This is a genomic window from Massilia aurea, assembly GCF_040790145.1.
Classification (GTDB): domain Bacteria; phylum Pseudomonadota; class Gammaproteobacteria; order Burkholderiales; family Burkholderiaceae_D; genus Telluria; species Telluria aurea_C.
On the sequence record NZ_JBFMMP010000026.1, the window covers coordinates 1 to 42,015 of the forward strand.

General features: G+C 64.6%; 38 protein-coding genes, 1 tRNA gene and 1 pseudogene. 6 read left to right on the plus strand and 34 right to left on the minus strand.

Translation table 11 applies throughout. The features are described 5' to 3' along the window. The 24 genes from AB2N08_RS21840 to AB2N08_RS21955 all read right to left on the minus strand — a co-directional run bounded on the left by AB2N08_RS21840 (position 1) and on the right by AB2N08_RS21955 (position 20,554). A tRNA-Gly gene (locus tag AB2N08_RS21840) sits at positions 1–76 on the minus strand. Between the two features lie 87 nt (positions 77–163). Next, a complete protein-coding gene (gene pgsA, locus AB2N08_RS21845; RefSeq protein ID WP_367613011.1) occupies positions 164–742 on the minus strand; it encodes a CDP-diacylglycerol--glycerol-3-phosphate 3-phosphatidyltransferase in 579 nt (192 codons plus the stop codon). A gap of 304 nt (positions 743–1,046) precedes the next feature. Next, positions 1,047–3,047: an excinuclease ABC subunit UvrC gene (gene uvrC / locus AB2N08_RS21850; RefSeq protein ID WP_367613012.1), complete on the minus strand. Its 2,001-nt coding sequence runs from the start codon at positions 3,045–3,047 to the stop codon at positions 1,047–1,049. Positions 3,048–3,064: 17 nt separating this feature from the next. Then, the gene (gene acpS / locus AB2N08_RS21855; protein ID WP_367613013.1) at positions 3,065–3,472 is read right to left on the minus strand and encodes a holo-ACP synthase; all 408 of its coding nucleotides are present in this window, start codon (positions 3,470–3,472) and stop codon (positions 3,065–3,067) included. 1 nt (position 3,473) lies between these two features. After that, complete coding sequence (gene pdxJ / locus AB2N08_RS21860) at positions 3,474–4,235, minus strand: pyridoxine 5'-phosphate synthase (RefSeq protein WP_367613014.1); 762 nt, start codon at positions 4,233–4,235, stop codon at positions 3,474–3,476. A gap of 12 nt (positions 4,236–4,247) precedes the next feature. Beyond that, a complete protein-coding gene (gene recO, locus AB2N08_RS21865; RefSeq protein ID WP_367613015.1) occupies positions 4,248–5,057 on the minus strand; it encodes a DNA repair protein RecO in 810 nt (269 codons plus the stop codon). 34 nt (positions 5,058–5,091) lie between these two features. Then, on the minus strand, positions 5,092–5,988 hold the full coding sequence (era, locus tag AB2N08_RS21870) for a GTPase Era (RefSeq protein WP_367613016.1): 897 nt from the start codon (positions 5,986–5,988) through the stop codon (positions 5,092–5,094). Beyond that, positions 5,985–6,770, minus strand: a complete 786-nt coding sequence (gene rnc / locus AB2N08_RS21875; protein ID WP_367613017.1) for a ribonuclease III — start codon at positions 6,768–6,770, stop codon at positions 5,985–5,987. The genes era and rnc overlap by 4 nt, the downstream gene beginning before the upstream one ends. A 67-nt stretch (positions 6,771–6,837) precedes the next feature. Then, positions 6,838–7,230, minus strand: coding sequence for a DUF4845 domain-containing protein (locus AB2N08_RS21880; protein WP_367613018.1), 393 nt, complete (start codon positions 7,228–7,230; stop codon positions 6,838–6,840). A gap of 9 nt (positions 7,231–7,239) precedes the next feature. Continuing rightward, entirely contained in the window at positions 7,240–8,169 is a 930-nt protein-coding gene (gene lepB / locus AB2N08_RS21885; protein ID WP_367613019.1) for a signal peptidase I, read from the minus strand. Next, positions 8,169–9,962 (minus strand): translation elongation factor 4, encoded by a 1,794-nt coding sequence (gene lepA / locus AB2N08_RS21890; protein ID WP_367613020.1) that lies wholly within the window; start codon positions 9,960–9,962, stop codon positions 8,169–8,171. The genes lepB and lepA overlap by 1 nt, the downstream gene beginning before the upstream one ends. Before the next feature lie 181 nt (positions 9,963–10,143). Next, positions 10,144–10,431, minus strand: coding sequence for a glutaredoxin family protein (locus AB2N08_RS21895; RefSeq protein WP_367613046.1), 288 nt, complete (start codon positions 10,429–10,431; stop codon positions 10,144–10,146). 17 nt (positions 10,432–10,448) lie between these two features. Further along, positions 10,449–11,918 carry a Do family serine endopeptidase gene (locus AB2N08_RS21900; RefSeq protein ID WP_367613021.1) on the minus strand — a complete coding sequence of 490 codons (1,470 nt, stop codon included), beginning with the start codon at positions 11,916–11,918 and terminating at the stop codon, positions 10,449–10,451. Between the two features lie 132 nt (positions 11,919–12,050). After that, positions 12,051–12,389 carry an RseA family anti-sigma factor gene (locus AB2N08_RS21905; protein WP_367613022.1) on the minus strand — a complete coding sequence of 113 codons (339 nt, stop codon included), beginning with the start codon at positions 12,387–12,389 and terminating at the stop codon, positions 12,051–12,053. 71 nt (positions 12,390–12,460) lie between these two features. Further along, a complete protein-coding gene (gene rpoE, locus AB2N08_RS21910) occupies positions 12,461–13,063 on the minus strand; it encodes an RNA polymerase sigma factor RpoE (RefSeq protein ID WP_367613023.1) in 603 nt (200 codons plus the stop codon). A 27-nt stretch (positions 13,064–13,090) separates the two neighbouring features. Beyond that, entirely contained in the window at positions 13,091–13,735 is a 645-nt protein-coding gene (locus tag AB2N08_RS21915; RefSeq protein WP_367613024.1) for a protein YgfX, read from the minus strand. A gap of 104 nt (positions 13,736–13,839) precedes the next feature. Beyond that, positions 13,840–15,087 carry a beta-ketoacyl-ACP synthase II gene (gene fabF / locus AB2N08_RS21920; protein WP_367613025.1) on the minus strand — a complete coding sequence of 416 codons (1,248 nt, stop codon included), beginning with the start codon at positions 15,085–15,087 and terminating at the stop codon, positions 13,840–13,842. A gap of 43 nt (positions 15,088–15,130) precedes the next feature. Next, the gene (gene acpP, locus AB2N08_RS21925; RefSeq protein WP_020653257.1) at positions 15,131–15,370 is read right to left on the minus strand and encodes an acyl carrier protein; all 240 of its coding nucleotides are present in this window, start codon (positions 15,368–15,370) and stop codon (positions 15,131–15,133) included. Between the two features lie 212 nt (positions 15,371–15,582). After that, on the minus strand, positions 15,583–16,320 hold the full coding sequence (gene fabG, locus AB2N08_RS21930) for a 3-oxoacyl-ACP reductase FabG (RefSeq protein ID WP_367613026.1): 738 nt from the start codon (positions 16,318–16,320) through the stop codon (positions 15,583–15,585). Positions 16,321–16,353: 33 nt separating this feature from the next. After that, the gene (gene fabD, locus AB2N08_RS21935) at positions 16,354–17,289 is read right to left on the minus strand and encodes an ACP S-malonyltransferase (RefSeq protein WP_367613027.1); all 936 of its coding nucleotides are present in this window, start codon (positions 17,287–17,289) and stop codon (positions 16,354–16,356) included. 45 nt (positions 17,290–17,334) lie between these two features. Next, positions 17,335–18,321 carry a beta-ketoacyl-ACP synthase III gene (locus AB2N08_RS21940; RefSeq protein ID WP_367613028.1) on the minus strand — a complete coding sequence of 329 codons (987 nt, stop codon included), beginning with the start codon at positions 18,319–18,321 and terminating at the stop codon, positions 17,335–17,337. A 20-nt stretch (positions 18,322–18,341) separates the two neighbouring features. Further along, positions 18,342–19,412, minus strand: a complete 1,071-nt coding sequence (gene plsX, locus AB2N08_RS21945; RefSeq protein WP_367613029.1) for a phosphate acyltransferase PlsX — start codon at positions 19,410–19,412, stop codon at positions 18,342–18,344. A gap of 212 nt (positions 19,413–19,624) precedes the next feature. Then, positions 19,625–19,807 (minus strand): 50S ribosomal protein L32, encoded by a 183-nt coding sequence (gene rpmF, locus AB2N08_RS21950; protein ID WP_028104096.1) that lies wholly within the window; start codon positions 19,805–19,807, stop codon positions 19,625–19,627. A 249-nt stretch (positions 19,808–20,056) separates the two neighbouring features. After that, on the minus strand, positions 20,057–20,554 hold the full coding sequence (locus tag AB2N08_RS21955) for a YceD family protein (protein ID WP_367613030.1): 498 nt from the start codon (positions 20,552–20,554) through the stop codon (positions 20,057–20,059). Between the two features lie 96 nt (positions 20,555–20,650). On the opposite strand from AB2N08_RS21955, the gene AB2N08_RS21960 reads away from it, so the two are divergent. Together AB2N08_RS21960 and AB2N08_RS21965 are read left to right on the plus strand one after the other, a co-directional pair. Next, complete coding sequence (locus AB2N08_RS21960; RefSeq protein ID WP_367613031.1) at positions 20,651–21,265, plus strand: Maf-like protein; 615 nt, start codon at positions 20,651–20,653, stop codon at positions 21,263–21,265. Positions 21,266–21,285: 20 nt separating this feature from the next. Continuing rightward, the gene (locus tag AB2N08_RS21965) at positions 21,286–22,035 is read left to right on the plus strand and encodes an SAM-dependent methyltransferase (protein WP_367613032.1); all 750 of its coding nucleotides are present in this window, start codon (positions 21,286–21,288) and stop codon (positions 22,033–22,035) included. 15 nt (positions 22,036–22,050) lie between these two features. Here AB2N08_RS21965 and AB2N08_RS21970 read toward each other — a convergent pair whose 3' ends face one another. From AB2N08_RS21970 to AB2N08_RS22015, 10 genes and pseudogenes are all read right to left on the minus strand, one after another. Beyond that, positions 22,051–23,319 (minus strand): EAL and HDOD domain-containing protein, encoded by a 1,269-nt coding sequence (locus AB2N08_RS21970; RefSeq protein ID WP_367613033.1) that lies wholly within the window; start codon positions 23,317–23,319, stop codon positions 22,051–22,053. A gap of 126 nt (positions 23,320–23,445) precedes the next feature. Continuing rightward, positions 23,446–24,738, minus strand: coding sequence for a 23S rRNA (adenine(2030)-N(6))-methyltransferase RlmJ (locus AB2N08_RS21975; protein WP_367613034.1), 1,293 nt, complete (start codon positions 24,736–24,738; stop codon positions 23,446–23,448). 168 nt (positions 24,739–24,906) lie between these two features. Beyond that, positions 24,907–26,208, minus strand: a complete 1,302-nt coding sequence (gene aceA, locus AB2N08_RS21980; RefSeq protein WP_367613035.1) for an isocitrate lyase — start codon at positions 26,206–26,208, stop codon at positions 24,907–24,909. Positions 26,209–26,534: 326 nt separating this feature from the next. Then, positions 26,535–29,144, minus strand: a complete 2,610-nt coding sequence (gene clpB / locus AB2N08_RS21985; RefSeq protein ID WP_367613036.1) for an ATP-dependent chaperone ClpB — start codon at positions 29,142–29,144, stop codon at positions 26,535–26,537. Between the two features lie 96 nt (positions 29,145–29,240). Then, positions 29,241–29,666, minus strand: a complete 426-nt coding sequence (yiaA, locus tag AB2N08_RS21990; RefSeq protein WP_367613037.1) for an inner membrane protein YiaA — start codon at positions 29,664–29,666, stop codon at positions 29,241–29,243. A 96-nt stretch (positions 29,667–29,762) separates the two neighbouring features. Continuing rightward, entirely contained in the window at positions 29,763–30,137 is a 375-nt protein-coding gene (crcB, locus tag AB2N08_RS21995) for a fluoride efflux transporter CrcB (protein WP_367613038.1), read from the minus strand. Next, the gene (moaE, locus tag AB2N08_RS22000; protein WP_367613039.1) at positions 30,134–30,592 is read right to left on the minus strand and encodes a molybdopterin synthase catalytic subunit MoaE; all 459 of its coding nucleotides are present in this window, start codon (positions 30,590–30,592) and stop codon (positions 30,134–30,136) included. Before moaE ends, crcB begins: the two co-directional genes overlap by 4 nt. Continuing rightward, the gene (locus tag AB2N08_RS22005) at positions 30,589–33,252 is read right to left on the minus strand and encodes a DUF349 domain-containing protein (RefSeq protein ID WP_367613040.1); all 2,664 of its coding nucleotides are present in this window, start codon (positions 33,250–33,252) and stop codon (positions 30,589–30,591) included. The genes moaE and AB2N08_RS22005 overlap by 4 nt, the downstream gene beginning before the upstream one ends. A 77-nt stretch (positions 33,253–33,329) precedes the next feature. Further along, entirely contained in the window at positions 33,330–33,566 is a 237-nt protein-coding gene (locus AB2N08_RS22010; protein ID WP_367613041.1) for a hypothetical protein, read from the minus strand. Between the two features lie 571 nt (positions 33,567–34,137). Further along, positions 34,138–35,346: pseudogene (locus tag AB2N08_RS22015) on the minus strand (winged helix-turn-helix domain-containing protein); the annotation flags it as partial. A 119-nt stretch (positions 35,347–35,465) separates the two neighbouring features. Here AB2N08_RS22015 and AB2N08_RS22020 point away from each other — a divergent pair. From AB2N08_RS22020 to AB2N08_RS22035, 4 genes are read left to right on the plus strand one after another with little or no spacing between them, the layout of a single operon-like run. Then, positions 35,466–36,737, plus strand: coding sequence for an exonuclease SbcCD subunit D C-terminal domain-containing protein (locus tag AB2N08_RS22020; RefSeq protein WP_367613042.1), 1,272 nt, complete (start codon positions 35,466–35,468; stop codon positions 36,735–36,737). Next, positions 36,734–40,483 (plus strand): AAA family ATPase, encoded by a 3,750-nt coding sequence (locus AB2N08_RS22025; protein WP_367613043.1) that lies wholly within the window; start codon positions 36,734–36,736, stop codon positions 40,481–40,483. Before AB2N08_RS22020 ends, AB2N08_RS22025 begins: the two co-directional genes overlap by 4 nt. A 56-nt stretch (positions 40,484–40,539) precedes the next feature. Next, a complete protein-coding gene (locus tag AB2N08_RS22030; RefSeq protein WP_367613044.1) occupies positions 40,540–40,749 on the plus strand; it encodes a hypothetical protein in 210 nt (69 codons plus the stop codon). Positions 40,750–40,762: 13 nt separating this feature from the next. Beyond that, positions 40,763–41,911: a methyltransferase gene (locus tag AB2N08_RS22035; RefSeq protein ID WP_367613045.1), complete on the plus strand. Its 1,149-nt coding sequence runs from the start codon at positions 40,763–40,765 to the stop codon at positions 41,909–41,911. Positions 41,912–42,015 lie beyond the last annotated feature (104 nt).

The following is a 42,015-nucleotide window of genomic DNA, read 5'->3' on the forward strand; positions in this document are numbered from 1 at the left end:
TGGAGCGGGAGAAGAGGCTCGAACTCTCGACCTCAACCTTGGCAAGGTTGCGCTCTACCAACTGAGCTACTCCCGCTTCGTCTTTCAATCTGTCGCGTTGTTGTCGCAACAGGCAGGCATTATAGAGATTCTATGCCGTACGTCAAGGATGCCTCAAAACTAATTAAATTGGGCCCGCTTTTTCCTTGATCAGGGGCCAGGCGCGGCGCAGGTAATAGAACATCGACCACACGGTCAGAACACCTGCCACCCACAGCAGGTACTCGCCCCAGAAGTGGACGTCGATGCCGAACAGCGTGTCATGGAACAGCAGCATCGGGATCGCCGTCATCTGGGCAGCGGTCTTGATCTTGCCGAGCGAACTGACCGCGACCGAGCGCGTGGCGCCGATCTGGGCCATCCATTCGCGCAGTGCCGAGATCGTGATCTCGCGGCCAATGATGATGCCGGCGATGATCGCGTCCACGCGGTCGAGCTGCACCAGCACCAGCAGCGCGCCGGCCACCATCAGCTTGTCGGCGACGGGGTCGAGGAAGGCGCCGAAGGCGGACGTTTCGTTCCAGCGGCGGGCCAGGAAACCGTCGAACCAGTCGGTCACGGCGGCGACGATGAAGACGCAGGTGGCGGCCAGGTTGCGGTCGGGCAGGCTCATCCAGTCAGAGGGAAGATAGAACAATCCGACCACCAGGGGAATCAGGGCGACGCGTAACCAGGTCAGGAGAATCGGGATATTTAAAGGCATGGGGGAGCTGATTACCGTGGAAAAATGCTTGGCCGTAAGTCTACATGGCCAAGAGGGGTTTGGGCCAGTTGACTCGTCGGTATATCGAACGGATGTGTGCCCCCGGGGTCAACGGCTGGCGAGGGTTGCTGGTTGACATGGTGTACTAAGGAAGGGTTGGCGGCTCTCCCGCCGACGCGGGGATTGTTATCGGTACCGGCGTCGTACCGGATGATCTCGCCGGCAAACATCGCCGCGTCGGCGACGTAGCCGCCTCGCCGGCCGCGCCAACCCTACGTGACACCGACCGTGCCGCCGATCCGCATCAATGCAATTGCCGGTAAATTTCTTCGGCCAGCGTGCTCGAAATGCCCTCGACCGTCATCAGGTCTTCGACACTGGCGTCGATCACCCCGCGCAGGCCACCAAAGCGCGCCAGCAGCCTCTGCCGGCGTTTGGTGCCGATCCCCTCGATCTCTTCCAGGCGCGACGCCTGGCGGGCCTTGGCGCGCTTGGCGCGCATGCCGGTGATGGCGAAGCGGTGCGCCTCGTCGCGGATCAGGGCGACGAGCATCAGCGCCGCCGATTCCTTGCCCAGTTCCTGCGCCGGGCGGCCATCGGCGAAGATCAATGTTTCCAGACCCACGCGCCGCCCCTCCCCCTTGGCCACACCGACGATCATCGACAGGTCCAGCCCCAGCTCGGTAAACACCTGGCGCGCCATCTCGACCTGGCCCTTGCCGCCGTCGACCAGAACGATGTCGGGCATCACGCCGGCGCCGGCCAGCACCTCGGCCGCCACTTTCTCGTAGCGCCGCATCAGAACTTGCCGCATCGCCGCGTAATCGTCGCCCGGCGTGATGCCGTTGATGTTGAAGCGGCGATATTCCCCGTTCTGCATCGCGTGGTGATGGAACACCACGCACGACGCCTGCGTCGCCTCGCCCGCCGTGTGGCTGATGTCAAAGCATTCGATGCGCAGCGCGTCGAGGTCCTCGAGGTCCAGGCTGAGCGTATCGGCCAGCGCGCGCGTGCGCAGTTGCTGCGAGCCTTGCTCGGACAGCAGGCGCGCGAGCGCGATCTCGCCGCCCTTCTGCGCCATCTCGAGCCACTGGCGGCGCTGGCCGCCCGGCTGCAGCACGAGGTTGATGCGGTGACCGCATTGCTCCGCCAGCGCCAAGATGAGCTCGGGCTGGTCGAACTCCACATTCAGGATCAGCGTGCCCGGGATGAACTGGCCCGCGTAATGCTGCGCCAAAAACGCGCACAGCACCTCGACGTCCAGCGGACATTCGCCCAACGATTCGCCCACGTGGCTCGGGAAATAGGCGCGGTCGCCCAGGTGCCGGCCCCCGCGCACCATCGCGAGGTTCACGCACGCGCGCCCGCCCTGCAGCACGACCGCGATGACATCGACGTCGGCGTCGCCCACCGTTTCCATGCTCTGCGCGTGCAGCACTTTCGACAGCGCCTGGATCTGGTTGCGCACGCCGGCGGCCTGCTCGAACTTGAGGTCCATCGCGTACGCCTGCATCTTGTTCTGCAGGTCATCCATGACTTCGCTCTGGCGCCCCCGCAGGAAGCGCGCGGCGTTTTCCACGTCGAGCTTGTACTGCTCCGGCTCGATCAGTTTCACGCACGGCGCGCTGCAGCGGCCGATCTGGTGCAACAGGCACGGCCGCGTGCGGTTCGCGTACACGCTGTCTTCGCAGGTGCGCAGCATGAACACGCGCTGCAGCAGCTGGATCGATTCCTTCGCCGCCCACGCGCTCGGGAACGGGCCGAAGTACTGGTTGCGCTTGTCGAGCGCGCCCCGGTAATACGCCATGCGCGGCGCTTCGCCGCCCGTGATCTTGATGTACGGGTACGATTTATCGTCGCGAAACAGGATGTTGTAGCGCGGCTTGAGCGACTTGATCAGGTTGTTCTCGAGGATCAGCGCTTCGGCTTCGCTGCTCACGACCGTCGTTTCCAGCCGTGCGATCTGCGACACCATCATCGCGATACGCGGGCTCGACAGGTTCTTCTGGAAGTAGCTCGAGACGCGGTTCTTCAGGTTGCGCGCCTTGCCGACGTACAGCACGTTCTCGGCCGCGTCGAAATAACGGTACACGCCGGGCAGGCCCGGCAAACGATTCACGGTAGCGAGCACCTGGGCGCGCACGTCCGGATCGACCTTGGGGCTCAGGTCCTTGCCGGCCTCGGCGCGCGATTGCTCACGCGCCTCGGCCAGGCGTTCGCGCCCCAGGCGCGCCGTCAATTCGGGCGTGAGTTCGACACCGCTGTCGGTGAGCGTGGTGGGTACGACGGGTTTTGCTTCGGACATGAATCTCTTGGAGTGGGTCAGGCTATCGGCGCGGGCGCCTGGGTGACGATGACGAACGCGACGCCGTAATCGGCCTCGTCGCTGATCGACACCTGGGCGCTGAGCCGGTTCTGTTGCATGAATTCTTCGAGCGCGCCGCTGCAGACGATCATCGGCTTGCCGCTCGGGTGGTTCAGCATCTGCATCGACCGCCAGGTCATCGGCATGCGGATGCCGGTGCCGATGGCCTTCGAGAACGCTTCCTTGGCCGAAAACCGCGTGGCCAAAAAGCGCAGGCCGCGCACCGCGTTCTTGGCGCTGCGTGCATGGTATTTGGCCAATTCTTGTGGGCCCAGGACTTTTTCGGCGAAGCGCGGGCCGCTGCGCGCGAGCGCTGCTTCCACGCGCGAAATCTGGACGATGTCGGTGCCGATGCCGTAGATCATGTCAGCGCGCCGCTCCCAGACGCGACGCCACCATGATCGCCTTCATTTCGCGCACGGCATGTTCCCAGCCGACGAACAAGGCGTGGCCCACAATGGCGTGGCCGATATTCAGCTCGTGCAAGTCTTCGATGGCAGCGATCGGCTGGACGTTCGTGTAATGCAGACCATGGCCGGCGTTCACGCGCAAGCCGCGCTGGGCGCCTTCGCGCGCGCCGAGCTTGATGCGCTCCAGTTCGTGCGGAATCTCGCCCGGCGTCGCCTCTGCGTAACGCCCCGTGTGCAGCTCGATCACGGTGGCGCCCACGGCGGCTGCCGCTTCGATCTGGCGCGCATCGGCATCGATGAACAGCGACACGCGAATGCCCTCGGCCTTGAGCTGCTGCACGGCCGCCTCGACCTCGTTGTAGTAGCGCACCACGTCCAGGCCGCCTTCGGTCGTGACTTCTTCGCGCCGCTCCGGCACCAGGCACACGTCCTGCGGTTTGACGCGGCAGGCGAAATCGATCATCTCGCGCGTGACGGCCGCTTCCAGGTTCATGCGGGTGGCCAGCAGCGGGCGCAGCGCCATCACGTCGGCGTCGCGGATATGGCGGCGGTCTTCGCGCAGGTGCAGCGTGATCAGGTCGGCGCCGGCCTGCTCGGCCAGCAGCGCGGCGCGCAGCGGGTCTGGATAGGTCGTGCCGCGCGCGTTGCGCACGGTGGCGATGTGATCGATGTTCACGCCCAGGTCGATCACCTGGCCGGCGGGTTGCAGGAAGCTCATGTTGTTGTCGTTTTACAGTTGCATCAAGTCGATCAGAATCTGGCGCGTATTGAGCGGCTGGCCGCCCAGGTGATGCGCCAGCAGGAAGCGCATCAATTGCTTGCTCTGCGCCTGCGTGGCTGGGTCAGTATAGTCTTCGCGTTCCATGTCCAGCAGGGTCTTGCCGAGCACCACGGGCCAGACTTCACCGGCGCCCGCTTCACGCGCGCCGCGCTCGGGATCGACGACATACAGACGCTCAAGCTCAAGACGGCTGCGTGTCACGGTACTGCGGCTCAGGTCAGCGGCAACCCCTGTCTCCTTAAGTAAGGCCCGTTCGAATTTTCGCAAGACAATTTGCGCAGGTTCGCCGTGGGCCAGCTGGTTCAGGGTCGAGACGTAATGGTCGAACAGGGCCGGATGGCGGTCATCGCGCGCCAGCAGTTTCACTAGCAGTTCGTTCAGGTAAAAGCCGCACAAGAGTGCTGTACGTTCCAACGGCAGCATGCCGCCGACCCACTCGGCATCGATCAGCGTGCGCAGCTCGGACTTGCCGCTCCACGACACCGATAGCGGCTGGAAGGTTTGCAGCACGCCGCGCAGCTTCGAGAACGGGCGCTTGGCGCCCTTGGCCACCAGCCCCACGCGACCGTGGTCGCGCGTGAACATGTCGATGATCAGGCTGGTTTCTTTGTAGGGATAGCTGTGCAGCACGAAGCCGGGCTGGCCCAGCACGCGCCCGTCGCGCGCAGAGGTCTTGGCCGCCGGAGCACGGGCCCGCTTGGCGGCGGGCGGCGCCGCCTGCTCGGGCGCGTCGTCGATCAGGTCGTCGTGGCTCGGCATGCTGTGGCGGCGCGCTCCCGTTATTTACCCGCAGTTATTCGTAACCGTAGGCGCGCAGGCCCATTTCATTATCGGCCCAACCCGATTTGACCTTGACCCAGATCTCCAGGTACACGGGACCATCGAACAGTTTTTCCATGTCCAGGCGCGACTGCGTCGAGATCTCTTTCAGGCGCGCACCCTTGTTACCGATGATCATCGATTTATGGGTATCGCGCTCGACCAGGATCGCGGCGAACACGCGGCGCAGATTCCCTTCTTGCAAGAATTGCTCAATCAGCACGGTGCTGGTGTACGGCAACTCATCACCGAGCAGGCGGAATACTTTTTCACGCACAATCTCGGCCGCGAGAAACTTTTCGCTGCGGTCGGTGATGTCGTCCGGCCCGAACACCGGCGCGTTCTCGGGCAGGTGGCGCTTGATCTCGTTTTCCAGCGCGTCGGTCTGGAAGCGCAGCTTGGCCGACACCGGCACGATGGCGGCAAAGTCACGCATCGCAGCGATCTTTTGCGCGAACGGCATCAGCTTGGCCTTGTCCTTGATGTGGTCCGACTTGTTGATCACCAGGATCACCGGCACGTTTTTCGGCAGCATGTCGAGCACCTGCTCGTCGGCCGGGCCGAAGGTGCCGGCCTCGAGCAGGTACAGGACGACGTCGGCCGAGATCAGCGTGTTCGAGACGGTCTTGTTGAGCGTCTTGTTCAGCGCATTCGCGTGGCGGGTCTGGAAGCCGGGCGTGTCGACGTAGATGAACTGGGCGTCGTCGCGGGTCTGGATGCCGGTGATGCGGTGGCGCGTGGTCTGGGCCTTGCGCGACGTGATCGACACCTTGGCGCCGATCAGGACGTTCATCAGCGTCGACTTGCCGACGTTCGGGCGGCCAACGATGGCGATATAGCCGCAACGGAAATTGTCGGGGGTGGCATTCATGCTTTTTTGATTCCTGTTTGGTCTGGGGCGCCACCCTGGATGGTGGCGATGCCGGCCAGCTTGAGCTGGGCCGTGCGCGGCTTGGCCTTGCGGCTTGCGGGCGACTTGGCAAGTGCCTTCTGGGCTGTGCCCAGGGCCTGGCTGGCGGCGGCCTGCTCGGCGGCGCGGCGGCTGCCACCGCGCCCGAACACTTGCACGCTCAGTTTCGGCACCAGGCATTCGACTTCGAATTCCTGGCTATGCGCGGCGCCATGCGTGGCCACCACATTATACGTCGGCAGCGCAATGCGCTTGGCTTGCAAGAACTCTTGCAGCAGCGTCTTGGCGTCCTTGCCCAGCGTGGCCGGATCGACCGTGTCGAGCAGCGGAATATAAAAGGCGCGGATCACGTCGCGCGCGCTGTCGAAACCGGCGTCCAGGAAGATCGCGCCCAGCAGGGCTTCGAGCGTATCGGCCAGGATCGACGGGCGGCGGAAACCGCCAGATTTGAGCTCGCCCTCGCCCAGTCGCAAGAATTGCGACAGGTCGAGTTTCTGGGCGATCTCGAACAACGCCTGCTGCTTGACGAGGTTGGCGCGCAGGCGCGACAGATCGCCTTCGTCCAGGCCACGGTAGCGCTCGTACAGGATCGAAGCCACGACGCAGTTCAGGATCGAGTCGCCGAGGAATTCCAGGCGCTCGTTATGCAGCGCGCTGTGGCTACGGTGGGTCAGGGCTTGCACAAGCAGCCCGGGATCCCGGAACGTATAGCCCAAGCGCGTCTGCAATAACTGGTGATTCATTGTCGGTGTCGTGTGCGTGGCCGGCGCGGGGCGCCAGCCACGAAGTCAATGTAGCGTAAAAAAGCGGTTACGGTGCGGCGGTGTTGTCTTCGGCCACGATGCCGCTCGGGTCGGTGGTGCCGGAGAACTCGATGAGGATGCTGACGTTGCCGGCCAGCGGCAGGCGCTTTTCGTAGTCGAAGCTGATCTCGAGGTCGCCGTCACCGTCGCTGCGGGTGAAGATCAGGTCGCGGCCGCGCACGGCTTCGACGTCGTTGATGCTGGTATTGCGGTCGAACGCCGCCTGCATTGCCCGCACCGTCCCGCCCTCGGCCTTGGTCTTGACGATGGCGGTCTTGATCGCGTTGTACTCGATGTAAGCCGGGATCATGCGCAGCGCAAAGACCAGCACGAGGCCGATCACGGCCATGGCCACGATCAGGCCGGTAACAGTGACGCCTTGCTGTTTGCTCTGAACCATGCCCATCCTTTAATGAATGCCACCAATGCGCTTCAGACTGCCAAAGTTCATCCAGACGACGAACGCCTTGCCCACGATATTGCGATCTGGCACGAAGCCCCAGTAGCGGCTGTCGGCACTGTTGTCGCGGTTGTCGCCCATCATGAAATACTGGCCGGCAGGCACGACGCAGGTGAACTTGTCGGCCGAGTAATCGCAGGCTTCGCGCAGCGGGAACGGCTCGACGCTGCCGAAGTCGAAATTCGGGCGGTCGGCGGTGTTCAGGATGCGGTGCTGCGTGAACCCGCCCGGGCTCGGCAGCTTTTCTTCGAACTGCTTGTGGTAGACCGGATGCTGGTCGTCCAGGTAATCGTCCAGCGGCGTGTACTCGACCGCCTTGCCGTTGACCGTCAGGCGCTTGTCTTCGTAGCTGATGGTATCACCAGGCACGCCAACGACGCGCTTGATGTAATCCTGGTTCATGTCCTTCGGGTACTTGAACACCATCACGTCGCCCCGCTGGGGGTCATTGATCTGGATAATCTTCTTGTTGATGATCGGCAAACGGATGCCGTAGGTGTACTTGTTCACCAGGATAAAATCGCCCACCAGCAGCGTCGGCACCATCGACGACGATGGAATCTTGAACGGTTCCCACAGGAACGAGCGCAGGATGAAGACCATCGCGATGACCGGGAAGAAGCTGCCCGAATACTCGACCCAGGTCGGCTGGCGCACGTGCGCGGCCTCGATCGCGGCGCGGTTGCCGTTGTGGTCAACCTTGATGCCATCGGCCACCAATTTGGCATTGCGCGCATCGTACTCGCGCAGCGCGGCGTCGGCGGCGCGCCGGCGTTGCGGTGCCAGCACGAAGCGATCCAGGCACCAGATGATGCCCGTGATGACCATCAGCACGAACAGGATCAGGGCGAAATTGCTGAGCACGGGTTGCAGGTTCATTATTTGTCTTCCACCTGGAGGATCGCCAGGAACGCCTCTTGTGGAATCTCCACCGAACCGACCTGCTTCATGCGCTTCTTGCCTGCTTTTTGTTTCTCAAGCAGTTTCTTTTTACGGGAAATGTCGCCGCCGTAGCACTTGGCCAGCACGTTCTTGCGCAGCGCCTTCACGTTTTCACGCGAAATGATCGTCGCGCCAATCGCGGCCTGGATCGCCACGTCGAACATCTGGCGCGGGATCAGTTCGCGCATCTTCGCGGCGACCTGGCGGCCACGGTACGGGGCGTTGGCGCGGTGCACGATGATGGCCAGCGCATCGACTTTCTCGCTGTTGATCAGCATGTCGACTTTCACGACGTCGGCAGCGCGATTCTCTTTGAACTCGTAATCCATCGAGGCGTAGCCGCGCGAGGTCGACTTCAGGCGATCGAAGAAGTCCAGCACGATCTCGGCCATCGGGATTTCGTAGTGCAGTTTCACCTGGCGGCCGTGATACGCCATGTCCATCTGCACGCCGCGCTTGCCGTTACACAGCGTCATCACGGCGCCAACGTATTCTTGCGGCATGTACAGGTTGACGTCGACGATCGGCTCGCGCACTTCGTTGATTTTCGACGGCTCGGGCATCTTCGATGGATTGTCGACGCGGATGATGGTGCCGTCGCGCATTTCGACTTCGTACACCACGGTCGGGGCCGTCGTGATCAGGTCCATGTCGAATTCGCGCTCGAGGCGCTCTTGCACGATTTCCATGTGCAGCAGGCCCAGGAAGCCGCAGCGGAAGCCGAAGCCCAGCGCCTGCGAGACTTCCGGCTCGTACATCAGTGCGGCGTCATTCAACTTGAGCTTTTCAAGCGAGTCGCGCAGCGCGTCGTACTGGTTCGCCTCGACCGGGAACAGGCCGGCGAACACTTGCGGCTGCACTTCCTTGAAGCCCGGCAGCGGCTCGGTGGCCGGCTTGTTGGCGATGGTGACGGTGTCGCCCACTTTCGCGGCGGTCAGTTCCTTGATACCGGCAATGATGAAGCCCACCTGGCCGGCCGACAGCGTCGGCAGCGAGACCGAGCGCGGCGTGAATACGCCGATGCTTTCGACCAGGTTCACCGAACCGGTCGCCATCAGCAAAATCTTGTCTTTCGGACGCAGCGTGCCATTGACTACGCGCACCAGCATCACGACGCCGACGTACGGGTCGTACCACGAGTCGACGATCAGCGCCTGCAGCGGCGCATCGGCGTCGCCTTTCGGCGGCGGCACGCGGGTGATCAATGTTTCCAGCACATCTTCGATGCCCAGGCCGGTCTTGGCCGAACACACGGTGGCGTCGCTGGCGTCGATGCCGATGACGTCTTCGATCTCCTTGCGCGCATTGTCCGGATCGGCATGCGGCAAGTCGATCTTGTTCAGGATTGGCACCACTTCCACGCCCAGGTCGAGCGCGGTGTAGCAGTTGGCAACCGTCTGGGCCTCGACGCCTTGCGAGGCGTCGACGACCAGCAGCGCGCCTTCGCAGGCCGACAGCGAGCGGCTCACTTCGTACGAAAAGTCGACGTGGCCCGGCGTGTCGATCAGGTTCAGGTTATAGACCTGGCCATCGCGCGCCTTGTAGTGCAGGGCCGCGGTCTGGGCCTTGATGGTGATGCCGCGCTCGCGTTCCAGGTCCATCGAATCGAGCACCTGGGCATCCATTTCACGATCCGACAAGCCGCCGCACAGCTGAATGATGCGGTCAGCCAGGGTCGATTTACCGTGGTCGATGTGGGCGATGATGGAGAAGTTACGTATGTTGTTCATTAACAGAGCTCAAAACCAAATAGACCGCGGATGCGGCGGATACGACTGAATCAGGGTGCACGTGCCTTGCGCGGCCAACAGAAAAAGCGCCGCGCCGGGGCCGTGCCGGTCCCCAGGCGTGCGCCATGGCAAAGCAAACAATTCTGGGGAGGGCCGTCTTGAAACACGCCAACCCGGCATTTTACCGGATTTCGGGGCGCCCAGCCGGATTTCCGGCCCGGGCGGCAAGGTAGGCATGCACTGCGGCGTGGTCGAGGAAGTAATGGCACAGCTCGGGCTGGTCGGGTGCGCCATACAGCACCGGCACCAGTTCGTCGAAGCGCGCCACCAGCGCGGGATCGGCATCGACGTCGAGCACGGTGATGGCGAACGGCTGCGCCGGGGTTTCGAGCGACCGCAGCGCCGCCAGCATGTCGTCGCACAGGTGGCAATACCCGCGCGCATACAAGGTGAATGGCGCCGCCGGCATGACTGACAACGCGCGCCTCAAGGACGCGGCTTGACGGTCAGGAACTGCGTGGTGCCATCGCGCTGCACCAGCAGGGCCACCGACTTCGACTTGTCGTGCCTGGCCAGCAAGCCCGTGAACTGCTCGACGCCCGTGAGCGGCGTATTGTTCCATTGCAGGAGCAGGTCGCCCGGCTGGATGCCGGCGCTGGCGGCGGCGCCCGTGGCGGCCTCGACCAGTAAACCGCCCTCCACGCCCAGCTCGCGGCGGTCGGCCTGCGGAATGACCGACAAGGTGAGGCCCAGTGCATTGGCAGCAGCGCCCGGTGCCGGCTTCTTCGGTGTGGGCTTGCCAGGCGTCGATTTCTCGTCTTGCAACTCGACGATGGTGACAGGCACCTCGAGCTGCGTGCCGCGGCGCCAGACGGTGACGCTCGCGCGGCTGCCGACCTTGGCGGCGCCAACCAGGCGCGGCAGGTCGCGCGTGGTTTCAATGGGCTGCTTGTTAAATTGCAGGATGATGTCGCCGACCTTGATGCCGCCCTTCTCGGCCGGCCCGCCTGCCTCGACCATCGAGACTTCGGCGCCGCGCGCCTTGCCCAGGCCGAGCGACTCGGCCACGTCGCGCGTGACTTCACTGATCTGCACACCCATGCGGCCGCGCGTGACCTTGCCGGTGGTTTTGAGCTGCTCGGACACGCGCGTGACTTCGTCGATCGGCACCGCGAACGAGATGCCGTTGTACGCGCCGGACAAGGTCGCGATCTGCGAATTGATGCCGATGACTTCGCCGCGCATATTGATCAAGGGCCCGCCAGAGTTGCCGGGATTGACAGCCACGTCGCTCTGGATCAGCGGCAGGTATTCGCCCGTATCGCGCGACTTCGCCGAGATGATGCCGGCGGTGACGGTGTTTTCGAGGCCGAACGGCGAGCCGATCGCCAGCACCCACTCGCCAACGCGGATCTTGCTCGAATCACCGGTGCGCAGGTAGGGCAAGTTGGTGGCCGCGAGCTTGAGCAGGGCGACATCAGAACGGCGGTCGGCGCCCAGCACCTTGGCCTTGAATTCGCGCCGGTCGCTCAGCGTGACCGTGACTTCGTCGGCGCCCTCGACCACGTGGGCATTGGTCAGCACGAAGCCGTCGCCCGAGATGATGAAACCGGAGCCGACGCCGCGCTGGACTTCGCGCTCTTCTTCGGCTTGCGGCGGGCCGCGCCGGCCGCCGCGCGGCGGCATCTGGCCGCCAAAGAAGCGGCGCAGAAATTCCTGCATCTCTTCTTCGCCGGGCGCCCCGCCGCGCGTGCTGACGCGCTCGGTGGTGCGGATATTCACGACCGCCGGGCCGACCTTGTCGATGACGTCGGTGAAGTCGGGCAAGCCGGTAACGGTGGGCGTGGGTGTGGCTACGGGGGCCGCGCCGGCGGCGTGCGCCGGCGACAGATACAGTGCGGACGTGCCGGACACGAGCAGTGCCGACAAGAGCAGGCTTGCAGTTTTACTGGTCATGGATTCGCTGTTGAATGGCTAAGATTGACCAAATGGTAAGCCAAAAACGGCGCTTTGTCGCGTCGTGGAGCGTCGCGTGCAGGCGGGACATGCCGGACTGTCTGACAGCCCGGCACGTTGGTGAAAAGAGATTTACGAGGAACTGGGGTTGGCGAGAATCGCCGCCAGGCCGACCGGCTCGGCGGCGCCGTTGCTGCCGCTGGCACTACTGTTACTGCTGCTGTCGCTGCTGTCAGGCGGCTGCGGCGCCGGCTCTAGTGCCAGTCGCGCGGCCAGTCGCTTGGCAAAGCCAGGCGACAAGCCTGGCGCCGGCGTGTCGCGCAGCGTGTCCTTGGTCAGGTGATACAGATCCCACGCCTGTTTGCCATCCCTCTCTTGAAGTGCGGCAAGCGCAAGCTCGGCATCGGCCTCTGGCAATTCGCCATCGACCAGTGCGGAAATATGCTCGCGTAGTGTCTTGTTGGTGTCCATCGGAGTATCCGTCGGCGTCGGTGTGTTCACGGTGTGTTCAATATTAAGCTGTCTTCGTACGATCCCGCTACCTACCGTCGTTTGTCAACCGGAAAATCGAGCAAAGGCCGCAATTTTTCGGCAATGACTTCGCGCGCCCGGAAAATCCGGCTGCGCACCGTCCCTATGGGACAGGCCATCACTTCGGATATTTCTTCGTAGCTGAGTCCTTCTATTTCGCGCAAGACGATGGCCGTGCGTAGTTCCAGGGGCAGCGCTTCCATGGCCGCATTCACCGTGTGGGCGATCTGCTTACTGGCAAGCACCGATTCCGGTGTATCAATGTCACGCAAACTGTCTGCGTCGTTAAAACCTTCGGCGCCTTCGGCATCCGTTTCGGTGGACGTTGGCGCGCGCCTGCCTTGTGTCACTAAATAATTCTTGGCCGTGTTAATTCCTATCCGATAAAGCCATGTATAAAAAGCGGAGTCACCGCGAAAATGGCGCAATGCCCGATACGCCTTGATGAACGTTTCTTGCACCACGTCTTCGGCTTCTGCCGGATTGTGAACAAGCCGCGACACCAGGCGCATCAAACGGCGCTGGTACTTGGAGACCAGCAAATCGAATGCCTTCTGGTCTCCGGCCTGCACGCGCTCCACTAACAACTGATCACACTCGCGTTCTGTCGTCACTGACCATGCCCCAATGGCGACCCTCTCCTAAGAGTTGGCCTCCTGCAATAAGTTCAAAGTATTTTGCGTCGAGGTTTTCTCTGGCGCACCGTTCGCCAACGCACGTACAGCCACAGCCAGTGCGCGAAAGTCGTCCGCGGACATGCTGTCAGGCAAGATGGCGAGCGTCCCGGCCGTGCCGTCCGGCGCGCGCAGACGCAGCAGGATGCAGCATGGCCAGACCGTGGCGCCGGGCAGCAGCGTCACCGCAATACCCTCGGACGCGTGCCCGGTTGAGCCCGTAACGAGCGGCCTTGCGACTGCGCGCATCTCTTGTTGTACCGTCAGGCGTAGCTGACCAAGTCCAGAAATATCAAGGCGGCGCGCCGTTCCAAATCCGTGCAAAAGCGCCTGAGAAACAAGCTGTGGATCCACTTTTGCGTGGCCCCATGACCGGGTCAGCGGCCACGCCAATGCCAGCGCGCCGGCCAGGGGTGTAAAAGCGACCAGCCCATCGAACGCGAAGCGCTCAGGCGTGCCGATGCCCACGACCAGTGAGGTCGCGAGGAGCGTTGCGCAGAACGCCGCCAGTAGACAGCGCAGGCGACGCGACGGCCGGACGATGGCAGACACCGCGAATGACATACAAAAGGGAAACTGGATAAGCCAGCCCGGCGGGCAAGCTGCGGACATTTGCCGCCAGCACCGGAACGTTATCGCTGTAGAACAACAAGCGGGTAACGAACCGGGCTGCAGGAAGCGCCCATCCCATTAGACAGGGATGGGGCTGGTCAAGTTCAGATCTTCGCGAAAACGAGCGTACCGTTGGTGCCGCCGAAACCGAACGAGTTCTTCACCGCATAATCGATCTGCATCTCGCGCGCCGTGTTGGCGCAGAAGTCCAGGTCGCACTCGGGATCCTGGTTGAAGATGTTGATCGTCGGCGGCGAGATCTGGTTATGGATCGCCAGCACCGTAAACACCGACTCCAGGCCGCCGGCGCCACCGAGCAGGTGACCGGTCATCGACTTGGTCGAGTTCACGACAATCTTGTTGGCATGATCGCCAAACACGCGCTTGATGCCCTTGACTTCGGCCTTGTCGCCTTGCGGCGTCGAGGTGCCGTGCGCATTCACGTACTGCACCTGGTCGGGATTGATGCCGGCGTTGTTGAGGGCATTGACCATGCAACGCGCCGCACCACTGCCATCCTCGACCGGCGAGGTGATGTGGTTGGCGTCCGCGCTCATGCCAAAGCCGATGACTTCGGCATAGATGCGGGCGCCGCGGGCGACGGCGTGTTCATACTCTTCGACCACCATGACACCGGCGCCCTCGCCCAGCACGAAGCCGTCGCGGTCGCGGTCCCACGGACGCGAGGCCGTGGCCGGGTCATCGTTGCGGGTCGACAGTGCGCGTGCGGAGGCGAAACCGCCGAGGCCCAGTGGCGACACGGTCGATTCGGCGCCGCCCGCGATCATCACGTCGGCGTCGCCGTATTCGATCAGGCGCGCTGCCGCGCCGATGCTGTGCAGGCCGGTGGTGCAAGCGGTAACGATGGCCAGGTTCGGGCCACGCAGGCCGAACTTGATCGAGAGATCGCCCGAAATCATGTTGATGATCGAGGCTGGCACGAAGAACGGTGAAATACGACGTGCGCCGCGGTTCATGTATTCCTCTTTGGTCGCTTCGATCAGCGGCAGACCGCCGATGCCCGAACCGATCACCACGCCAATGCGATCCGCATTTTCCTCGGTGACGACCAGGCCCGAATCCTGCAGGGCCTGGATGCCGGCTGCCATGCCGTAATGGATAAAGCTATCCATATGGCGGCCTTCTTTGCCCGGCAGATAATCCTCGACGACGAAGTTCTTTACTTCACCAGCGAAGTGGGTCGTGAACTGCGACGCATCAAACTTGGTGATGGCGGCAATACCCGACTTGCCAGCCAACGCTGCATCCCACGCTTCGGTAACGGTGTTACCGATTGGTGAAATGCAGCCCAGGCCGGTGACGACGACACGGCGGTTGCGTGAACGACTCAAGCGATTCTCCCAAAAACTGTAAAGCGACTACTCAGGCCCAGACTTAAGCTTTGACGTGCGCGGTTGCGTAGTCGATGGCTTGCTTGACGGTGGTGATTTTCTCAGCCTGTTCGTCAGGGATTTCCATTTCGAACTCATCTTCCAGAGCCATCACCAGCTCGACGGTGTCCAGCGAATCTGCACCGAGGTCGTCAACGAACGAGGATTCGATTTTGATGTCTGCTTCAGCAACACCCAGTTGCTCAGCGACGATTTTTTTAACGCGTTGTTCGATATCCGACATGTTGTAGCTCCATTAAGGTATGTGTTGCGGAAAGTGCGCGCATTTTATCAGGTTTGCGACCTGAAAAACTATTTTCGGCGACTGCGGCTAAGTCGCCGGAAAGTCCTGCTAAAAGTCGGGATTGCGCCGATATCGGCCTGTTCAAAATAGGCCAGTCACGGTGCAATCCACGCCTTTATTGCTTCTAAATTCTTACTTGATGCCTAATATACTTAATTCATGTACATGCCGCCGTTCACGTGCAGCTCGGTGCCCGTGATATACGCGGCCTGCGGACCGGCCAGGAACGCCACCGCATGCGCGATGTCTTCCGGCTGGCCCAGGCGGCCCAGCGGAATCTGGGTCAGCAGCGCGGCGTGCTGGTCGTCGCCCAGCGATTTGGTCATGTCGGTGTCGATGAAGCCCGGCGCCACGCAATTGACGGTGATGTTGCGGCTGCCGATCTCGCGCGCGAGCGCGCGGGTCATGCCGGCCACGCCGGCCTTGGCCGCCGCGTAGTTCATCTGGCCCGGATTGCCCGAGGCGCCCACCACCGAGGTGATGTTGATGATGCGGCCAGCCTTGGCCTTCATCATCCCGCGCAGCACCAGGCGCGACAGGCGGCCGACGGCGGTGAGGTTGGTGGCGATCACGCCATCCCATTCGTCGTCTTTCATGCGCATGGCCAGGTTGTCCTGGGTGATGCCGGCATTGTTCACGAGGATCGACAGGCTGCCGAATTCCGTCTGCACATCCGCCACGACGGCCGCGCAGCGTTCGCTGTCGAGCACGTTCAGGACGACGCCCTTGCCGCCGAATGGCGCCAGGTAGTCCGAGATTGCCTGCGCGCCGGCGTCGCTGGTGGCGGTGCCGACGACTTTTGCGCCCTGGCGGGCCAGTTCGAGAGCGATGGCCTTGCCGATGCCGCGCGATGCGCCGCTGATCAGGGCGACTTGGTTTTCCAGATTCATTGTTGTCCTCTTATGGGGTTGTCGTTGTCGGCATCACGACTTGAACGTCGCCAGCACGCGCTCGAGCGCGGCCTGGTCGAGCAGCGCTTCGCCGACCAGCGCCGGGTCGATGCGCTTGGCCATGCCCACCAGCGTCTTGCTCGGTGCGCATTCGATCACCTGCGTGACGCCGTCCTGCGCCATCTTCTGCATCGTCTCGACCCAGCGCACCGGACCGGCGGCCTGGCGCACCAGTGCATCCTTGATCTGTTCCGGATCGTTCAACACGGCGACATCGACGTTGTTGATGACGGCGATCTGCGGCGCGGCAAAGGTCAATGTGTTCATGTACTCGCGCAGGCGGTCCGATGCCGGCTTGAGCAGCGACGAGTGGAACGGCGCCGAGACCGACAATTTCATGGCGCGTTTGGCGCCCTTCGCCTTGGCGATCTCGCAGGCGCGCTCGACCGCAGCCGTGTGGCCGGCGATCACGATCTGGGTCGGCTCGTTGAAGTTGACCGCTTCGACGACCTCGCCCTGCGCAGCTTCGGCACAGACGGCGCGCACGTCATCGGCCTGCAGGCCGAGGATGACGGCCATGCCGCCCTGCCCGACCGGCACCGCGTCCTGCATCGATTGCGCGCGAAAACGCACCAGCGGTACGGCGTCGGCAAACGGGATCACGCCGGCGGCGACCAGCGCCGAGTATTCGCCCAGGCTGTGCCCGGCAACGACGGACGGCACCGGGCCGCCGGCCGCGATCCAGGCGCGGTACACGGCCACGGCGGCGGTCAGCATGACTGGCTGGGTATTGGTGGTGAGGTCGAGGTCTTCTTTCGGCCCTTCGGCGATCAGGCGCTGCAGATCGAAGCCGAGCGCGTCGGATGCTTCTTGCACGGTCTGGTCGACAACCGGGTTGCCGGCGAAACCGTTCAGCATGCCCACTGCCTGGGCGCCTTGTCCGGTGAACAGGAATGCGAAGTTGCTCATCGTTTTCTTTTCGTAATGTGTTGTTCTTGTGGCGACAGCGCTGGCTTACATGCGCGCCAGCACCGCGCCCCAGGTAAAGCCGCCGCCGACGCCTTCCATCAGCACGTTCTGGCCCGGCTTGATGCGGCCATCGCGCACTGCCTGGTCGAGCGCCAGCGGGATCGAGGCGGCCGAGGTATTGCCGTGCTCATTGACGGTGACAACCATTTTTTCGGGCGGCAGGCCGAGCTTTTTGGCGGTGCCGTTCATGATGCGGATATTGGCCTGGTGCGGCACCAGCCAGTCGATCTGGTCGGCTGTCATGCCTGCCGTATCGAGCACTTCGTGCGCGACCTTCTCCAGCACCGACACGGCCAGCTTGAACACGGCCGGGCCGTCCATCTGCAGGTAGCCGCTGCCGGCGATCGCGCCGCCGGCCAGATTGCCCGGAATCGACAGGATGTCGGCATGGCTGCCGTCGGCGTGGAGTTTGGTCGCCAGGATGCCCGGCTCGTTCGATACTTCGAGCAGGATTGCGCCGGCGCCGTCGCCAAACAGCACGCAGGTGCCGCGGTCATTGAAGTCGACGATGCGCGAAAAGATCTCGGAACCGATCACGAGCACGCGCTTGTGGTTGCCGGCGCGGATGAATGCGTCGGCCGTCGACAGCGCATACACGAAGCCGCTGCACACCGCCTGCACGTCGAAGGCGGCGCTGCCATTGGCCATGCCCAGCTTTTGCTGGACGATGCAGGCGGTGCTGGGGAAACTGCCGTGGAAATCGGGAGTGGAACTGGCAACGATGACGAGGTCGACGTCGCCCGGATCGCGCCCGGCCATGGCCAGCGCCTGGCGCGCGGCGTGCACGGCCAGGTCGGACGAGAGTTCGTCGGCGGCGGCGAAGTGGCGCGCCTCGATGCCGCTGCGGGTGACGATCCACTCGTGCGACGTCTCGACGCCCTGCGCGGCCAACCGGGTGGCCAGCGCTTCATTGGTGACACGGTTGGCCGGCAGATAGCTGCCGGTGCCGGTGATTTTGCTGTACAGGGTCATTGCTTCACCATCCTGCTGGGTTATTGCGCCTGGCGCTCGATCGTTGGCACGGAGTCGAGCACCGGCGTGGGCGCTGCGGCAGCGCCCGTTGAATTCGGCATCAGCTCGGTAATCAAGGCCGACAACTGCTCTTGCACATTATTGTGCGCGGCCTCGTAGGCGCGCTTGATCGCCCATTCGAACGAATAGGCATTCGCGCTGCCGTGGCTCTTGAACACCAGGCCCTTCAGACCCAGCAGACCGGCGCCATTGTAGCGCTCGGGATTGAGTTTTTTCAGGGCCTTGCGTGCGAACACGGCGCCAACCATCGACATGATGTCGGCCTTGAAGGTCGTCTTCATGAAGCGCGACAGGCCTTCGATCGCCTTGAGCATCACGTTGCCGACGAAACCGTCGCACACGACGACGTCGACCGTGCCCTTGAAGATGTCATTGCCTTCGACATTGCCATGGAAATTGAGTTTGCCGCGGGCGGCATCGTCGCGCAGCAGCACGCCGGTGGCCTTGACCACTTCGTTGCCCTTGATGTCTTCGGTGCCGACATTGAGCAGGCCGATGGTCGGGCGCGGGATGCCTTCGATCGCCGAGCACAGGACCGACCCCATGATCGCGAACTGGTGCAGGTGATGCGGTTCGCAATCGACGTTGGCACCCAGGTCGAGGATATAGGTCGGGCCGTTTTTCTGGTTGGGGAAGATCGAGCAGATCGCCGGACGGTCGACGCCTGGCATCGTCTTGAGAACGTAGCGCGAGACGGCCATCAGGGCGCCCGTATTGCCGGCCGAGACGCAGGCGTTGGCACTGCCGTCTTTCACCAGCTCGATCGCCACGCGCATCGACGAATCCTTCTTGCGGCGCAGGGCCACTTCGATCGGATCGTCCATCGCGACGATTTCGGACGCGTGCTTGATCGTAAGACGCGGCAATTTGTCCGCGTGGTGCTTCTTGAGTTCCGCGCGCAGCACATCCTCGACGCCCACGAGCACGAGCTCGGCGTCATCCTGCTTTTTCAGGAACGAGATTGCTGCCGGAATAGTTACTGATGGGCCGTGATCGCCACCCATGCAGTCAATGGAAATTTTTATGGTCATGTATTGGGGATGCCGCGGCTCACACAGGACTGGCGGCCAGATGGGATCGGTTTGTTGCCGGGAGGCGCACAGGATCCGCGCTGCTCAACATGACGGGGCGAAACGCTTGCCCTTGATGCCAACAATGCCTGAGCAGATGCCAAAGAAAAAGCGGCGCCACGCAGATAACATACGTTGCGCCGCTTTCATGGTGCTAAAAGCCAGGACGTCGATTACTCGTCGTTTTTGGTCTTCAGGACCTTGCGACCACGGTAGAAACCGTTAGGGCTGATGTGGTGACGCAGGTGCGTTTCGCCGGTGGTTGGCTCGACTGCCAGGTTTGGTGCAACCAGGAAGTCGTGCGAACGGTGCATACCGCGCTTCGATGGGGATTTCTTATTCTGCTGAACAGCCATGATAACTCCTAATACTAAGTTCTAAAATTTTAACACATTCGACGTGCAACGATTGCGCATCGAGTATCCCAGCAGCAATCTTCAAGGATGACCCCCGGGATTGCCGACACGTTTCCGTCTACTTCTACTACCAATGCCAACCTCGAGCGCTGCACGCGTTTGACACATTCTTTGCAAATTTTGGGCGACATTCTTTCTACGCTGCCGCCACCGTACTGCGAAACCGATCCTGCTATGTTTGGTGCTAAATCATTCTGTCTTGAGATTCTTGAGGCCGGCAAATGGCGACGGCTTCTCATTCTTCAGGCTGTCCAGCAGCTTCGTATCCGGGCAGACATCGTGCTTCGGCGACTGCGGCAGGGCCAGCAGCGCTTCGTCTTCGAGCAACTGGCGAATATCGCAGGTGCGGCTGCCGACGATCACGTCGATGCTGTCGTCGTCGAGAACGATCTCGATGGCATCGGCATCTTCGTCATCCTTGCCCAGCACCAGCATGGTCGACGAATCGATGTCGTAGTCCATGGGCTGCAGGCAACGTTGGCATTCCAGTTTCACGTGACCGGCGACCTCGAGGGTCAGCGACGGATAACCATGACGGGTTTGCCCACCCTGCATCGTCCAGCGGATCTCGCCGCCTTTTTCGGAACTCTCTGCTGCCAGTCGGGTCATCTCAACCAGTGGCGTGCTGCCTTCACGAAAACCGTCGCTCTTGCAAAACTCGAAGGCATCAATGATGAAAGCGCTCATGTAGAAAGTCGTCCCGGAAAACCTGCGATAATAGCAGGCTTTTCAGCGCAGCGCCATGAAACTGTGGCGTCGCCGTCGATTTATCTGGAGCGCAGCATGATACCAAGTTCTCCCCTTCCGCGTCTGATTCTTGCATCGAGCTCGGCGTATCGGCGCGAATTGCTGGGCCGCCTGGGCCTGCCGTTCGAGGCGATCGCACCCGATCTGGACGAAACCCCGTTGCCCGGCGAGACGCCGCCAGCAACCGCGCTGCGCCTGGCGCGTGCCAAGGCCGAGGCCGTGGCGCGCCTGCATCCGGGCGCGCTCGTGATCGGCTCGGACCAGGTCGCCACGCTCGACGATCTGCAGATCGGCAAGCCGGGCGACCACGCCCGCGCACTGGCCCAGTTGCAACTGATGCGCGGACGCGAAGTCGTGTTTCACACGGCGCTGTGCCTGTGGGACGGCCGCATCGACGCGCCCGCAGCCGCCGCCCAGGTCGAGAACGTGCAGGTGCGCGTGCGCTTTCGCGACTTGCCGGACGCCGAACTCGACGCCTACTTGCGCATCGAACAACCGTACGATTGCGCCGGCAGCGCCAAGAACGAAGGCCTGGGGATTGCCTTGATCGAACACATCCACTCGAACGACCCGACCGCCCTCACCGGCTTGCCGCTCATCGCCCTGACCGGCATGCTGCGGCGCGCCGGCGTGCGCTTCTTCGGCACCTGAACATTTACCAGAAACCACCCATGCCCGGCACCCTGTACCTGATCCCCAATACCCTCGGCCCACTCGACGCCGCGCCCGGCTGCCTGAACGGCCTGCTGCCGACGCAGGTGCAAGCACTGACCAGCACGCTCGACTATTTTGTGGCCGAAAACGCCAAGACCGCGCGCGCCTTTCTGAAGCTGATCGCCATCGACCATCCGCTGGCCAAGCCGCTGCAAGAGATCGAGATCGCCGAACTGAACGTGAACACGCCGGCCGCCGCGCTGACGCAACTACTGGCGCCGCTGCTGGCCGGGCGCGATGCAGGCCTGGTGTCCGAAGCGGGCGTGCCGGCCGTGGCCGATCCCGGCGCCGACCTCGTGCGCCTGGCGCACCAGCATGGCATTGCCGTGCGCCCGCTGGTCGGACCGTCGTCGCTGCTGCTGGCCGTGATGGCCAGCGGCCTGAACGGCCAGAGCTTCGCCTTCAACGGCTATCTGCCGACCGACGCGGCGCTGCGCACGAAACGCATCCGCGAACTGGAAACGCGCTCGCGCAACGAACGCCAGACGCAACTGTTCATCGAGACGCCGTACCGCAATAGCGCGATGCTCGACGCACTGGTGGCGGCTTGCCAGCCAGGCACGCTGGTGTGCGTGGCGACCGACCTGTCGTTGCCGAGCGAGTCGGTGCGCACGTTGACGGCGGCCAAGTGGAAGGCCGCGCTGGCGGCGAACCAGGGGCCGGACTTCCACAAGAAGCCGACCGTGTTCCTGCTGCTGGGGCAATAAAGGGGAAGTAAAAACTCAGTGCACGTCGTGGGTCAGCTCGCGCACCCAGTCAAAGGCGGCCAACTCGATCTCGCGCACCTCGGCCACCGTCAGGCCAATCTTCTTGAGCTCTGCATTGAGCTTGCGGCCACCTTCGGCCGCTTCGAGCAGCTCGGCGATGCGCAACATCGTGCCGAAGTCGCCGTCGCGGTCGATCAGCGCGTCGCGTACGTCATGCGCGATGTCGACGTGCGCCAGGATGTCGGCCATCCGCACCGAAAACAACGCCTCGGCCAGCGACATGATGCCGACCGTGAAGGCGCGGTCGGCGCTGGCCGTATCGCCGGGGCGCACGCGCAAGGTCATCAGTTCGAGCAGCTTGCCACGCGTGGTCGCCAGCTGCAGCAGCGGCGAATCGAGCGAGACTTGCGCGCCCGCTGCCGTGTAGAGCAGGATCTGCAGCCAGCGGCCAAGCTGGCGCCGGCCGAGCACGGTAAGCGCTTGCGACAGCGTGTCGATGCGCTCGCCCGGCACCGCGCGGCTATTCACCAGGCGCAGCAGGTTAAGGCTGATCAGGGCGTCGCGCTTGACGGCCGTTTCGATGGCCTGATTGTCGGCGTTCGAGTTGACCAGTTCCAGCAGGCGCAGCAGTGCAACTTCGGTCGGCGCGATCTTGCGGCCGCTGAGGATCACGGGGCGCGCAAAATAATAGCCCTGGAAGTATTCGAAGCCGAGTTCCATGCACAGCTTGAACTCGTCGATCGTCTCGACTTTTTCGGCCAGCAGGCGCTTGCCCGTCTTGCTCAGCGACGTTACCAGTTGCGCCAGCGCGTCCGGCGCCACACCCTTGATGTCGACCTTGATGATGTCGATCAGCGAGACCAGTTGATCGAGGTCGCTCGAATGTTCGATGACGTCATCGACTGCAAACTTGAAGCCAAGATCTTTCAGCTCGGCCACGCGCACCAGCAATTCCGGCGTCGGCTTCACAGTTTCCAGGATTTCAAGGATGACTTTGTGCGGCGGCAGGAAGCGCACGAAGTCGCTCATCAACACGACGGCGTCGACGTTGACAAAGGCGAGTTGCTCGCCAACCACCTGCTCCATGCCAAGCTGGGACGCATGCGAAATGACGGCGGCCGTGGCTGCGGCGCCGTCCGTCAGCTTGGCGTCTTCATCCTCGCCGGCGGCGCGAAACAGCAGCTCGAACGCCAGCAATTGCTGGTCGCGCCCGAGAATCGGTTGCCGTGCGAGGAAGAAATCGTCAGACGGCACGGAGACCGCTGCCGTTGCATCAGCATGCATTGAAATGTTACTCCTGGAAACTGTCGCGACGGTAGCGCGGCGCTGGCGACACACACACACGCGTGCCACCTGCGCCGACTATACTACAAAAATGCCAATCTTAGCATTTCGACATCGAATCGAACACTAGCCGCGGCCACCGCCCTGGCGGGTGCGACCAGTGCGCGGTGCACCTGGCGTGGTCGGGCGATCGCCGCCTGTGCGCGGTGCGCGCGGGGCTGGCTTGGCGCCATCGCGTGGTGCAGTGCGTGGCGTTGCGCTCGAGGCGGCGCCTTGGGCTGCGCTGCGTGGCGCGCTCGTGCGCGGCGCCCCGCCCGGCCGGCCGGTTTCCTGCGTCGGACGGCCCGTGCCGGTACGGGATGGCTTGGCCAGCGCTGCCGGCTCGTCGCCTTCGCGCGGCATCACCTGGCCCGGCAGGCGCAGACTGCCCTTGCCCGACAGCGGGCTGGCGCGGCGCGCGTTGCCGATCGGTTGACGCGGCATGCCGGCCATGCTGCCGTCGGTGCGGCTGGCGCTGCGGCCCAGTGCCGTACCCGTTACTTGAGTACCCTTGTCGATGGTAAAACGCGCGCCGGCGTCCTTGCCCAGTACCCGCACCAGGTACGGCAGCACTTCGCGCAGGATTGGTTCGAGCGTGTACGGCGGATTCAGGATGAACATGCCGCTGCTGTGCATGCCGGTACCGTCCGGGGTCGGGGTCTGGATCGTCAGCGTGACGTTCAGCCATTCCTTGGCCGGCACGCGCTTGAGGCGGTCGGCAAACTGGCGCGACTCCATGCGCTGCAGCACTGGATACCAGACCGCAAAGATGCCGCTCGGGAAGCGCACCAGCGCATCGTCGAGCGCTTCCTTCACACGCTTGTAGTCGTCCTTGACTTCGTACGGCGGGTCGATCAGCACCAGCGCGCGGCGCGACGGTGGCGGCAGCAGCGCCTTCATGCTGTCGAAACCATCGCCCCGGTCGATCATCACGCGGCGCCCGCGTGAACGCTCGCCCTGCTCGGCCTTGTGGGCGTCGAGCTTACGGAAATTATCGGCCAGGATCTTGCAATCGGCCGGGTGCAGCTCGAACAGGCGCAGGCGATCCTGCTCGCGCGCCATTTGCTCGGCGACATAGGGCGAACCCGGGTAGTAGCGCATCTTGCCGCTCGGGTTCATGCCCTTGATCAGGTCAAGGTATTCCTTCAGCGGCGCCGGGACGTCGGTAAGCGACCACAGCGGGCCGATACCAGTGTCGAACTCGGCGGTCTTGGTCGACTGGAAACTGTCGAGCGCATACACGCCGGCGCCCGAGTGGGTGTCGATATAGGTATACGCCGCATCCTTCTGATTCATGTACCCGTGCAGTTGCACCTGGATGAAGTGTTTGAGGACATCGGCGTGGTTACCCGCGTGGAAGGCGTGGCGGTAGCTCAACATAAGCTGGAATTCCTAAAAGTGACGTTGCCGCGCGAAACTGGCGGCGGTATTAGACGCCATTATCCACTACAACCGCCCGGGGCTGGGAATCGGCGCTGTTTGCGCGAGACGAAAAAAAGGCCGCAACCCTTGTGAGGTTGCGGCCCGTGCACCAGCAATTCGCGTGTTTTATGCGACTTTTTTCTCTTCGAAGAACTGCTCGTCCTCGGTCGAGCCATGCAGCGCGGTGGTCGAGCTCTGGCCTTGCTGGATGGCTTGCGTTACCGCGTCAAAGTAGCCGGTGCCCACTTCGCGCTGGTGCTTGACGGCCGTAAAGCCCTGTTCGGCGGCAGCGAATTCGGCTTCTTGCAGCTCGACAAAGGCCGACATGCCGCGGCGTGCATAGCCATGGGCCAGGTTGAACATGCCGTAATTGAGCGAGTGGAAACCGGCCAGCGTGATGAACTGGAATTTGTAGCCCATCGCGCCCAGCTCGCGCTGGAACTTGGCGATGGTGGCGTCGTCGAGGTTCTTTTTCCAGTTGAACGAGGGCGAGCAGTTATAGGCCAGCATCTTGCCAGGGAACTTGGCATGGATCGCGTCGGCGAAGCGGCGTGCAAATTCGAGGTCGGGCTTGCCGGTTTCGCACCAGACCAGATCGGCATATGGCGCATAGGCCAGGCCGCGCGAAATGGCTTGGTCAACGCCCGGGTGGACGCGGAAGAAACCCTCGACCGTGCGCTCGCCAGTGCAGAACTCTTGATCGTTGGGGTCGACGTCGGACGTGAGCAGGTCGGCCGCTTCGGCGTCGGTGCGGGCGATCACGAGCGTGCCCGTGCCCATCACGTCGGCCGCCAGGCGCGCCGCGTTGAGCTTTTCGACGGCTTCGCGGGTGGGCACCAGCACCTTGCCGCCCATGTGGCCGCATTTCTTGACCGATGCCAGTTGATCTTCGAAGTGCACGCCGGCCGCGCCCGCTTCGATCATCGACTTCATCAGCTCGTAGGCATTGAGCACGCCGCCGAAACCGGCTTCGGCATCGGCGACGATCGGGGCGAAGTAATCGATGTCGTCCTTGCCTTCCGACCATTGGATCTGGTCGGCGCGCTGGAAGGTGTTGTTAATGCGGCGCACGACCAACGGCACCGAGTTGGCCGGATACAGCGACTGGTCCGGGTACATTTCGCCGGCCGCATTGGCGTCGCCGGCCACTTGCCAACCCGACAGGTAGATCGCTTTCAGGCCGGCTTTCACCTGCTGCATGGCCTGGTTGCCGGTCAGCGCGCCGAGGGCGTTTACATAAGGTTCATCATTGACCAGGTTCCACAACTTTTCGGCGCCGCGCTTGGCCAGCGTGTGTTCGATGCGCACCGAGCCGCGCAGACGGACGACGTCGGCAGCAGTGTAATTGCGTACGACGCCCGTCCAGCGTGGATTGGTGTCCCAGTCTTGTTGCAGTTCGGCGATTTGCTGTTCACGGGTGGTGGTCATGGTGAGTTCTCCTGAGAGTGATAAACGATTGATGAAGAATGCGAATCCGTTGAGACCATCATAAGGTCTTTGTGCGCGGCACCATCAGTCTTCTATAAGACATACGACTGAAATTTTCGTGATAAATATCAAAGACTTGCTTCGACGTTATCGTGATGTGAAATCAAATTTCTTACACTGGAAGCCAATCACTCTGCTTCAATGCTGCAGATTCCACATCGCACGAAGATCATTTCGCATCCTGAAATACCGCATCTTATTTATCGTCAAGAAACGACAAAGGGCGCGGCAAACGCCGCGCCCTTGTCACCACACTTCCACGTCGTTTAGTTGGCCAGTTCGACCGTCAGCTCGCCAAACGTCAGCTCGCCGCCGCGCACCCGCACCGGAATGACATCCTTCGGCCCGAAGCGGCCCGACAGGATCGCCTTCGACAGCGGATTCTCGATCTGCTGCTGGATCGCGCGCTTCAAAGGACGCGCGCCATACACCGGGTCATAACCTGCTTCGGCAATCTTTTGCAGCGCCTCTTCGTCGATGTCGAGCGTCATGTCCATCTTCGCCAAGCGCGCTTCCAGGATCTGCAACTGGATGCGGGCGATGGCGCCGATGTTCTTCTCGTCGAGCGCGTGGAACACGACAATCTCGTCGATGCGGTTGATGAACTCGGGGCGGAAGTGCCCGCGCACCTCGGCCATCACGGCCATCTTCACCACCGCCGGCTCGTCGCTGTCCATCGCCTGGATGCGGTGCGAACCGAGGTTCGACGTCATCACGATCACCGTGTTCTTGAAGTCGACGGTGCGACCCTGGCCATCGGTCATGCGACCGTCGTCGAGCACCTGCAGCAGCACGTTGAACACGTCCGGGTGCGCCTTCTCGATCTCGTCGAGCAGGATCACGCTGTACGGTTTGCGCCGCACGGCTTCGGTCAGGTACCCGCCCTCTTCATAGCCGACATACCCCGGCGGCGCCCCGATCAGGCGGGCCACCGAATGCTTTTCCATGAATTCGCTCATGTCGATGCGGATCATCGCGTCCTGCGTGTCGAACAGGAAGCCGGCCAGCGCCTTGCACAACTCGGTCTTGCCAACACCCGTCGGGCCCAGGAACATGAACGAGCCATAGGGCCGATCCGGATCCGACAGGCCGGCGCGCGACCTGCGAATTGCATCGGACACCGCCTCGATCGCTTCATCCTGGCCCACCACGCGCTTGTGCAGCTCGTCCTCGATGTGCAGCAGCTTGTCGCGCTCGCCCTGCAGCATGCGCGTGACGGGGATGCCCGTTGCGCGCGAGACCACTTCGGCGATTTCCTCGGCGCCCACCTGCGTGCGCAGCAGCTTCGGTTTCTGGCCATCCGCTTCGGCGCGCGCGGTGCTCGCTTCGGCATCGCGCAATTGCGCTTCGAGTTCCGGCAAACGGCCGTATTGCAGTTCGGACGCCTGCTGCCAGTTGCTCTGGCGGCGCGCTTCTTCCATCTGGTAGCGAATGCGCTCGATCTCTTCCTTGATATGCGTGGTGCCCTGCACCGCTGCTTTCTCGGCTTTCAGGATTTCTTCGAAGTCGTTGTACTCGCGCTCCAGGCGTGTGATTTCGTCACCCAGCAATTCCAGGCGCCGCTGCGAAGCTTCATCGGTTTCGCGCCGCACCGCTTCGCGCTCGATCTTCAGCTGGATCATGCGCCGCTCGAGGCGGTCCATGACTTCGGGCTTGGAATCGATCTCGATCTTGATCTTGGCCGCCGCCTCGTCGATCAGGTCGATCGCCTTGTCGGGCAGGAAGCGGTCGGTGATGTAGCGGTGCGACAATTCGGCCGCGGCGATGATCGCCGCGTCGGTGATGTCGACCTGGTGGTGCAGCTCGTATTTCTCTTGCAGCCCGCGCAGGATGGCGATTGTCGCCTCCACACTTGGCTCGTCGACGATGATCTTCTGGAAGCGGCGCTCGAGGGCGGCGTCCTTCTCGACGTACTTGCGGTACTCGTCGAGCGTGGTCGCGCCGACGCAGTGCAGCTCGCCGCGCGCCAGTGCCGGTTTCAGCATATTGCCGGCGTCCATCGCGCCTTCGGCCTTGCCGGCGCCGACCATCGTGTGCAGCTCGTCGATGAAGACAATGGTCTGGCCTTCGTCCTGCGCCAGTTCCTTGAGCACGCTTTTCAGGCGCTCTTCGAATTCGCCGCGAAACTTCGCGCCCGCGAGCAGCGACGCCATGTCGAGCGACAGCACGCGCTTGCCCTTGAGCGAATCGGGCACTTCGCCATTGACGATGCGCTGGGCCAGGCCTTCGACAATGGCCGTCTTGCCCACGCCCGGCTCGCCGATCAGCACCGGATTGTTCTTGCTGCGGCGCTGCAACACCTGGATCGCGCGGCGGATTTCATCGTCGCGGCCGATCACCGGATCGAGCTTGCCGGCGCGGGCGCGCTCGGTCAGATCGAGCGTGTATTTCTTGAGCGACTCGCGCTGGCCTTCGGCTTCAGCCGAATTGACGCCCTCGCCACCACGCACGGCTTGGATCGCCGACTCGAGCGACTTCTTCGCCAGGCCGTTTTCACGGGCCAGGCGGCCTGCGTCCGATTTATCGTCGAGCAGCGCCAGCAGGATCATCTCGGACGACAGGAACCCGTCGCCGCGCTTTTGCGCTTCGCGGTCGGCCATGTTGAGCAGTCCCATCAGGTCGCGTCCAACCTGGACGTTGCCACCCGTGCCGGTGACCTTCGGCTGGCGCTCGAGCGCAGCCTTCAGCGCATTGGTCAGGGCGCCGACATTCACGCCGGCGCGCTGCAGCAGCGAGCGCGCGCTGCCATCGTCCTGGTTCAACAGCGCCACCAGCAGGTGCACCGTCTCGATATATTGGTTATCGTTGCCGACCGCCAGGCTCTGGGCATCCGCCAGCGCTTCCTGGAGCTTGGTCGTCAGTTTATCTTGCCGCATGCTGATACTCCTGAGAGTTGTTCTTGTATGCAGTGCAAGATTGGGATGAGCGGATGCTTTTCAAGCGCAGCGCATCCGCCAGTTCGCGCAGCGAACTCAGTGATCGGACAGCTTCGATTCCGGCGCCGGCCCGGCCGCCTGCAAATCGCGCACGTTCTTTTGCACGGCCACGACGGCGAACAGCGCCAGCGCGAACGACATCGCATAAAAGCCTTTTTCGCTCAGCGCCAGCGTGGCGTTCACCAGGCCGATCCCGAGCAGCCCGATCGACGCCATCAGCGAAAACCAGCACAGCGTGGCGTACAGGCCGGTGACCGGCAAGCCTTCGGACCGGTCGCGCACGGTCTTTTGCAGCGAGATCGCGGCGAACAGACCGTACAGCAGCAGCACGAGGTAATAGCCCTTTTCGTTCAGCAGCATCTGGGCATTCCAGAGGCCGATCAGATAGGCGGCCATGCCGATGACGAGCGCGCCCCAGGAGGCGCCGACGAAGGCGGCGGTGGGCCGGTAATTGGTATTCATGTCCGAGCTCCCGTAAAATTACTCGACGGGAACTCTAGCATGCTTCACGGCGGCCATTCGTGCGATATCAGCGGAAACCGCCGTGCCGGCGTCGATTTATCCAGGCAGGGTACGCACGAGGGCAAAGCCGGCCATGCAGCACAGCAGCGCACCGATCAGGTGCAGCGCCGTGTGCGCCAGCGCCCAGCCGAGTTCGCCACGCTGGAGCAGCGCCATCGATTCGCCAGAAAAACTGGAAAAGGTCGTCAGGCCGCCCAGGAAGCCGGTGACGATGAACAGGCGCCAGTGCGGCGCCAGGGCCGGGTGACCGGCGAAGAACGCCAGCGCGCAGCCAACCAGGAAACCGCCGAGCAGATTGGCCGCCAGCGTGCCGATCTGGACCATTCCATGCAGGCTGCCCAGCCACAGGCCGAGCCCCCACCTCAGCCAGGCACCGATGGCCGCGCCCAGGCCGACGGCAAGAAAGTTCAAGGCACTTGCCACCGGGCCCGCGCCGAATCGTCGGTCACGCGCGCATCGACCCAGCGCGCGCCGTCCGGGGTGTCTTCCTTTTTCCAGAATGGCGCTTCCGTCTTGAGGTAATCCATGATGAATTCGCAGGCCGCGAACGCATCGCCCCGGTGCGCGGCGGTCACGGCCACCAGCACGATCTGATCGAGCGGCAACAGCGGGCCCACGCGGTGGATCACCAGCGTGGCGAACAGCGGCCAGCGCGCCGCGGCCTGGGCGGCGATGTCGTCGAGCGCCTTTTCGGTCATGCCGGGATAGTGCTCGAGCTCCATCGCGGCGACCTGCGCGCCATCGTTCAGGTCGCGCACGGTGCCGACGAACGCGACCACGGCGCCGACACGGGCGTCGCCCTCACGCAGGCGCGCCACCTCAATACCGAGATCAAAGTCGCCGGTCTGCACACGTACATGGTTCATGACGCTTCCTTCGGCTGACGCAGCATGAGGCATTCAATGCGCGTTTCGGTGCGCACGTCGGCCAGTGCCGGCAGCGCCAGCAATGCGCGCAACTCGGCCGTGTTCCCGCCTGGTTTCTGGCCCGATTTGAGCGAGCTCTGCAGCACCTCGACCTGCAGACGCAGGCGCTCGCGCGCGAATTCGGCGCCGCTGTCGATACCAGCGGCGATTTCCAGGCGCAGCAAATCATTGAGCAGGCGTGGCCGGTTTTCTTGCAGCTGGCGCGCATACGCGGCGCGGTCGCCCTCTAGCGCGGCCAGCGCGGCGTCGAAGCGCTTTTGCAGGATGGGCTCATAGCCGCCGTCGACCGGGGCCAGCGCAGCCCAGCGCGCACGCCAGTCGTCGCCCTGGGTGTGGGTGCCGGCGTTGCTGCCGGGATCGGCCAGCGCGGTCTCGAGCGCCTGGATCAGGCGCAGCTTGGCGCGCACGGCGCCTGCCAGCACGGTGTCGGCGGCGCGTCGCACCTGCGCCACGTGCTGCTGCACCTGGGCCACGGCCGCGTGGTAGCGCTTCTCGATGCGCGCTTCGTGGGCGCGCGGCACCGGGCCGATCGCCTGCCATTCGGCGGCCGTCTCGCGCAGCAACCGGGCCACGTTCGACGGCGTGGCATCGAGCGCCGCAGACTCAAGGCGTGCGCACAACGCTTCCTTGGCCGCTTCGTGGGTGCGCCGCTCGCTGTCGGCGGCGTGCGCGTGTTCCTTGCGCGCCGCGAACAGCGCGTCGCAGGCGCCGCGGAAGCGCTGCCACAGCGCCTGTTCGGCCTTGCGCTCGAGCGGCAGCGCGCGCGCATGCTCTTGCCAGCGGCTCTGCAACTCGCGCAGCATGTCGACCGCGTGCCGTTCGTTCGGGTCGAGCTTGTGGACTTCTTCGATCAGCTGCTCGCGCACGGCGACCTCGACCTTGCGCTGGTCCTCCAGCGGCCGTTGCAGCGTGGTCAGCGCCTCGGCGAACAAGCCATCGAGACGCTTCTTTTCTTTACGGTCGACCGCGCCCAGATGACTCCAGGCGGTGCGCAGGCGCTGCACGGTGCTTGACACATGTTTCCAGTCGGCTTCGGTTTGTTGCAGGCGCGCGATCTCGGCCTGGGCTTCGTCGACCAGCGCCTGGCCGCGCGCGGCATTCGCGTGGCGCTCGTCGGCCAGCTGCCGGAAGTGCGCGGCGGCCGGCGCGTACGCGGTGCTGCAGGCGGCGTCGAAACGCTCCCACAGGCTGCGCGGCGCCGGGCCGGACAAGGTATCGAGCGCCTTCCAGCGCTCGCGCATGCTGCCGACCTTCTTGGCCAGTTCGCCCATCGGCAGGTTTTGCGTGGCCAGCGTGTCGACCGTCTTGATCAATTCTTCGCGCGACACATTGCCGCCCCAGCGCGCCCAATCCGACAGGCGTTTCAGGTCGGCGCGCAGATGGGTCAGGTGCTCGAGCTGGGCGCTGGTGAGGCGCACGCCCTTGTCCTTGGCTTCCTTCAGCGACTTATCGATTTCGGCGGCGGTGCCAAGCGAACCTTGCTGCAGGGCGGCTTCGAGCGCCTCCATCTGATCCAGGAACGGTTGATCGGCGCCCTTGTCCCGGGCGGGCACGGCGCTGCTTGCAGCCGGGGCCGCTTTTGGCTTGCGAATTTCCTGCGGGAGCGACGTGAGCAATGCGTCGAACTGCGCTTGCAGCGCATTGCCGGCAACGTTGGCGGGCAGCGCCGGCAAACGTTGCCATTCCTTGCGCAGCGTGTCGGCTTTGAGCTCGCTCTGCGGCTGCGCCTGCCATGCTGTCAGCGCCGCCTCGCGGGCAGTCACGGCCACGCCGTCTTGCTCGACGGTGGCCAGACTGGCCGTCAGGCGCGCCAGTTCGGCGGTCACGTCGGCCACCAGCGTGCGCGGCAGCGATGCGTGGCCGGGGTCGACCAGCGCCGCCGCCTGCTCTTGCTGCAGGCGGGCCAGGGTCTCGCCGTAGGCGGCGGCGTCAAGGCCCTGAAGATCGAGCTGGCGCAGCGCGGCCAGGCGATCGATCATGGCGCGCTGCAACTGCACCTGCGATTCGAGACGCGCGCCGAGCTGGGCCCGCACGGCCTCGAACTCGGCGGCCAGCTCGGGCGCACGGATGACCGACCATTTGCGGTCGAGTTCGCCAACGTGGTTGGGCGTGAGCAGCAGATCGGCCAGCAAGGCACGCGCCTGCGCCAACGTGTCTTCGCCACGGCGCAGTTCGGCTTCATGGTGGCGGATCGCGTCGAGCCGGCCATGCACGAGCTTGGCAACGCGGCGGTCGACATTGCGCATCGCGCCATACACGCGCTCGAGATGCTCGCGGCCGTGGACCAGCTCGGCGGCCGCCAGGCGCAATTCGGAAAACGGCGATTGCAGAATGAAATCAGCGGCGGCGGCTTCATCGCTGCCGAGCGCCTTGAGCTGCCCGGCCTGGCGCTCGCGGGCACTGGCCAATGCGGCGCGCGCATCGGCCGCCTGTGTAGCGGCCTGCGCTGCAGCCTGCGATGCAGCGGTGGCTGCCACACCCTTTGACTTGTTATTACCTTGCTGGGCCACGCCGGATTTCGCCGCGGCTGGCTTGGCGGCGCCCGGCTGCTCGCCGGACGCGGCCTGTTTGCCCTGCCGCTTGAATAGGAATTCGAACATAAGAAATTCGCACCGCTAAAACTGCCATCATAACAAAGAACATGGCGTCAACCGGTGCGTCCCGCCCGCTGAACAGCTTAATTCGCGATGGGCGATACGGGCGGCAATATTACAGATTTCCTCGCTGAAACTTCTGGAGCAGATAGCGAACGCACCCTGCCGCCGCACGCGCTCCGGATCTTGTTCAGGTTCTCATTGTGGTACGTGTCATGGGCCAGCATCTGGTTGGCAATCGTGAACCAGTGGTCGCCCGGAATGATCGTGCGCGCCAGCGGCAACAGTTCGAGTTCTTCACGCTCGAGGCGCTCGAGCAATAGCTCGCAGCATTGTTCGAGCGCCGCGAGGCAGCCAGGATCGCCTTCGGCAGCGGCGCACTGGGCTGCCATGCGCGCCGCCGTGGCACGCCCGCTCAGCGCATCGAGTTGGGCCACCAGTGCGGCAGCGTCTTCGCCGCGCCGCCGCAGCGCCGGCAACACGAATTTGTCGAGCTTGCGCCACTGGCACGCTTCGCTGACCTGGCGCAGCGCCTCGCACGCCGCTTCGTACTGGCGCGCCGACGGCGGCTCGCCCCACCAGGCGGCGGGCCGCCAGCGCTCGAGCAAGGCCTGCAGATCGACGCGCGCCCGGGACTGTTCGACGGACAGCGCGACCAGCGTATAGGTGGAAGTGAGCATGTTTTTTCCTCTCAATGCTCCGCCAGCACGCTCGGCGCGACGATGCCGGGTCGACTGGGGGATGCTTGCTTCGGGGTGGCCGGCTAGTGGTTTGTCGTAGTTGCCGGCGACAGGAACTTCGTAGTCTAGAGACAAGCACCCCGCCAGGTTTGACGTTGATCAAATGCGATTTCACAATAAGAGCAAGGTCAGGACGGGCCAATTTCTTCCACAAAATCGCTTGCAACATGGTAGCGAACGCCGCCGGGTCGCCCGCCGTCACGCTGACGCGTGGGCAGCCATGCCAGCTGGCGCAGCGCGCCACGGCCCCGGCGATGTCGCTTGCCAGCCGCGCGCTCGGGCGCACGCCCGGCTCGAGCGCGATGCTGCGCAGCTCGAAGACGCCGTCCTTGCGGTGGGCCTTGGCGTCGATGCGCCCCACCAGCGCCCCGCGCCGCAGGATCGGCAGCGTGAAATAGCCGTAGCGCCGCTTGGGCGCCGGCGTGTAGCACTCGAGCCGGTAGTCGAAGCCGAACAGGTCGCGCGCGCGGCGGCGGTCCCACACCACGGGATCGAATGGCGAGAGCAAGGTCGTCACGCGCGCGCTCAAGGTGCCCGCCGCAGCCTGCTGCGCCAGCGCCAGCTGGTCGGGATGAATGTAGACGGGATCGCGCCAGCCATCGACCCGCGCCGCGATCAGCGCGCCTTCTGCGGCCAGCCGCGCCGGATCGACGTGCGGGCCGCGCGTGCGGTGGTAATCGGGAATCCATGCGGCCCGCGCCAGGCCCAGCGCGCCCACGGTGCGCAGCACGAATTCGCGCCCGACGGCCTCGCGCGTCGGCAGCCGGCTGTCGTGCCATGCCGGATGCACGCGCTCGGCCAGGTCATACACGCGCTGGAAGTTGTGGCGGCGCGCAATCATGAGGGCGCCGGCCGTAAACAGCACCTCGAGGGAACGCTTTTCGGGCTTCCACGCCCACCAGCCCCCGGCCTTGCCATCGGTGCGCTCGAAATCGGCTGCCCGCACCGGTCCGTTGGCGCGGATATGCGCCAGCAGTTGCGCCACCTCGTCGGCGTGCTCGTGCATCCAGTGCGCCGAATACTTCCAGCCCATCGCTTCCGGATCGAGCATGCGATGGCGAAACAGGCCGTAATCCTCGATCGGCACGAAGCACGCTTCATGGGCCCAGTATTCGAACAGGTGGCCGTCGGCCAGCAATGCATCGAGCCAGGCCGGGTCATAATCGCCAAGCCGGCTCCACAGCACGAAATAGGGGCTGCGGGCGACGACGCTGATGGTGTCGATCTGCAACATGCGCATGCGGCGGATTGCGGCGAGCACGTCCATTTGCGTGGCGTGGCGCCGGCGCGGGCTGGCCAGGTCCTGCGCAGCCAGGTGCAAGGCGCGGGCAGCGCCGATCGACAGAATCAGTTCGCTCATTCGTCCATTCTGACCGTTTGCGCAACAGGGCGTCAATCTACGCACGCGCTTGGGCATGCTGGTTGACTGCTGCGCTATAGTAGGCGCCGATTTCATCTTTCTCCATAGAGAACTCCCCCATGCGGCTGCTGCACACTTCCGACTGGCACCTCGGCCAGACCCTGCACAATTTCGACCGGATCTACGAACACCAGTGCTTTCTCGACTGGCTGGTCGATACGCTGGACGAAGAGCGCATCGACGTGCTGCTGATCGCGGGCGATATCTTCGACAATGCCAATCCCTCCTCGCTCGCCCACCGCCAGCTGTACCGCTTCCTGCAGCGCGCCCGCAGCCGCGTGCCGCAGTTGCAGGTAGTCGTCATCGCGGGCAATCACGATTCGCCAGGCCGGCTGGAAGCGCCGACGCCATTGCTCGAAGCCTACGGCACGATTGTCGTCGGCAACGTGCTGCGCGGCACCGATGGAGAGGTCGATCTCGAGCGCCTGCTCGTGCCGCTGCATGACCATGACGGCAAGGTGGCGGCCTGGTGCCTGGCCGTGCCGTTCCTGCGCCCGGGCGACGTGCCGCGCCTGCGCGCCGCCGAAGGCGATGAAGTGACCGAAGCCGCCGCCCTCGATCCCTATCTGCAGGGCACCACCCTGCTGTATCGCCAGGCGTATGCGCTGGCGCGTGCGCGCGCGACCGACGGCCAGGCCATCATCGCCATGGGCCATTGCCATATGGTCGATGGCCAGTCGTCGAACGACTCCGAGCGCCGCATCGTCATCGGCGGCACCGAAGCGCTGCCCAGCAGCATGTTCGACCCGAGCATCGCGTATGCCGCGCTGGGCCACCTGCACCTGGCCCAGAAAGTCGGCGGGCGCGAGAACGTGCGCTACAGCGGCAGTCCGCTGCCGCTGTCGTTTTCCGAGGTGAACTACCAGCACCAGGTGCTGCGCATCGACCTCGACGGCAGCCAGGCGACAGAGATCGCGCCGCTGTTCGTGCCGCGCGCGGTGGCGCTGCTGCGCGTGCCGGCCCTGCCCGCACCGCTCGATGACGCCCTGGCAGCGCTCGACGCGCTAGAACTCGATCCCGACCTGCCGCAGCAAGCCTGGCCGTATCTGGAAGTGCGGGTGCTGCTCGACGGCCCGGAACCGGGGCTGCGTGCACGCATCGAAGCGGCGCTGGAAGGCAAGCCCGTGCGGCTGGCCAAGATCGAGCCGACCCGCAAGCATGTGGCTGCCGACGATACGGCCCTGGCGCTGAGCCTGGATCAATTGGCGCAACTGCAGCCGGACGAGGTCTTCCGCCGGCTGTGGCTGCAGAAATACGGTGACGAAGCGCCACCCGAGCAGATCGCGTCGTTTGCCGAGCTGTTCCATGCGGTGGAGGGCGAGCCGCGATGAAGATCCTGCGTATCAGCGGCAAGAACCTCGCTTCGCTGGCGGGCGAGTTCAGCATCGATTTCGAATCCGAACCGCTGGCGTCCGCCGGCCTGTTCGCCATCAGCGGCCCGACCGGCGCCGGCAAGAGCACCCTGCTCGACGCGCTGTGCCTGGCGCTGTACGGCGACACGCCGCGCCTCTTGAAGCGCTCGAGCACGCGCCTGCCGGACGTCGGCGAAGAAACCGTGACGGCCCAGGATGCCCGTACCCTGCTGCGCCGTGGCGCGGCCGAGGGTTGGGCCGAAGTCGACTTCGTTGGCAGCGACGACCGCCGCTACCGGGCGCGCTGGGCCGTGCGGCGCGCGCGCAACAAGCCGAACGGCGCGCTGCAGCCGGTAAAGATCTCGCTCAATCGCCTGCCCGAACTGATTCCGGTGGGCGGCACCAACACCGAGGCCGCGGCGGAGATCGTGCAGCGCATCGGCCTGTCGTTCGAGCAGTTCACGCGCGCCGTGCTGCTGGCCCAGAACGAATTCTCGGCGTTCCTCAAAACCGACGAGAACGAGCGCGGAGAATTGCTCGAAACGCTCACCGGCACCACGATCTACAGCGACATCTCGCGCCGCGCGTTCGAGCGCTACAAGGCCGAGCAGCTGCGCACGCAGCTCCTGCAATCAAAACTGGCCAATGCCGCCCCGCTCGCGCCAGACGACCGGACACTGCTCGACATCGAGCGCGCGAACGCCGACCTGGCCCGGCAAGCGCTGGACGACCGCCACGCCCTGCTCGAAGGGCAACTGCGCTGGCACCACGAACTGGACAAGCTCATGCAAGGCGAAGCACAGGCCGAGCAGATCCTGACGGCGGCGACCGCGCAGCGCGCCGAAGCCGGCGAACGGCGCCAGCGCCTGGCCACGCTGGAAGCGGTGCAAGCAGCGCGGCCGCTGGCGCTCGAGGTGCAGCGCCTGGAAGCGGAGCGGCGCCAGGCCCATTCGTCCATCGCCAAGACGGAGGCCGAGCTGGCCGCGGCGCTCGAGACGCGGCGCAGCAGCGTGGGCGAGGTCGATGCGGTGGTCGGCAAGCTGGACGCGGCCGAACAAGCGCTGCGCGCGGCGACGCCGCAACTCGATGACGCCAAGGCGCTCGATGCGGCGTTGCTGGCCTTGACGCCCAACCACGCGCAGGTGCGGTCCGCGCTCGAGTCGGCGCGCATGGGGGCGCGCGCGGCGCGTGGCCAGCATCAGGCCAAGGCCGATGACCTGGCGCGCGCGCGCTCGATGCGCGATGGCGCCGCCGCCTGCCTGGCCGCGCAGTCGCGGCTGGCCGCCGTGGCTGGCGATTGGCAACAATGGGAACGACTGCTGCGCCAGGGCGAAGGCGCGCTCGATACGCTAAGCGCCGGCAAGGTCGCGCTGGACGCAATCAATGCCCAGGCACTGGGCGCGGCGGGCCGCGAAACCCAGGCCATGAGTGCGCTGACGGCGAGCCTCGAACGGCTCGATGCGCTGGAAGCGACGCGCCGCGCGGCGATGACGGCGCTGGCCGGCTTCGATCCCGAGGCGATCGGCGCCGAGCGTCAAACGCTGGATGCACGCCGAGAACGGTTGGCGGCGGCCGAGCGCACCTGGACTGATTTATCGGGCGCGCGCACCACGCTCGCGGGGCTGGCGCGCGACATCGACCGCGTCGAGACGGCGCGGATCGCCGCCGATCGTGGGCTGGCTGACGCGCGCAGCGCCGCGCCGCTGCTGGACGCGGCCATGACGCAGGCTGAACGCTCGCTGGCGGCGGCCGAACTTGCATGCGCGGCAGATGTCGAACACCTGCGCGCCAACTTGCATGAGGACGCGCCATGCCCCGTCTGCGGCGCCCACGAGCACCCGTACGCCCACCAGGACGCGACGCTGAAGACCATGCTGGCCGGCTTGCGCGCCGAAGTCGAGGGCTGCCGCTTGCGTGTGCGCGACAACGGCGCGCTGCAGGCGCAGCGCAATGCGGCATTCGGCGCGGCGCAAGAGCGTCTTGTGGCATTGGCGCAAGAGCGCAACACGCTGGGCGAGCGCGTCACCAGCCTCGAGCAAGCCTGGCAAGTCGACGAACTCGCCTCCGGCGCACCGCTGGAAGAAGAACGCATCGACTGGTTCGGCGCCCAGCGCCAGGCGCTGCGCGAAGCGGTGGACGCCTTGAGCCGGCAAGAGCAGACCTGGCGCGCCGCTGCCACCGCCCGCGACGCGGCGCAGCGCGATGTCGACGCCGCCCAGGCCGACCTGGCGCGCCGGCGCCAGGAGGCCGACGCCGAACGCGCCGCTGCTGCGCAGTTGCAGGCCGAACTCAAGACGCACACGCTGCGCCAGGAGACAGCTGCCACGCAACTCGATGCGTTGCTGGCCGAACTCGACGCCCCGCTGACGGGCGCGCACGGCGATGGCTGGCAAGCGGCATGGCGGCGCGACGCAAGCGGCTGGCGCCAGGCGCGCGCTGGCGAGGCGGCGCAGTGGCGCGAGCAGACCGAGCTCCTGGCCCGCGCCGCCGCGTCGATGGCGACGCTGGATGTGGAAACGACCGCGCTCGCGGCGCGCATCGCCGAGATCGACGCGGCCGGCGCGCGTACTGCCCTCGACTTCGAGCGCATCGACGCCGAACTCACGCAAAAACGCACGGCGCGGGGCGCACTATGGGCAGGCCGCGCCGCACGCGAGGTCGAGCACGAATTGAACGCCGCCGTGACAGGCGCGCGCGAGCTGCTCGCGGCCCGTCAACTGGTGGCCAACAATGCCGCCCAGGGCGAAACGACGGCACGCGCCGCACTGGCCGGCCTGGTCGAACGCGTGGCGCAACTCGACAGCGCCGGCGCGGCAGCCGCTGCGGCCCTGGCCGACTGGCTGGAAGACTACCGCAGGGATCTCGACGGCCTGGATGCCATCGCCAACACCGATGAGCTGGCCCGCCTGCTGCAGGTGGGCGCGGCCTGGCTGGCGCAGGAGCGCACCGCCTTGAGCGCGATCGAGACCGAGGTGGGCCAAGCCAGCGCGATCCTGAACGAGCGGCGCGCCCAGCGCACGGCGCACCTGGCGTCCGCGCCACCGCACAGCCAACCGTTCGAGGCCGTCGGCGCGGCCTTCGAGGCCATCAAGGCCGAGCGCCATGCCGCGATCGAAGCGTCGACCTCGGCGCGCATGCGCGTGATGCAGGACGACGAACGGCGCGTGGCGGCCGAGTCGAGCCTGCGCGAGATCGAGGCGCAGCAGGTGCAGGAACAGCGCTGGGGCAAGCTGTCCGAGCTGATCGGTTCTAGCGACGGCAAGAAATTCCGCAACTACGCCCAGCAATTCACGCTCGACGTGCTGCTCGGCTACGCCAACGCGCATCTGGGGCAACTGGCAAAACGCTATCGCCTCGAGCGCGTCAGCTACCAGGGCATGCCGTCGCTGGCGCTGATGGTGCGCGACCAGGACATGGGCGGCGAAGTGCGCTCGGTCAATTCGCTGTCGGGCGGCGAGTCGTTCCTGGTATCGCTGGCGCTGGCGCTGGGCCTGGCGTCGCTGTCGTCGAACCGGGTGCGGGTCGAGTCACTGTTCATCGACGAAGGGTTCGGCAGTCTCGACAGCGAAACGCTGGGCGTGGCGATGGACGCGCTGGATGCGCTGCAATCGCTGGGCCGCAAGGTGGGCGTGATTTCGCACGTGCAAGAGATGACCGAGCGTATCGCGACCAAGGTGCTGGTGCGGCCGACGGGGGGCGGCAGCAGCGCCGTGGTGGTCGAATGAAACCGGGCCCGGCGGTGTAAAATGCCGCCCTCTTTCCCTTACTCTGCTTCACGATCATGAAACCTTCCCGTACCCTGACGTTCAAGTGCGCAAAATGCACCAAGCCGGTCACCGTCTACCTGCAAAAAGTTTCCGCCTGCTCGCACATCCAGCCGTACCAGGGCATCTGCGGCTGCGGTGAAGTCAAGCGCCACGCCACTGGCAATCCGGACGCCGTGGCGTCCTACCTCGCCTCGAGCGACGGCAACTGGAATCACCACCATTAATAGGGAACAAGCGATGGCACGCATCGAATGGGTCGAAGGCGGCGCCAACCGCTCAGCCGTATGGCGTTCGGAAAGCGGCTGGCCCGCGCCGAAGAAGGTGGTGCTGGCCGACGACACCATGAGCGCCGATGCCGCGTACCGGCTGGCGCTGGACGGCACCGCCCTGCTGTGGCGCGGCGACTTCCAGAATGCACGCCAGCTGGTACAGGCGCTCGCGCGCCGCATCGACCACAAGGGCGAGCGGCCCCGTCGTGCCAAGGCGGGCAAGGCTGCGCCCACCCCGACGGAAGCCTTCCACCGCCATCGCCTGAGCCAGTTGCAGCGCGCCCGCACGCTGGCGATGCTGGTGATCCCGTTCGAGGCCGACCACAGTATCCTGCTGCGCCGCGCGCCGGCCGCGCAACAGGCTTGCCTGGAAGCGTACGGCCCGGTCGACGAACCATACGTCGCCTCGCTGCGCGAATTGCTGGGCGTGATCGGCGCGCACGAATGGCGCAGCAAGGGCGTGATGATCCCGGCGCTCGGCGAGCGCATCCACCCGTGGTACGGCGTGTTCTCGCCGGTGCGCGGCGAATACGTCGAACTGGTGGCGCAGGCGCCGATCCCGGCCGGTGCCCAGCGCGCGTTCGACATTGGCGCCGGCACCGGCGTGCTGTCGGCCGTGCTGGCGCGGCGCGGGCTGCAGGTGCTCGCCAGTGAAGTCGATGCGCGGGCGCTGGGCTGTGCGCGCGAGAACATCGCCCGGTTGACGTTGAACACGCTGGTCGAGATCGTGCAAACCGACCTGTTCCCGGAAGGCCGCGCGCCGCTGGTCGTGTGCAATCCACCGTGGCTGCCGGGCAAGCCAAGCTCGGCGATCGAGTATGCGATCTACGACCCCGACAGCCGCATGCTGCGCGCGTTCCTGGCAGGCTTGGCGGCGCACCTCGAAGCCGGTGGCGAAGGCTGGCTCATCATGTCCGACTTCGCCGAGCACCTGGGCTTGCGCAGCCGCGCGCAGTTACTCGAGTGGATCGCGGCCGGCAACCTGGAAGTGATCGAGCGCCACGACACGCGCCCGGTACACCCGCGCGCGACCGATGCCGACGATCCGCTGCACGCGGCGCGCTCGCAAGAGGTCACGTCGCTGTGGCGCTTGCGGGTTGCAGCTCAAGCGAACTGATAGCCAGATCAGTACCCGTCACTGAAGACCGTCATTCCCGCGCAGGCGCACTGCTGTCCGGAATAATCTTGTTGACTGTCGCATCAGAATAGACATCCCTGATT

Excerpts from the sequence above, each read along its gene's own strand:
- fabD (WP_367613027.1), bottom strand. The coding sequence starts at position 17,289 with ATGAGCAACTTCGCATTCCTGTTCACCGGACAAGGCGCCCAGGCAGTG.
- acpP (WP_020653257.1), bottom strand. The coding sequence starts at position 15,370 with ATGTCGGATATCGAACAACGCGTTAAAAAAATCGTCGCTGAGCAACTG.
- lepB (WP_367613019.1), bottom strand. The coding sequence starts at position 8,169 with ATGAACCTGCAACCCGTGCTCAGCAATTTCGCCCTGATCCTGTTCGTG.
- plsX (WP_367613029.1), bottom strand. The coding sequence starts at position 19,412 with ATGACCATAAAAATTTCCATTGACTGCATGGGTGGCGATCACGGCCCA.
- pgsA (WP_367613011.1), bottom strand. The coding sequence starts at position 742 with ATGCCTTTAAATATCCCGATTCTCCTGACCTGGTTACGCGTCGCCCTG.
- AB2N08_RS21955 (WP_367613030.1), bottom strand. The coding sequence starts at position 20,554 with ATGAGCGCTTTCATCATTGATGCCTTCGAGTTTTGCAAGAGCGACGGT.
- recO (WP_367613015.1), bottom strand. The coding sequence starts at position 5,057 with ATGCCGAGCCACGACGACCTGATCGACGACGCGCCCGAGCAGGCGGCG.
- era (WP_367613016.1), bottom strand. The coding sequence starts at position 5,988 with ATGAATGCCACCCCCGACAATTTCCGTTGCGGCTATATCGCCATCGTT.
- AB2N08_RS22020 (WP_367613042.1), top strand. The coding sequence starts at position 35,466 with ATGCGGCTGCTGCACACTTCCGACTGGCACCTCGGCCAGACCCTGCAC.
- AB2N08_RS21965 (WP_367613032.1), top strand. The coding sequence starts at position 21,286 with ATGCCCGGCACCCTGTACCTGATCCCCAATACCCTCGGCCCACTCGAC.
- rnc (WP_367613017.1), bottom strand. The coding sequence starts at position 6,770 with ATGAATCACCAGTTATTGCAGACGCGCTTGGGCTATACGTTCCGGGAT.
- uvrC (WP_367613012.1), bottom strand. The coding sequence starts at position 3,047 with ATGTCCGAAGCAAAACCCGTCGTACCCACCACGCTCACCGACAGCGGT.
- clpB (WP_367613036.1), bottom strand. The coding sequence starts at position 29,144 with ATGCGGCAAGATAAACTGACGACCAAGCTCCAGGAAGCGCTGGCGGAT.
- AB2N08_RS22035 (WP_367613045.1), top strand. The coding sequence starts at position 40,763 with ATGGCACGCATCGAATGGGTCGAAGGCGGCGCCAACCGCTCAGCCGTA.
- AB2N08_RS21940 (WP_367613028.1), bottom strand. The coding sequence starts at position 18,321 with ATGACCCTGTACAGCAAAATCACCGGCACCGGCAGCTATCTGCCGGCC.
- AB2N08_RS21915 (WP_367613024.1), bottom strand. The coding sequence starts at position 13,735 with ATGTCCGCAGCTTGCCCGCCGGGCTGGCTTATCCAGTTTCCCTTTTGT.
- AB2N08_RS21905 (WP_367613022.1), bottom strand. The coding sequence starts at position 12,389 with ATGGACACCAACAAGACACTACGCGAGCATATTTCCGCACTGGTCGAT.
- fabG (WP_367613026.1), bottom strand. The coding sequence starts at position 16,320 with ATGAATCTGGAAAACCAAGTCGCCCTGATCAGCGGCGCATCGCGCGGC.
- aceA (WP_367613035.1), bottom strand. The coding sequence starts at position 26,208 with ATGACCACCACCCGTGAACAGCAAATCGCCGAACTGCAACAAGACTGG.
- AB2N08_RS21900 (WP_367613021.1), bottom strand. The coding sequence starts at position 11,918 with ATGACCAGTAAAACTGCAAGCCTGCTCTTGTCGGCACTGCTCGTGTCC.
- pdxJ (WP_367613014.1), bottom strand. The coding sequence starts at position 4,235 with ATGAGCTTCCTGCAACCCGCCGGCCAGGTGATCGACCTGGGCGTGAAC.
- AB2N08_RS22025 (WP_367613043.1), top strand. The coding sequence starts at position 36,734 with ATGAAGATCCTGCGTATCAGCGGCAAGAACCTCGCTTCGCTGGCGGGC.
- lepA (WP_367613020.1), bottom strand. The coding sequence starts at position 9,962 with ATGAACAACATACGTAACTTCTCCATCATCGCCCACATCGACCACGGT.
- AB2N08_RS22030 (WP_367613044.1), top strand. The coding sequence starts at position 40,540 with ATGAAACCTTCCCGTACCCTGACGTTCAAGTGCGCAAAATGCACCAAG.
- moaE (WP_367613039.1), bottom strand. The coding sequence starts at position 30,592 with ATGAACCATGTACGTGTGCAGACCGGCGACTTTGATCTCGGTATTGAG.
- AB2N08_RS21970 (WP_367613033.1), bottom strand. The coding sequence starts at position 23,319 with ATGCATGCTGATGCAACGGCAGCGGTCTCCGTGCCGTCTGACGATTTC.
- yiaA (WP_367613037.1), bottom strand. The coding sequence starts at position 29,666 with ATGAATACCAATTACCGGCCCACCGCCGCCTTCGTCGGCGCCTCCTGG.
- AB2N08_RS21975 (WP_367613034.1), bottom strand. The coding sequence starts at position 24,738 with ATGTTGAGCTACCGCCACGCCTTCCACGCGGGTAACCACGCCGATGTC.
- AB2N08_RS22005 (WP_367613040.1), bottom strand. The coding sequence starts at position 33,252 with ATGTTCGAATTCCTATTCAAGCGGCAGGGCAAACAGGCCGCGTCCGGC.
- rpmF (WP_028104096.1), bottom strand. The coding sequence starts at position 19,807 with ATGGCTGTTCAGCAGAATAAGAAATCCCCATCGAAGCGCGGTATGCAC.
- AB2N08_RS21960 (WP_367613031.1), top strand. The coding sequence starts at position 20,651 with ATGATACCAAGTTCTCCCCTTCCGCGTCTGATTCTTGCATCGAGCTCG.
- AB2N08_RS21880 (WP_367613018.1), bottom strand. The coding sequence starts at position 7,230 with ATGGTTCAGAGCAAACAGCAAGGCGTCACTGTTACCGGCCTGATCGTG.
- acpS (WP_367613013.1), bottom strand. The coding sequence starts at position 3,472 with ATGATCTACGGCATCGGCACCGACATCGTCCAGATTTCGCGCGTGGAA.
- AB2N08_RS21895 (WP_367613046.1), bottom strand. The coding sequence starts at position 10,431 with ATGCCGGCGGCGCCATTCACCTTGTATGCGCGCGGGTATTGCCACCTG.